Raw genomic sequence first — 56,214 nt, 5'->3', positions numbered from 1 at the left:
CGATGTATGTAACCAGCAAGTTTTCTTTTGCCAGATAATTTGGCTGAAGCAAACAGATCTAAAAAATTAGAGTCATTTTCTTTTTTTTCTAGTTCACGTAATAGATCCATGTTAGTAATCCAATTCGGACCAATTTCTTTGTCAAGAAGTTTTGAAAGTTCAGGATTTGCTAGAGCAACCCATCTACGAGGGGTTACGCCGTTTGTGACGTTAGTGAATTTTTCAGGCCATAGCTCTGCGAATTCAGGTAGTAATTGCCTCTTGATTAAATCTGAATGTAATGCGGCTACTCCATTTACATGATGTGCTCCAATTGTCGCTAAATGAGCCATTCGTATGGCTTTTCCACCTTCTTCATCAATAATTGAAAGTTTACGTAAAATCGAATCGTTTCCTGGATACTTAAGTCTTACTTGTTGCAGGAATCTCCTGTTTATCTCGTATATAAGTTCTAGGTGCCTGGGTAATAAATTTCGAAAAAGGCTGAGGTCCCATTTCTCAAGAGCTTCAGGTAGCAAAGTATGGTTTGTGTAAGCAACAGATCTATTAGTGATTTCCCAGGCTTTATCCCAATCCAATCGATGTTGATCGATTAAAAGTCTCATTAACTCAGCGACAGCAATTGCTGGATGGGTGTCATTAAGTTGAACAGTCCAATGATCTGGAAATTCATCGACAGGTATTGATCGCTTTTCTAAACTTCGCAGCATATCTTGCAGAGAGCAACTTACAAAAAAGTGCTGTTGCTTCAAGCGCAATCTTCTTCCTTCATCAGTTCCATCATTCGGATATAACACCTTTGAAAGAGTTTCTGAGGCTACTTTCTCTTCAACAGCACCGTAATAATCTCCAATGTTGAAAGCATAAAAATCAAAACTTTCGGTTGCATCAGCTCTCCATAACCTCAAGCGATCACAACTGTTAACTCGATAACCAAGTACAGGGACATCATGTGGAACACCTATTGCATGTTCGCTTGGAATCCATCTGGATCGATAATTTCCATTATCGTCTGTGTAACTTTCTGTCTGTCCACCAAAACCGACTAAACAAGCCTCGTCTGGTTGTGGCAATTCCCAAGGCCAACCTCCTTTAAGCCATTTATCAGTAACTTCCACTTGCCAACCATCTCTGATTAATTGGTTGAAAATGCCAAATTCGTACCTTATTCCATAACCAACTGCAGGGACCTGAAGACTTGCGAGTGACTCCATATAGCAAGCTGCCAGTCTACCTAAACCTCCATTTCCAAGCCCAGGCTCTTCCTCTACTTCCAAAATGTCATTTAGAGATTCAATTCCAAACCTTTTAAGAGCTTCTTCTGCTTCTTTTTTTATCCCTAGATTTAATAAATTATTATTAAGTTGAGGCCCTATTAGAAATTCAGCGGAAAGATATGCGACTGTTTTTTGAGGTCTAGCCCTTATTGTCTCCTGACTTGTGAGATATCTGCTCATCAATCTGTCTCTTACAGCAAAACTTAAAGCCATGTAGAGATCTCGAAGACTTGCTGATGTAGCGAGTTTTCCGAGTGTGAAAAAAAGATGTTCAGTCATTCCATCGAAGACTGCATCAGCATCCATGCCAGCCCTGACAGGATCTGCATAGCATCCTGGGGTCGGCAGACGCAGATCTATAGACTGGGAGCTGCTCATAAAGGCATTAAATGTCTTTGGACGCTAGCCAAAATCGACCCAGTAAGCTGTTAGTAACTTCAGATCCACACCTTATTGGTTAAGTCACCTTTGATACTTAAACCAAATAGGCCCCATGATTAGGTAATTTATGTCATAAAAGAAAAGGCTTTTGCTGGACACCTGATGGTATTAACTCCTTTAGTCTCTGTACTAAATACACATGATGTAGAGGTCGCGGAAACTCTAATTGGGGTCATTAACTTCTTAATGATTTTTGTGGCTGCAAGGACTTTGGCAGAAATCCTGGTGCGACTAAGTTTGCCTACAATTGTTGGAGAACTTCTTGCAGGGGTTTTAATTGGTGCTTCAGGATTACATCTTTTATTGCCGCCCAGTGCACATGCTGAATTAAATCAAGGCTTTATATCTCTGATAAGTTCTCTTGCATCAATACCAAAAGAAGCAGTTCCGGATATCTATTTTGAAACTTTTCCTTCATTGCAGGCAGTAGCAACATTAGGGCTTTATGCATTGCTTTTTCTTACTGGTTTGGAGAGTGAATTAGAAGAATTAGTGGCAGTGGGAGCACAAGCCTTCACAGTTGCAATGGCAGGAGTGATTTTGCCATTCGCTTTTGGAACCTTTGGATTAATGTTTATTTTCCAAGTAGATATTATTCCTGCGATATTTGCTGGTGCATCCATGACAGCTACGAGCATAGGGATAACAGCAAGTGTTTTTGGTGAGCTTGGATATCTAAAAACGCGTGAGGGACAGATTGTTATTGGTGCAGCCGTCCTGGATGACATTCTTGGAATTGTGATTCTTGCTGTTGTAGTTGCTCTTGCAACAGGAGGTTCGCTTCAAATAGCACCTATTGTCAAGTTGGTTTTGGCTGCAACTGTTTTTGTTATTGCTGCAATTGCCTTGAGTAGAACAGCCGCTCCAGCTTTTGATTGGTTACTAGAAAGGCTAAAAGCGCCAGGTGCGGTTGTAGTCGCATCTTTTGTGATATTGGTTTTAAGTTGTTTTATTGCCACTGCAATTGGTCTAGAGGCAGCATTGGGGGCTTTCGCAGCAGGGTTGATTCTCAGTAGTTCAAAGAATAATCACGCGATACAACAATCTGTTTTGCCCTTGGTTTCACTATTCGCAACAATTTTTTTCGTATTAGTTGGTGCTGGAATGGATCTTTCAGTAATCAACCCTTTAGATCCCGAGAGTCGATCTGCTTTGGTTGTGGCAGGTTTCCTTTTTCTTGTCGCAATTGTTGGAAAGATTGCAGCTGGATGGTCATTCATTATTGATAAACCAACAAATCGATTAGTTGTTGGTTTGGGAATGATGCCTAGAGGAGAAGTGGGATTGATTTTTCTTGGCTTGGGAACAAGTGCCGGTTTGCTTACACCCTCTCTGGAGGCTGCGATTTTGTTGATGGTCATTGGAACAACATTTTTGGCTCCTGTTCTACTCAGAGTTGTCTTGAAAGATAAGCCACCTTCAGGAGGTAATTCCATTCCTGATGAGGTTGCGGCAGATCCGGTGGGGTTAGTCTAAAAAATTTTTAAATTGCTAATTTTCTAGGTGAGGAAATTTCGAAAAAAAGAAATAAAATTACCAATCTATTCTTATCAATGATTTACTAATATCGGTTTCATCAGCTTATTCTTAAATGGTTTCCTCAGTAGTAGAAAAAAATCTTTCTGAATGGAAATTTTTAGGACATTCTGTTCACAGTTTGAGCATTATACCTGCTTCGCACAAAAGCAAGACTGACAAGGAAAAAGGGCCGGCGATTCTTTTAATCCATGGCTTTGGTGCATCAACAAAACATTGGAGACATAACTTGCCAGTACTCGGGAAGCAGTATGAAGTTCATGCCTTGGATCTTCTGGGCTTTGGTAAAAGTTCTAAACCCGTTGGTCTTTCTTATGGAGGTCCGCTTTGGAAAGATCAAATAGTCTCGTACGTAAAAGAAAATATTCGGAGACCCACAATACTAGTGGGCAACTCGCTTGGGGGATATGCAGCGCTTGCTAGCGGCGCTGCATTGGGTACTGATGCAGCAGGTGTTGTGTTGTTAAACGCAGCTGGTTATTTCAGTGAAGACAAAAAGCCGACTAAAGGATTTTGGGCTACTGCTAGAAAAACCGTTGCTGGGATCTTTCTCAAAAATATCTTATTGCAAAGGATAATTTTTGAGAACCTTAGACAGCCCTCGACGATTAGACGGACCTTGAAGCAAGTTTATATAGACACATCGAACGTTGATGATGAATTGGTAGAAGCTATCCGAAAACCATCTTTGGATGCTGGGGCTTTCAATGTCTTCAAAAGTGTTTTTGACCCTGCAGGACCTGAGGGAAGACCACTGGATGAATTGTTTGCTCAGTTGAAAGCACCGTTGTTACTGCTCTGGGGCAATCGAGACCCTTGGATGAATGCACCTGGTAAACGAGCGACTTATAAAAAACACACTCCAGTAAATACAAAAGAAGTTGTTTTAGATGCTGGTCATTGTCCTCATGATGAAGTTCCCGATCAGGTTAATTCCGCTCTCTTAGAATGGATTGATCAGTTTTAATCCATGCCCATAAGTTTCTCGAAGAGGACAAATCCTTATCCTCATTGGGAATATTCAAATACTGAATATGATTCATCTATAAGAATTGTTCCTGAAAGAGGAGGCTTGATTACTGAATGGCGAAGTGAAGGCAAAGACCTTTTGTATTTTGATTTAGATCGTTTTCTGAATGAAGACAAAAGTGTCAGAGGTGGAATACCTATCCTTTTCCCCATCTGTGGTGATTTATCTGAGAGTTATTTAATTGGTGGTAATAAACATTGTTTAAAACAGCACGGATTCGCAAGAGATTTGCCTTGGTCAATTGATTTATTAGAAGATACATTAGGAATCAGATTAAAGCTAGTTGATACAAAGGATTCGCTGTCTTGTTTTCCTTTCTTTTTTACCTTGTTGATGGACGTTTCCTTGAAAGAAAAAACTCTTCACATATCTGTTAAGATTTACAATCAGAGTAGAGAATGTATGCCCTTTAGTTTTGGCTTGCACCCATACTTTCAAGTTTCAAATTTACAAAAAATAAAGATTGATGGTTTGTCTGAAAAATGTATTGATCAAACAAATATGAAAGTTACGAATTCCTCTGACCAAACAAGAATTTTAGATAAAGGAGTTGATTTCGTTTCTTATCCTTCTAGTTCGGTTAAACTATATGACTGTCAATCTAGAAACGTAATTGAATTAATTCACCAATACCCAATGGATACAACTGTTATATGGACTGATCCACCAAGGAAAATGGTTTGTCTTGAGCCTTGGACTAGTCCAAGGAATTCATTGGTAACTGGAGATCGAAAACTTCAAATTCAACCAGAAGAATATACAGAATTATTTACTACTTTTAAGCATAATTCCTTTTAGTTATCTAACTATTGACGCGTATAATTTGTAACTAATTAAATTTTAATTTATAATTTTTGTATGACAAATATTTCAATATTTTTTTCGTTTTTGCATCTATGAACAATATATTATAGATTCATCATTCATGAATTTGTGATGAATAATGTTAGGAGCAGATGTTTCCTCTCCAGGCGTACTTAATATTGAGGACCTCAGGTCTAGAGCAAAGAATCGTCTACCGGCTATGGTTTTTAACTATATAGATAGTGGTGCAGATAGAGAACAAACACTTTCACAAAATTGCAACGCATATAATGAAATTCTATTTAGACCTAGATGTGCAGTTTCTGTTCCATCGTGTGATCTTGGAATATCTGTTTTAGATCAGAAATTTCAACTTCCTTTCTTGTTGGGACCAGTAGGTAGTAGCAGGATGTTCTACCCCCAAGGAGAAGTGGTTGCGGCTAGAGAGGCAGGAAAAGCCGGGACAGGTTATACATTGTCGACTCTCTCAGGTTGCTTATTGGAGGATGTTAAAGCGGCTACAAGCGGTCCAGCTTGGTATCAGCTTTATTTGCTAGGTGGTAAAGAAGTCGCGTTAAAAACAATTGCAAGAGCTAAAGAGTCAGGATTCTCAGCAATAGTTGTAACTATTGATACGCCCGTATCTGGTTTAAGGGAAAGAGATATGCGATCAGGAACACAACAGCTTTTATCAATGAATCCTTTTGAAATGCTTCCATATATTCCTCAAATCTTAGTTAAACCATGCTGGATGACTCAATGGTTAAGTGATGGCGGCTTGATGAGTTTTCCAAATGTTCAACTTGATGATGGCCCTATGAGATATACGGCAATTGGACCTGCTTTAGAGCAATCAGTTGTTACTTGGGAGGATCTTCAATGGATACGCGAAGCGTGGGGTGGAAAAATTATTGTTAAAGGAATACATATTGGTGATGACGCAAAAAAAGCTGTAGAGCTAGGTGCTGATGCGATTGTTATTTCTAATCATGGAGCCAGACAACTTGATAGCGTTGCTCCCACGATCCGTGTTTTGCCAGAAGTTTTAGCTGCAGTGGATGGAAAGATAGATGTGTTGCTAGATGGAGGTATTCGCAGAGGTAGTGATGTAGTGAAAGCATTATGTCTTGGCGCGAAAGGAGTGTTGATAGGTAGAGCCTATGCTTATGGACTTGCCGCTGCAGGAGGTAAAGGTGTTGCCAGAGCTATAGAAATTCTTCAAACGGATATTGTGAGAACAATGAAACTATTAGGGTGTGGGTCTGTTGCCGATTTAAATAAGTCTTATATTCAAGTTCCTGAAAGTTGGGAGAGATTCGAATAAATCGTTTATTAAATAATAGATTAATGCATTATGAAAATAATTATTTTTGATGATGATCCAACTGGATCTCAAACTGTTTATGGATGCCCATTATTATTAAATTGGGATGAAAAAACTCTTGAGGAAGCATTCTTAAAATCTTCGCCTTTGATATTTATACTCGCTAATACAAGATCTTTATCTTCTGTTTTGGCTATCCAGAAAACTAGAGAAATATGCTCATCTATTAAAAAGTTTTTTTTAAGAAAAGGGTTTTCCAAAGATGATTATTTTTATATAAGTAGAGGTGATTCAACATTACGTGGTCATGGTGTTTTAGAACCTGAAATTCTTGCAGAAGAATTAGGACCATTTCATGCAACATTTCACATCCCAGCTTTTTTGGAAGGTGGAAGAACAACTGAGAATCGAATTCATTATTTAAATGGAATACCAGTTCATAAAACGGATTTTGGCCGTGATAATATTTTTGGATTTTCTACTAGTGATTTAGCTAAATGGATTGAAGAAAAAAGTTTTGGAAAGATACAGGCGGAAAATATCTTGCATATTGAAATTAAAGAATTAGACATGGCCTTTAACAATGAGGATGGCTTTAAATCTCTTTTGATCTTTTTGTCTAAATTAGAAAATAACATTTCAGTAGTTGTTGATGCTAAATTACCTCATCATTTAGAAACCCTCGCTAGGGCGATTAAAGTAGTTTCTCGAGAAAAAAAATTTCTTTTCAGAACAGCTGCAAGCTTTATCAACTCTTTATCTGAATTACCACCTAACCCTCAAGATAATGCAGATTTAGTGTCTTTAAAATCAAAAAATAATCAGCTTGAATATAAGCCAGGTTTGATAATGGTTGGCTCTCATGTGCAATTAGCGACAGATCAATTAGAGGTTTTAATGAAAGATAAGCTCTGTGAAGGTTTAGAAATACCAGTCAGTACATTAGCTGATATTTTTGCTTTAGAAGATTCTCAAGAAGATATCTTAAAGCTGGAGAAAATATTGTTATCGAAAATAGATGATATATTGGATATAAAAAAAGTACCTGTTTTATATACTTCTAGAGAAGAAATTAAGTTTTCTTCTTACTCTAGAAGAATGAATTTTGGATTGGAACTTGCAGAGTTTATGGCTATTCTAGTTGGAAAAATAAGTAATAAGTTTGGTTATATTATTAGTAAAGGAGGTATTACAACACAACTTTTGCTTCAAAAGGGGTTGAATTTTAATCAGGTGGATTTAAAAGGTCAAATATTACCAGGATTGTCAATAGTAAAAAGTAACTCTAATCAATATGATTTACCAGTAGTTACTTTTCCAGGTAATCTAGGCAATGCGCAAACACTTCTCGAGTCGTTTAGATTGATGGAGTCAAAACCTTGATTTTGGGGATTTTAAAAAATATTTAATTAAAATCTTTCAATAATTGATTTAGCAAAATCACTACAACTAAGAGGAGCTACGCGGGGTTCCATTAATCGTGCCAGATCATAAGTAACTTGTTTGTCTGAAATAGATTTGCTCAACCCATTTGTAATTAATTTTGCTGCCTCATGCCAACCTAAATATTCCAGCATCATTACTCCACTAAGTATTACTGAACCTGGATTTATTCTGTCTAAACCTGCATGTTTTGGAGCTGTCCCATGGGTGGCTTCGAAAATAGCCGCTGTATCTCCAATGTTTGCTCCTGGTGCCATCCCCAGTCCACCAACAATTGCTGCGGCCGCATCTGAAATGTAATCACCATTTAAATTGAGAGTTGCAAGGATGGAATACTCTTGAGGGCGAGTTTGAATTTGTTGAAAAATACTATCTGCGATTCGGTCATCAACCATCACCATGTCCTTCCATTTCCCATTGCCATGACTAGCACCAATGCTTGTTAGTACCGAATAAACTTCATCACAAATAGCTTTCTTTTTCTCTGTTGTTAAAGATGAATAACCTGGATCAATTAACTCAGCATTCTCCTCATTGGTGATGCCAGGATTTTTTTCTAGATTTTCTAAAATCCAACTTTCTCTCTCGGTTACGCATACATTCCTGAATTCTGTGGTTGCTAATTCGTATCCCCAATCTCTGAAAGCTCCTTCAGTAAATTTCATGATATTTCCTTTATGAACTAAAGTCACATGTCTTTTGTCCCCCTCAAGAGTGAGTGCATGTTTAATCGCTCGCCTAATGTGTCTCTGACTACCACTTTTGCTAACGGGCTTAATTCCTATACCTGCTCCGTTAGGAATTTGCCTGTTTTTTAGTTTTTGGCTGGCTGGAATTATTTCATTATTGAGTTTATCAATTAATTTGATGCCTTCGGGATCATCAGATTCCCATTCAATGCCCATATAGATATCCTCAGTATTTTCTCGATATACAATTACATCTAAATTTTGCGGCTTTTTATGAGGGCTTGGAGTTCCTTCGTAATATTTGCAAGGTCTAACGCATGAATATAAATCAAAAATCTGTCTTAAAGATACGTTTAAAGATCGTATCCCTCCGCCTACTGGCGTTGTTAAAGGTCCTTTGATTGCTATGCCGTAAGTTCTTATCGCCTCAAGAGTGTCATTAGGTAAGTATTGATAGGTTCCATATAAGTCGCAAGCTTCATCACCCGCATAGATTTTGAACCACTCTATGGATCTGTTTTTTCCATATGCTTTTTTAATGGCTTGATCGATTACTAATTGTGTAGCAGGCCAAATATCTATTCCTGTTCCATCACCTCGGATAAATGGAATAATTGGATGATCTGGGACTACTGGGTTTCCATCAACAAAAGTAATTTTTTGGCCTTCTGATGGGGCAATGAGCTTTTCAAAATTTGCCATAATTTTTATTCACGGATTAATAGATCTAATGTTGAGCTTATGTCTAAGTGGTAAGTTTTGATTAAATGATTTTGAACTCATGGCAGTAGCCTTGGCTAGGCAACTTCGTGAAGGGACTAAAAAGTCTCATACGATGGCTGAGAATACAGGTTTTATAAGTTGTTTTCTCAAGGGAGTAGTTGATAAGTCCTCATACAGAAATTTATTAGCTGATTTATATTTTGTTTACTCTGCGATGGAGGAGGAGATAGAAAAACTTTGTGAAAATTCTCATCCCATAATTTCTCCAATTGGATTTAAAGAGCTTTTTCGCAAGGAAAAATTAGAACAAGATCTTTCGTTCTACTTTGGTAGTAAGTGGTCGGAATTGGTAAAACCCTCTAAGCCAGCTGTTGAATATGAAGCAAGAATTAGACAAATTGCTAAAGATAATCCAGAACTTTTAATTGGGCATCATTACAGCAGATATATAGGTGACTTATCTGGGGGACAGCTTTTGAAAACCATCACTAAAAAAGCCATGAATCTTCCTGGTGATGAGGGACTTAGCTTTTATATTTTTGAGGACATTACAAATGAAAAAGAATTTAAAATCAAGTATCGAAATACCTTGGATAATCTTCCGATTGATCAAAAGATAGCAGATTCAATTATTGAAGAAGCTAATAGATCTTTTAAATACAATATGGATATATTTAATGAATTAGAAGGAAATTTAATTGCTGCTATTGGAAAAGTTTTGTTTAGATTTTTTGCAAATAAAAAGCGAAAAGGTAGTACCGAGTAGTGAAATTAATTTTTTCTAAAGATTATTCCTTTCTTTAAATTCAGTATCTATTAAGATATCTATTAGAATACTAAAAATGTTTGAATTTATTCATTTTAACTGATTTAATCACTTGCATAGATAGAAAATTATTAAATCCTCTAAGGAGATTACCATAGATGTTTGATGATCTTTTAAGTGAATTAAATAAAAATATTCTTGATCATGGCGGTCAAAATTTGATCGTTCCGAATGAATTTTGTGAACGCGTTTCTACAAAAGGCAATCATAAACTCAATAGCTGGTTATGGGATGTTCCTGGATTTCGAAGATGGAGAGTGACCAGATTAGATGCCGGAGATCGTCTTCAAGTATTAAATTCAGTTGCTTATCCGAATGATCAAAATGATATGCCCATTATGGGCATTGATCTTTTATGGTTTGAGAAAAAAGAAAAGCTAGTTGCTATTCTTGACTTTCAGCCTCTTGTTCAAGATAAAGAATATTTTGATAGATACTTTGATGGCTTAAAAAGCATAAAAAAATCTTTTTATGAATTTAATTCTGATATGAAAAGTAATATATATGATCCAATGAAATACTTCTCTCCATGGGCTTTATTTTGCAAAGGTGGTTATTTTGAAGCAGACAAAATTTTACCAAAAGTTTTTAGCTCTTTTCTTAAATGTTATTGGGTTAATCTTGATTTATCTAAAGTTAATGAAAATTATATTAAATCGCAGGAGATAAACTTATTGCATATGGATTATAATAAATATAGTGCTGAAAAAGATCCAGCTCATGGTTTGTTTTCTGGCTTTTTTGGCAAAGAATGGTCAGAGAAATATATGAATGAATTTTTATTTCCTTTAACCCTATAAGCATTAATTCTACATTTTTATCTTTAAATGCAAAGTAACCGAAATAATAGTCTTGCCCCTATTTCAATAAGTAATTGGCGTTGGGCTTATTTCTTGGATGAAACTATTAAGAAGTTTTCTATTTTTGGACCTAACCCTTATCCGATCAATAATGCTTTTCTTTTCAAAGAATCCTTATTTGGTTCAAGTTCTAATCCTAAAAAAGTTATTTTGGAAACATGGGGTTTAAAGACAAAAAAAATACGACAGGCTAGATGTGCTTGCCTACAAGCTGGTGAAATCACTTCTGTCATGAATTTGGTAATCTCACCTTTCAATAATTATGATTTACCTTTTTTTGGAGCCGATTTTGTAACACTTCCAAATGGTCATCTTATTGCTTTAGATCTTCAACCTGCTTTAAAAGACGATATAAATCATACTCAACATGTTTGGGATAAGTTAAAACCTATACATGCTAACTGGCAATCAAAACTACCACCAGGAGGTGATATTCCTTCTGAGGCTATTCAATATTTCTCCCCTGCTTTTCTTTGGTCTAGAATTCCATTAGGAGAAGAAGGTGATAAATTAATTAGTCAGATAATTAAACCTGCTTTTGTTGAATACTTGAATTGTTTCTTTGATTTAGTGAGAGACGCAAAAATGATTTCTAAGGAAAGATCTTTTAAAATGTTAAATGGTCAAAAAGAATATATGCGATACAGGGCTGAAAAAGATCCTGCAAGAGGTATGTTAAAGGGCTTTTTTGGAGAAACATGGACTGAAAGCTATATAAATAATATTCTTTTTGATTTAAAATAAAATAAATAAATTCAAAAAATGGTAAAAAAAATTCTCTTTGTTTGCTTGGGAAATATATGTCGTTCTCCGGCAGCGGAAGGGATTTTTAATCAAAAAATTAAAGAGAGAGATTTAGAAAATCTTTTTGTGGTTGATTCCGCAGGAACTGGTAGTTGGCATGTAGGAAATCTTCCTGATCAAAGAATGCGTACAACAGCATTATCGAGGGGAATAGAACTAACCAGTCGAGCGAGACAAATAGAAGAAAATGATTTATATGAATTTGATCATATTCTTGTTATGGATAAAGATAATCTGAATGCTGTTAAATCATTAATTAAAGATGATATGCAAACTATTAATTCAAAAATAAATCTTATTTTAAGTTATTCTAAAAAATCACAATTAGATGAAGTTCCTGATCCTTATTATGGAGGTCAAAATGGATTCGAAAAGGTTCTAGATTTATTGGATGATGCTATTGAAGAATTAATCGATAGTCTTATAGAGTAGGTGTTGGCCAGATTTCTTCAGGAATTTTTGATCTAAAAATATAAGTCATTTCTTCTAATACGTCTTCAATATTCAGTCCATCGGTAACAAGTTCTATGGCATCTTGAGCTTTTCTTAAGGGGGCGATTGCTCTTTCTGTATCTTTTTTGTCTCTTTCTTTAATTTCTTTTTCAAGATCTTCAATGCTGGAGTATTCATAACCTCTTTTTTCTAAGTCAAGAGATCTTCGTTTGGCCCTTTCTTTTGGAGTAGCTGTCAAAAAGATTTTTACATCTGCCTCAGGGAATACAGCTGTTCCGATGTCTCTCCCTTCAGCAATCAAACCTCCATGATCTCCAATAACTTGTTGTCTTGTTGTGAGTAACTCTCTAACGAATTGTTGTTTAGCAATTTCAGAAACCATTGAAGTAACTTCTGGTGATCGTATTTTTTCTGTTACATCAGTGCTGTTAATTAATATTCTTTGCTCATCAAAACTTGAGTTTTTAAACTCTAATTTTACATCTTTTAAGATGTTTTTTATTGCAACTTGGTTATTTGGATCAATCGAATTTTTGAGTATTAACCAAGTGACTGCTCTATACATTGCACCAGTATCTAAATAAATAAAACCAAGTCTCTTTGCAAATTCTTTCGTTACTGTGCTTTTACCAGCACCTGCTGGACCATCAATTGCAATAATTGGTTTTCTATGCATAAGAAAAGTGTGATCGATGAGCCTCGTAGAACCACATCTTACTGCTGCGGCTAAAAGACATATACCATTTATATTCTTTTTTTCTTGCAATGAAAATGCATCTACGATTTTTATGTATTCGATTTCTAAATTGCTTGCTTTAAGTTTGGAGTCTATCTTTTTGAGACTAATGATCTTGTCTTTAACAAAATCATTTTTTGCTTCTTGAATTACATTGGGTAAAGCCTGAGCATTTGATCTTTCAGAATGACTTAGATAAGCATTTCTTGAACTATAAGCTAATCCACTTTGATCTCTTTGTGTAGAAAAGGATTCAATTTTTATAGGTATGGAGAGTTCTTGAAAAAGTTTTCTAATGATAAGTAATTGTTGCCAATCTTTTTCTCCAAGAATTAGTTTCTCTGGCTTGATAATTTTTATGAGACGAATAATTACGGTCGCAACTCCATCAAAATGTCCTTTTCTTTCAGCACCACATAATTGATTGTGCAAAGTTTTAGGAACTTGAATTTTGAAATATGAATCTTCGCCTCCTGGAAAAACGTCAATATAATCTGGAGCCCAAATTGCATCTGCTCCTGCACTAAAAGCTAATTCAGAATCTCTAGTTATATTTCTAGGATATTTTTTGAAGTCTTCGCCCTTGCTAAATTGCAATGGATTGACAAAAACACTTACAAGAATGATTTGACTTTTGTTGGTTTTCCTTTTTTTAGCTTTCTGAATTAAATATTGGTGCCCAGGGTGAAGCCCTCCCATAGTTGGGATGAAAATTATTGCTGAATGTTGTTCACTAAGCCAATCTTGTAATTCAGCATTATTTTGGAAGATTTTTTTTCCCACTATGTTGGTAAACAAATTAATTTCATAAACTTATGATTGAAATGAAATAGGTTGATTGCATACTGATTCCATATGGAGTTTCATATGAGGATTCAGATCTTTTGAACATGAAAGTTTTTTACTGATGGATTACAAAACTGCGGGAGTTGATGTTACTGCTGGAAGAGCATTTGTGGAGAGAATTAAATTATGCGTTGAAAAAACTCATAAAAGCGAGGTGATTGGAGGTTTAGGAGGTTTTGGAGGATGTATAAAAATTCCAAAAGGTTATGAAAGTCCTGTATTGGTATCAGGGACTGATGGTGTTGGGACAAAATTGGAATTAGCCCAGCAATATGACTGTCATTTTGGAGTTGGCATTGATCTAGTCGCAATGTGCGTGAATGATGTAATAACCAATGGCGCTAAGCCTTTATTTTTTTTGGATTACATCGCAAGTGGTGCCTTGACTCCAGATGCTTTGGCAGAAGTTATAGAGGGAATTGCTGAGGGCTGCAGTAAATCTGATTGTTCTCTATTGGGAGGCGAAACGGCTGAAATGCCAGGATTCTATCCCAAGGGAAGATATGACTTAGCAGGCTTTTGTGTCGGCATCGTTGAAAATAATCACTTAATTACAGGCTCGCACATTGATTCTGGAGATCAAATTATTGGGATTAAAAGTAATGGAGTCCATAGCAACGGATTTAGTCTTGTTCGTAAAGTGCTTTCTATGGCAAATGTTGATCAAAATACTTTATTTGGAAAAAATCAAAGTAACTTGATTCAATCTTTGCTTAAACCAACAGCAATTTATGCTGAACTTGTTGAGAAATTGTTGATTGAAAATTTACCAATTCATGGAATGACTCATATAACTGGTGGAGGATTGCCAGAAAACCTTCCTAGAGTTTTTCCTGCTGGATTAGTACCCCATATAGATATAACTAGTTGGGAAATTCCTGAAATATTTTCTTGGTTACAAAATGCTGGTGATATTCCCGAGATTGATCTTTGGAATACTTTTAATATGGGAATAGGTTTTTGTTTAATTGTTCCCAAAAATGTATTACATTCCGCTTTAGAAATATGTTCAAAAAATGATTTTGAAGCTTGGAATATTGGTCAAGTTGTAGAAAGTTTAAATAATCCAAGGCATTTAGAAATATTGGGAATTCCATGATTAAGGCACATAGCATTGGTTTATAAAATTCTGTATTCCAATTTTTAATACCTTAAATTAAGGTTAAAAAAGATTTTCGATATCGGTAAAAAAATAGTAAGATATTATAAAACGCAAGCCGGATATTAGTTCGGGTAATGCGAAGTCAGATCTTAATTAGTTCTAAGTTCTATGCCTTTTGAAAATCAACAGCGTCTTACGCGTAGGAGAAGTTCTGCAGGTCCAACACCACCTAGAAAACCTTTAGGTGGACAAGCTGAATCGGGCATGAGACAAAATGGAGGTCCAAGACCAACTTTCCTAACACTCCGAGATCATGGAAAAGTATATGTAGCTGATTTGCCAAACTTGTCTGATGGACAACTCGCTCATATTGGTAAAGAAGCTGATGAAGTCCTAACTAGCTTAGAGAGCAGAATTAATGATTTAGAACAAGAAGCAAATAATGGACAAAGAGATAATGATACATTAATCAAAGCTTCTACTAAGCATGAAGTAACTCTAAGATTTATTCGAGCAATTCAAGATGAGCAAGAACATCGAAAAAATAATCCTGCTTTAAAAGATGCAGCATCAGAGTCTTTACCACTCACATTCCTTGAAGTCGCCAGGCATAGATTGCCAGGTGCTACTTTTGACTCTTTGTTGAGAGAAGCCCTAGAAGCTTGTGCTAAAGATGAAAAAGAATCTGATAAAGAAATAGTTGAAAAAACCTCAAATTCACAGTCAATTCCACCAGCAAAAGTCATTACTCTTCCAACTTCTTCCGATTCAATGAAGGTGATCTTGAGCCCTGATAATTAATTTGAATTATGGACTAGTAAAAGGATTTTGAGGCATATGTGTAAGACATTTATTTCTATAAGAATTCAGTCTTTCTTTTTCTCTGTGGGTTAAAGACCAATTGAGAGCTGAAATAGCATCTTGAGCTTGTAAGGGATTGCGAATCCCAACTATTGGTTTGGCTCCATGAGACCTTATCCAATTCAATGCCACTTGTGCTTGGGAGGCTGAATATTTTTTAGCAATATTAGTTATTTGTGCTCTCATTTCTATAGTTTTAGGAAGAATATTTTCAAATAACTTTTGTCGTAAGAATGTTCTAGGTTTAGGAGACTGATTAGGTGGAATAGTTAGTATTCCCAATGCAAGTGGACTATACGCTAAATATTCTATATCATGCTCATTACATATATTTTTAATTCTTTCATTTGCTAAAGTTGGCTTGGTTAATAATGAAAATTGCATCTGTATACTATTGATTTTTATTCCTCGTTCTTTAAGTTTTTGATATAAAAATTCTAGTCTTTTTGGACCAGTATTCGATAACCCGATTTCTTTGATTAAACCTTTTTCGTATAAATCTCCTAGGCCATTTATTAATTGCTCTTCTTGCCAAGGCGCATAACGATAAGTACTCCAATGAAGTTGTACCCTTTTCATATGTCCTTTAAGCCGCTTATTACTCTCTTGAAAAGCATAATTTAGGCCATTGCGACCAATTCTCCAGGGAAAGGGGGCGAGTTTTGTTGCAATGGTGATTTTTTTTAGTTTCCTTTTTGGTAATTCTTCAAGGAAATTGCCAATCAGCTTTTCGCTTTGACCAAATAAGTTTCCTGTGCCATATGAATCTGCCGTATCAACAAGATCTAATCCACCATCTATCGCATCAAAAAAAGTTTTTTTTAGTAAAATATCATCTATATCAGGTTTGTAGCCCCATACCAATTTATTTCCCCACGCCCAAGTGCCAAAGCCAATCCCGATTTTTTTCTGACTCATTACTTCGCGGTTGTTCTTTAACTAAAAAGTCTATTTTTAAGTATCTTACATGAATAAATTAAACAGATTGAAAGATTTCTCTCTGGAGAATAGTAAAAGTAATCACGAAAGTCAAGAAGATAATGCAAGTGAAAATAAAATTGAAAAAGTACTATGTAATCATTGTGGAAGAACTACAAGTAATGGTATAAGGTGCCTTGGCATTTGCGTTGCAGACAATGAATATTAACTTTAAAATTTCTTTGTTTAAAGACTAAATTTGATAATTAATGATGAATCTAAAATCATTTTTTTAGATCTTACTTGTTAAGTTATTCAATAACATCAATTATCCCCTCAGTAATATATCTTGCCATTTTTGTTATGTGCTTTCTTATTTCACCTTCTCTAATATTCCATTTTTTAGATATTTCTTTCACTTTTTTCTTTTCTTTAATGTACTCAATCATTTTATTAGCAAGGAAGACGGGAAGTTCCTGTTGATTTTTTTCAGATAATTTTTCCCATCCTTCTTTATCTATCAGACCGATAGACTTTAAATCCTTTTGATCCGTAAAAATATATAATTCTGTGACACCTATCGCTAGATAAAGCGATCCCAACTCTTCTAAAAAACTTTTGGAATTGGTACCATTTTTAAATTCATTAATTTGTTCATCTAATAGAGATATTTTTTCTGATTCTCCTTCTTTTATTGAATTTAATAATTTAAAAAAAGAACTGAATTCAATTTGATCAGTCACTGTTATATTGGTTATTGTTTTTGATATTAGTTCATGACTAATATTACTTCCCAATTTTTAAACGAATGAAATAGTACATAAAGATATGAATATAAGATAAAACTATTTGGCATTTTGATTTGTTACCAGGTTTTCATTATGGTTCTTTTCATGACTAAATGTAAGAATGTGAAAATGATCAATATTTCGATCTAGAAACAAATCAACTTATCAATTTCTGACTCTTCTTGAAACTTGCTAATCGCTACACATGGAGCATTGTTCTGGGAGGCTTTCTCAGTAAAATTAAACGATTAATACTAAAGGCGGCACCCAGATTCGAACTGGGGATAAAGGATTTGCAATCCTCTGCCTTACCACTTGGCCATGCCGCCGAAAATGAAATATTCATTTCCAATCCAAATCGTATCAGCCAAGCCGAACAAAATCTTTTGTTTCTTTGTAATGGACATGGAGAAGATACGATTGCCTGCCAGATCATGGAAGCATTACATGAAATTAATCCAGATATTTCCCAAGAAGTACTCCCAATGGTTGGAGAGGGAAAAGTGTTTAACAAGCTCATAACAGATGGCTGGCTTACCAAGATTGGTCCCTTAAGTTTTTTACCAAGTGGTGGATTTAGTAATCAGAGTTTTAGTGGATTACTTTTAGATTTAAAAGCTGGATTGCTCTGGAGCCTTTTAAGGCAATGGACTGTTATTCATCGATCAGCGAGAGAGGGAAGAATTATTGTTGCGGTTGGAGATTTATTACCCCTTCTTTTTGCATGGGCTAGTGGTGCTGATTATTTGTTTGTTGGCACTCCCAAAAGTGATTACACATGGACAAGCGGACCTAGATTCTCTTTGAGCGATTTTTACCATCGATTAAAAGGAACCGAGTGGGATCCATGGGAATATTGGTTAATGCGATCTAGTCGCTGCAAGATGGTTGCAGTAAGAGACAAAATCACTGCTAGAGGTTTAAGGGGTCATGGAGTGGAAGCAATTGCCCCTGGGAATCCGATGATGGATGGTCTGGCTAAGAGAGAATGTCCAAGTGAATTCGAAACATATAGACGCTTGATTTTGTTATGTGGAAGTCGTTTACCTGAGGCGTATGAGAATTTTAAAAAACTTTTAATTGCAACTCAACTGATTCAAACCTCATCTCCTTTGGCAATATTTGTTCCTTTAAACTCTTCTTCAATGAGTAAAAAAATAAAATTGATAATGGTTGATTTAGGTTTCAACCCGACTGATGAATCAATGGATAAATTAGGGATATCAGAAATATGGGAAAAAAAATCTTTACTTATATTGATTGGTTTTCAACAATTCTCTTCATGGGCTAATTGGGGAGAAGTAGGAGTGGCAAATGCGGGAACAGCTACAGAACAATTAGTAGGTTTAGGTATCCCATGTGTCTCTTTCCCAGGGAAAGGGCCTCAATTTAATTTCAATTTTGCTAAGCGTCAAAGTCGATTGTTGGGAGGTTCAGTGGCTATCGCAAAAGGTTATCAAACTTTCGCAAAACGAGTGGAGTTTTTATTGGATTCTGATTTTGATAGACACATCATTGGTTTAAGAGGTTCTAAACGAATGGGCCCTGAAGGTGGAAGTCGCTCTTTAGCTATTAGTATTTCGACTCACTTGTCCCAGGGTTGATAGTGCGGTGTAATCTGATAAAAGATTTTTAATGAAGATTTTCTGTTTCAGCCACAGCATATGCCTCTAATTGAAGATCATCATTATCTTAAAATTTGTGCTCAATTAGCATCATCTTTAAGCATAAGTATTGCAGCCGCTCGAAGAAAAGTAGAGGTTGCAGCGGCTAAAGAAGGGAAAAAAGATTTGCAATCAAGAAAAGAAATTGCTCAAAAGATCCTTGAGCAATCTCTTAATGATAATCAAAAACAAACTTTATCTGCCTCTGCCTCATTTGATCACTTGTTGAAAGCTCTAAAAGAAGAGGAAAATTTTATGCTTGAAGATTAATTAATCTTTTGGTTAAAAAAATTAGTGGTCAAAAATATTAGTAAATCTTCTTCTATCAAGCTCGGAAAAAATTGGTACACACTGGAAACATTTTTGTGCTAAGTCAAATCTATCTTCACGTATCAACATCTCCTGAAGTTTCTGTTTAGCCCGTAGTAAATATCTAACATCATTTGCAGCATAGATCAGTTGTTTTTGAGTTAAATCTCCAACTTTTCCCCAGTCACTGCTTTGAGCTTGTTTATCTAATTCAACTCCAACAGTTTCCATAATCACTTCTTTTAATCCGTGTCTTGGACTGTAAGTTCTACCAATTTTACTTGCAATTTTTGTACAAAAAATTGGATTAACATCAATATTTAGATTACTTGCTAAAGCAGCCACATCAAATCTTGCAAAATGAAAGACTTTTTCAATTGTTTTTTTCTCAAGAATAGATTTTAAGTTGGGTGCTGAATGTTGGTTTTTTTCTATACGAATACAAATAACATTATCTAATTGATCACATATTTGTATTAAACATAGTCTGTCTCGGCCATGAATTAATCCCATAGCTTCAGTATCAACTGCTAATGCTAAAGATGAGCTTAGAGCAATTTTAGTTTCATTATCTATGTCTTGATCAAAGATCTTGAAGGTCGACGGTTCGTCAAGTTTTTTTGGCATAATAGATTTAGTGGAATTTAATTAACAAGTGATTTTTCCATGATTGAATTCTAATACCTTTCATGATGAAAAATATTTAGGAAGTTTATCGAGTTTATTTTTTCAAATATCTTTTAATTCTTTTAGCTCACTTTTGTAGCTATGTTTTTCATAACAATTAAAATTAAAGGGATTTTATTTTTGAGATGCAAAGCGCATTCTCCTCAACTTTATTTCTTACTATCCTCTTGGCTATAGGTTTGGGTTTTTTTCTGCGAGCTGCAAGTAAAGACCGCACGACAGTTGTAGATGTTCAGTCTCCTTTACCTCCCCTTGAAGTTATGGAAGGAATTAGTTTTTGGTTAGAAGAACGTGGTTGGAAAAAGAATGGAGGCAATGTGGAAGAGAAATTGTTGATCTTCAATGGCAATGTTGCTTCTAGTACTTTTTTGATTGTCTTTTTATCTTGCCTTGGAGGACTGGGATCAGCTTGCTTGGGTCTGGTTCTGATTCAGCTTTACCCCTCTTTGAGTTGGTGGCCTTTACTGCTAGCTGTAATTGGTGCACCTCTGGCAGGGATTATTTATCGTATTCGATCCCAACGAGAGGAATTATTAGAAGTTAAGTTGTTAAGTTCAGATTTATCAGATAGTAGTGTGTTAAGAATTAGAGCTCATCGTGATGAGTTGATAGCAATTCAGTCGGAATTATCTGAAAGTCTTAAGCTTAGTAGTGAAAATTCTCTACTTTCATCCCCTATTTAATTTTTAGTTGTGGAGAGAAATCAATTATTTAATCGTTTGAAATTTCTCGTATTTTTTATTATTTTTTATGCTTTTTCTCAACTTTATTACACTAGAAATTTTAATTTCACTCATGATTTCGAAGTAATTATTGGTGAAGGTTCAACTCTTCCTGCAAATTGGGTTGGGAGTAAAAATGTAGATAAAAATATCCCTATTTTAATATTAGCTGGACATGCAGACTCTCAGGGGTTAGCTGGCGCTGGTACTCCGGGAGAAGCTGTGGATAAGTTTGGAAAGAATCCAATGCATCCTGAAATTAGTGATGAACTTTTTTGGAATTTAAAGTTACAAAAATCAGTTGTGAATATTGGCAAAAAGAGAGGCTTAAATATCAGATCGTATGATCCTGGGATAAGAAATATTGATGATGCTAATGATCCAAGAACAAATTGGTCAGTAGGTAGGAAATTTGCCAAGCAAGGTGGATATGCGATTGAGATTCACTTTGATGCGTATGGTAAATATGGAGTCGGTTCAGGATTGATACCACCTTTTTCTGAAACGCCAAACAGAATAGACGAGTCAATCGCAAAAAAATTTGGAAGGTTTCCAGTTTTATTTAGAGGAGGTTTAGGTGCTCCAAGAAGGCAAATAAGGATTCTTGAAATTGGGAAATTAGAGGGTTTACTAGAACAAAATCTAAGAAATTTAAAAACTAGGCAAAGAACAATCAATCTTATAGCTAATGAAATAGTTCAGGCTTTTTTAAATGGGATAACTTAGAAGTGGTAAATTTAATCCAATGCTTGATGTGCTAGACACCTCTCTTCAAGCGTTTTATCTGTAAACCAGTCTTGAGGCTTAGTAAATAAATCTGTCAATAGTGCTTCACGTGAATTGTTTTCTGGCTTGTATCCATACTCCCATCTTGCTAAGGGTGGTAATGACATCAATATTGATTCGGTTCTTCCATTTGTTTGTAATCCAAAAATGGTCCCTCTATCCCAAACTAAATTGAATTCAGCATATCTACCTCTCCTATAAAGTTGAAAGTCTCTTTCTTTGTTTGAAAATTGTTGATTTTTTCGTTTTTTTATTATTGGCTCATACGAGGGAAGAAATGCCTGTCCGCATGCTTTGGCAAGTGAAAAAAGATTTTCCCAATTCAAAGAATAGTGACCTAATTCTTTTGAGATGTGAGATGCTTTCCCTTTGGCATTTTGTCCTTTATAAAGTAAACCTGAGCCGTCTTGATAGTCATAAAAAATACCTCCAACTCCTCTGGTTTCATTTCGATGTTTTAGAAAGAAATATTCGTCACACCACGGTTTGAAAACTTTATGAAGATCTTTGTTGATTGTGTCACATGCGGCTTTATGACATGAATGAAAGTGACGCGTATCAGATAGATATGGATAAAAAGGGGTCAAATCTGCCCCTCCCCCAAACCACCAAACAGGACCTGCTTCAAAATATCTGTAATTCAGATGAACAGTCGGTATGTAGGGGTTTTTGGGGTGAAGAACCATGGAGGTTCCTGTTGCAAACCAAGAGTGACCTTTCGCTTCTGGCCTTTGGCTAATTATTGAGGGTGGAAGTTCATTCCCATAGACTTCAGAAAAATTAACTCCTCCCTGTTCAAAGATTTTCCCATCTTTCAAGACTCGTGAACGACCCCCACCACCCTCTGGTCTTTGCCATGATTCTTCTAGGAATTTGCCTTCTCCATCAATAGTCTCTAAGCCAGTACAAATTTCATCTTGAAGACCTAAAACAAGCTTTTTGGCTCGTTCTCTTGAATTTTTTGCCGGTAAAATGGCTTGATTTGGTGAGGAGGACAAAATTGATTGTATTTTGCTTTCTTTAAAAAATACTTTCAAATGATGCAAATTTCACATCAATATTGGAAAAGTTTGTATTGCGAATATTTTTTACTTTTTACCAAAGCCAATATCATTGGATAATGAGTTGGAATATTTGTCGATTTTTTTACTATTATCGGGTGAATAGAAATTAAGAATGACAACTAACGAGAAGGTTTTAAAAGCGTTTAATTCAGTCAAAGATGTCGGAAGTGAACGATCTATTGTTGAACTTGGATGGTTGCATATCGTTTCAGTAAAGCCACCGAAGATTGTTGTAAGACTCACCCTTCCTAATTTTGCCTTAGCGCAAAGAAGTCAAATAGCCAATGATATTAGGAAATGCATTGATTTACTGGAAGACATAGAAGAAGTACAAATTGAGATAGGGGACTCATCTCCATCTGCGGAATCTCCTATTGGTCAGGCCGGGCATGGTGCTCAATCTCTGGGATTAACTCCAATACCAAAAGTGAAGAATGTTATCGCTATAAGTAGTGGTAAAGGAGGCGTTGGTAAAAGTACTGTTGCCGTAAATTTAGCTTGTGCGCTTAGTCAAAAAGGTTTTAAGGTTGGCTTGCTTGATGCAGATATCTATGGGCCAAATACCCCTTACATGCTTGGTGTTAGCGAAATAACTCCTGAAGTTAATGGTTCTGGCGCAGAGCAAATGATTATCCCCATTGAAACATGTGGAATTGGAATGGTTTCAATGGGATTATTGATTGATCAAAATCAACCAGTGATTTGGCGTGGCCCAATGCTTAATGGAATTATTCGACAATTCTTGTATCAAGCTTCTTGGGGAGAACGTGATTTTTTAATAGTGGATCTTCCTCCTGGGACAGGGGATGCTCAACTTTCTCTAGCTCAGGCAGTTCCCATGGCAGGTGTGCTTATAGTCACCACTCCACAAAATGTATCTCTTCAAGACTCAAGAAGGGGACTAGCAATGTTTAAACAATTGAATATTCCTGTACTAGGAGTGATAGAAAACATGACGTATTTTATTCCTTCAGATCAACCTCAAAAATCATATGAGATTTTTGGCTCGGGAGGTGGAGAGCAATTAGCTAAAGAGAATGATGTACCCTTGCTTTCTCAGATACCAATAGAGTCAGATACTTTTTCGGGTACCGGTAAGGATTTGCCTGTAGTTCATACATCTCGAGATTCAATAACAGCAAAAGTATTTTTAGAACTTGCAGAAACTCTATCTAATCAATTATCAGTTAAACATTGATTTAAAGTCATGATAAGTTTTGGTCGAAAGAAAATATCTAATTCAAAAATAGTTAGAAACAGAAAAATTTGGAAAGATACTGATTTTATAATTTGGATTGTACCTTTTATTTTAGTACATTTATCTTGTTTTTTAATTGCAAGTACTCAAAGAAATATTGGAATTGCAGATTGGTATCACCATGCAATCATTGCTTACATAGGTTCTTTAATTGTTTATTTTTTAGCTCAAGTTCCTTTGCAAGATCTAAGAAAATATATTGTACCAACATATGTCTTTACTATTTTAACCCTATTATATGTAAATTTTAGTGGTACTTCTGCTTTAGGAGCACAGAGATGGTTCAGCTTTGCTGGCGTGTATGTTCAGCCATCGGAGTTTGCTAAATTGACCTTAATACTTGTTTTGGCTTCTATTTTAGATCGAAGAAGATTTACTAATTTATCGCATGTAATTAAACCTTTATTAGTTTCTATTTTCCCTTGGATTTTGGTTTTCATACAACCTGATCTAGGTACATCTCTTGTTTTTGGCTCGATACTTCTCGGCATGTTGTATTGGTCAGGGATGCCATATGAGTGGACATTTATTGTTTTGGCTACTTCAGTTACAGGATTCTTGTCTTACTCATACCCATTGGGGCTTTTTTTATGGTTCCCAATAATTGTTTTTTTGTCTTATAAGTCTCTTCCAAATCAAAGAAAAATACTAATAATAATAGTTCTCACTCATTCATTAATAGCCAAAACTTCCTCTTGGTTTTGGGAAACTTTATTAAGAGATTATCAGAGAGACAGACTAATTCTTTTTCTTGATCCCAGCCAAGATCCTTTAGGTGGTGGCTATCATATGCTCCAAAGCAAGATAAGTATTGGATCTGGAGGATTGGCGGGAACTGGTTTGATGCAGGGTCAATTAACTAAATTAAAATTCATACCAGAGCAACATACTGATTTTATTTTTAGCGCTCTTGGAGAAGAGACAGGTTTTATAGGAACTTTATTGGTCTTATTTTTATTTTTTATTCTAATTTTTCGATTGATCAAGATAGCTATTGAGGCGCGCACTGATTTTGAATCTTTGATTGTGATTGGAATAGCTTCAATGTTTATGTTCCAAATTATGGTGAATATATTTATGACCATTGGTCTAGGACCTGTCACTGGAATCCCATTGCCTTTTATGAGCTATGGAAGAACGGCATTGTTTGTTAATTTTATAAGTTTGGGCCTTTGTTTATCTGTATCTAGAAGAGGACAGTCAATAAGAAAAAATCTCTAATTAAACAATTATGCTTATTTTATTTGTAAATGCATTAGTTGAGTCTCAGTAGAGTTTTAAGTATTGCTATGGTTAAGCACTCATTACCATCTTGAGGTTAAGTTTTTCATCTATGTAAAGGAAGGAATCCTCACTTTAAGATCAAACATTAGTTTCATTGGATTAGTTATTGTTGAATTTATGGGATATAAGGTGTAATCCTCACCTTGTAAACCCTGACTAATAACGAATTAGTTCTTATGTTTTTATTTTTTTAAAGACTTTAATTTGCCACTTAAATTGAATTACTTAGAAATTTTCAATCAATCCAATTGAAAATAACTATCTAAGGCACCTCACGAGTTGAAACTCTATTTTTCATGATTTTTCGCCCTTTAAAATCTAATCAATCTTATGGATTTAAGGGTTTGTATGAGGTTTGGAGATTTTCGTGAATACGCCTCTAGTAACAATCAAAGCATTACAAACAAGGATGGCTAAAGGTGTTCCTCAAGCCAAATGTAGTGAATCTGCAGTAAGGAGAATGTGGTGGGCGGCTCTAGATACACTTCAGTCAGACATTCTCCTGCCTATGAACCTTACAAGAGGTTTGTGGTTGTCTTCTCCTTTACCTGCATTATACGAGCCTAAATTACTCAAGAAATTTCAAGGATGGGTATGGGCTCCCAAGGATCTTGTAAATCTAACAAATCCTTCTATGGGGATGTTGCCGCCCAGTCAATCAGTTTCGATGGATTTTCATAATGATTCCTCAAGCTATGAGCGATTGACTCTTCTGGAGGAAGATGGGAATGATCCTTTGTTAATAGTAATTACTCCTGAAATTCAAATTGCTTTGGCCCTGGAAGGTAGTTGTGTTGAGAGAAAATTATTAATGCGCAGTGATCCCGAGACTTTGAGTGACCTTTTGACGTTACTTGACAACAGATTGAATACAGAAAATGTTGAACAAGCAAATAATCTTCGAAACGCACTTGGAGAATTGGGTCAGCTAAAAACGAATGATGATTTATCTAAAGTATTTTGGCCTTTACTATCTCAACGACTTGCAGATATTGCACCAAGTTTAAATATTCAAACTTTGCCTGATACTTTAATTAATGATCAGACATCAAGTTCAAGAAATAGTGAAATTTCCTTGCTAGAGGCTTTGACACATGAAATAAGGACTCCTCTGGCGACAATAAGAACTTTAATAAGATCTCTTCTACGAAAACAAGACTTACCTAGGGTAGTTGAAACACGTTTGAAGCAAATCGATATTGAATGTACAGAACAAATTGATCGTTTTGGTTTGATTTTTAATGCAGTTGAGTTAGAGAGGAGTAAGCCAGGAGAGACAAATTTAGCTTTAACTGATTTAGGTAAAATGCTCACAATGTTATTTCCTGTTTGGAGTAATCAGTTAGAACGAAAAGGATTGAAACTTATTCTTGATATCACACCAGATTTACCAAAAGTCTTGAGTGATTCTGAAGGGCTTGAATTAATGCTTACGGGTCTTATTGATCGTAATAGTCGTGGATTGCAAACCGGTGGAAAATTAACTTTGAAATTGAGGCCAGCGGGTCAAAGACTAAAACTTCAGATTTTAACTCAGCTTTCCACAACTACTCATTCTGAAATTTCAGAAAGTTGTTCCAATGAAGAAATTGGTCCAGTACTTAGCTGGAATCCTTCAACAGGAAATTTGCAGCTTAGTCAGGCTGCAACGCAAAGACTTTTGAAAAGTCTTGGGGGCCGACTTACCAATAGGAGAGATAAAGGAATTACTATATTTTTTCCTATTTCTGAATTAAAAGAATTTGATCTAATTGATTAATGTTGACGCGTGTGAAGTTGACGTCCAATGAGTCAAAAGGCACAAAATAAAGTGCTAATTTAAAAATATAAAGAAAAAGTTGATTTAATTGAAAGCATGACCGAAGTATTACCTGGAACACTTCCAAAACACATTGGTAGCACCGGTGGTTTATTAAATTCGGCTGAAACCGAAGAAAAATATGCAATTACCTGGACAAGTAAAACCTCTGAGGTATTTGAGCTTCCAACGGGAGGAGCTGCAGTAATGCATGCAGGTGATAATTTGATGTACTTTGCAAAAAAAGAGCAGTGTTTTGCTTTGAATACTCAATTAAGAGGGTTTAAGCCAAGAATTGAAACAAGCAAAATATATAGAATTTATCCTGGAGGGGATAGAGAATTACTTTTCCCTAAAGATGGCGTCTTCTCTGAGAAACCCAATGAAGGAAGGTTAAAAGAAGGTTTCAACAATAGACGAATCGGAGAAAATCCGAATCCAGCAAGCTTGAAATTTAGTGGAAAAAAAACTTACGATGCATGACTAATCTAATTTAAACTGTTGACCCCTTTAAATATATGTATTGGGCTGCCATTATGCAGTCATGCTTAGCTTAGATAAGGAACAATTTCTTTTATCAGCTTCCAGCGGGGCAAACTATATTCCCTTGGCAAAAAGTTGGCCGGCTGATTTGGAAACCCCCCTTACCACCTGGCTTAAAGTTGGTAACGACAACCCTCCAGGGGTACTGCTTGAATCAGTAGAAGGTGGAGAAACTATTGGCAGGTGGAGTGTGGTTGCATCAGATCCTCTCTGGCAGGTGAAAGTTAGTGGTGATGAATTGACTAGATGTTGGAGAACTGGAAAACAAGAAAAGTTTCATGGAAATCCAATTGAAATACTCAGGGAAATGCTTAAGCCTTATAAATCTGTGTCTTTATCAGGGTTACCGCAACTAGGACAACTTTTTGGAATGTGGGGTTATGAACTAATTCAATGGATTGAGCCCTCTGTACCCACCCATGAATTATCAGATCAAGACTTGCCTGATGGTATTTGGATGTTTATGGACAAAATTCTTATTTTTGATCAAGTCAAACGTCTAATAACAGCTGTGGTATATGGAGATTTAAGTAATGGGGTTTCCCCTGGTCAAGCTTATGAAATCGCTTGTGAACAAATCAATCAACTTCAAGACCTAATGGCAGCTCCTCTAAAGCCAGTCAAGTCTTTAAAATGGAATGAAAATGCGAATAGATCAGTTGATATGAAGCAAAAAACATCAAAGAGTGAATTTGAAAAAAGTGTTAAATCGGCAAAAGAATTTATCAAGAAAGGTGATGTTTTTCAGTTGGTTATTAGTCAAAAATTGGAGTCGACTGTAATACAAAAACCTTTTGAGTTATATCGAAGCCTGCGGATGGTAAATCCCTCTCCATTTATGGCATTTTTTGATTTTGGAGATTGGCAACTTATTGGTTCGAGCCCGGAGGTAATGGTTAATGCCAAACAAACTGACAAGGGTATTCAAGCAAGTTTGAGACCAATTGCTGGTACACGTCCAAGAGGTAAAAATGATTTGGATGATGCAATCCTTGAGAAAGATCTTTTAAAAGATCCAAAAGAAAGAGCTGAGCATGTGATGTTAGTAGATTTAGGTCGAAATGATTTGGGCCGAGTTTGCATCCCAGGTAGTGTTTTTGTAAAAGAATTAATGGTTATAGAAAAATATTCGCATGTAATGCACATAGTCAGTGAGGTTGAAGGTACTTTAAAAAAAACAAATGATATTTGGGATTTATTAATTGCTTCTTTCCCCGCTGGAACTGTTAGTGGAGCACCAAAAATAAGAGCTATGCAACTAATTAATCAATTAGAAAAACAACGTAGAGGTCCTTACTCCGGTGTTTATGGCTCAATAGATTTAAATGGAGCCTTAAACACAGCAATTACTATCAGAACAATGGTTGTTCGTAGGAACAATAAAAATGACTGTATAGTTCAAGTCCAAGCTGGAGCTGGAGTCGTCGCAGATTCCATTCCTTCTAATGAGTATCAAGAAACTTTAAATAAAGCGAAAGGAATGTTTACTGCTTTAGCTTGCTTAGAAGCTCCTGATTTATGACCAACTTTATGCTTTTAAAGGGGTTTGAAGTGGAGCTTTTTACAGGTACATTTGCAGGCGAAAATGTAGGAGTTGCATCTGCTATAACTAAAGATTTATCAGATTTTGTGAAAGAACCGGATCAAAGAAATCTTGAGTACATAACTGTTCCAGATCAAAGATATGAAGTTTTAAAGCATGCACTGTTACTACCAAGATTAAAACTTAGAAAATGGCTTGATTGTAAAGAACTCACCATTCTTCCTGGGAGCACTTTAAGTCTTGGAAATACAGAAAAATTTGAAAGGTCAGATGTGGAAAATTGTTATCACTCTTTTATAGAAAAAAATTATGGAACAAAAGTCGTAACAGCAAGTATTCATATTAATTTAGGTATTGAAAACCTATCTTTACTGTTTTCGGCTCTTCGTTTGGTTCGATGTGAGGCATCATTATTTTTGGCATTAAGCGCTAGCTCTCCTTTTTTAGGAGGAAATGCAACTGGAGCACATTCTCAAAGGTGGATTCAATTCCCTAAGACACCCTCTAATGTCCCCATGTTTGTAGATCATGATCACTATGTAACATGGGTTGAAGATCAGTTATCGCAGGGGAATATGCAAAATGAAAGACATTTGTGGACATCAGTTCGGCCGAATGGTCCAGAAAGACCTCATGTATTAAATCGATTAGAGCTAAGGATATGTGACTTGATCTGTAATGTTGATTTGCTCCTAGCAATAACAGCGTTACTTGAACTAAGAATTATCAATCTTAAAAACAATATAAAAAAATATGATCCCATGGAGGCCAGTTTTAAAACACTCAAAGAATTGGCTCTATTAGCAGATGAAAATGATTTGCTTGCCGCTAAATCAAGTCTCGACGCAAATTTATCTCATTGGAAAACTGGAAAACAAATAAAATGTCGTGATTGGATAAATGAACTTCTTTTAGAGGTGACTCCTTTGGCTAGGCAGCTTGATATGTTTGAGTTATTGCAACCTATTGAATCTATTTTAACAAACGGAAATCAATCAATGATATGGCTGAATTCTTATTCCAAGGGAGTTTCAATTCAGTCTTTGCTTCAGAAAGGTATTAGTGAAATGGAACGAGAAGAGACCAATTTCATTCAATTGAAACAACCCATTAGTGACTAAGTCGGGAGAACTGCCTCATAATAGGTTTATGTTGAAAAATTCTTCTAACGCAAATATCTCTCATCACTCGACAGAAAGTGTTGAGGATAAAGATCCTGGATATTTATTGCAGCAAAGACTTGAACTGGTTGAGGATCTGTGGAAAACAGTTCTCAAAAGTGAATGTCCTCCTAATCAAACAGATCGATTATTGCGTTTAAAGCAATTAAGTGACCCTAGCAAGTCAAATAAAGATAATTCTTCGCAAGCTATAGTTAATTTGATTACAGAAATGGATTTAGCAGAGGCGATATCTGCTGCTAGAGCTTTTTCGCTTTATTTTCAGTTAGTAAATATTTTAGAGCAACGTATAGAGGAGGATAGTTATTTAGAAAGCATGAAAAAAGGGAAGTTAGACAATAGTCATGACAACATAGATCCTTTTGCTCCTGCTTTGGCGAGTCAAACTGCACCAGCAACTTTTCGACAATTGTTTGAGCGATTACGTCGTTTGAATGTTCCTCCAGCCCAGCTTGATGCTTTAATGAGGGAAATGGATATTCGTCTTGTCTTTACAGCTCACCCAACTGAAATAGTTAGACATACCGTCAGACATAAGCAACGAAGAGTAGCCACTCTTTTGCAACAACTTCAATCTAATAGCTTAATCTCCGAGTCTGAGAAGGAAATCTTTAGGCTGCAATTAGAGGAGGAGATAAGACTTTGGTGGAGAACTGATGAACTTCATCAATTCAAGCCGACTGTTCTAGATGAAGTTGATTATGCGCTTCATTATTTTCAACAGGTTTTGTTTGATGCCATGCCACAATTGAGAAGGAGGCTATCTACGGCATTGGCTTCAAGTTATCCAGATGTAGAGATCCCTAATGAGGCCTTTTGTACATTTGGTTCCTGGGTGGGCTCAGATCGAGATGGCAATCCGTCCGTCACTCCTGAAATTACATGGAGAACAGCCTGTTATCAAAGACAATTAATGTTGGATAGATATATTGCTTCAGTTCAAGAGCTCAGAGATCAATTAAGTATATCTATGCAATGGAGTCAAGTAAGTTCTCCTTTGCTAGAGTCATTGGAAATGGACAGAGTTCGTTTCCCGGAGGTCTATGAGGAGCGAGCTGCCAGATATCGGCTAGAACCTTATCGATTGAAGCTTAGCTATACACTCGAGAGGTTGCGACTTACTCAAATACGTAATAAGCAGCTAGCAGATGCTGGGTGGGAATTCTCTCCTGAAGTTAAGCCTTTAGCATCTACAAATAATAGTTTTGATGATTTGCTTCACTATAGATCTGTAGACGAATTTAAAAATGAATTAGAACTTATTAGGAATAGTTTGGTTAGTACTGATCTTACATGTGAACCTCTGGATACCTTGTTAAACCAAGTTCATATCTTTGGGTTCTCTTTAGCAAGTTTAGACATTAGGCAAGAAAGTACTCGTCATAGTGATGCGTTGGATGAACTCACTCGCTATTTAGATCTTCCTGAGTCATATGGATTGATGAACGAGGAAAGTCGCGTCATTTGGTTAATGAAGGAATTGAATACTCGGAGACCACTTATCCCTCCTGCTTTTGATTGGTCTAAAAGCACTCAAGAGACTATCTCAGTTTTTCACATGCTTCATAGGCTTCAAAAAGAATTTGGTACTCGTATTTGTCGCTCATATGTAATTTCAATGAGTCATACAGCATCAGATTTATTAGAAGTTTTGCTTTTAGCCAAAGAGTCAGGATTGATTGATCCAACTTTAGGATCTGCTGATTTTCTTGTTGTTCCATTATTTGAAACGGTTGAGGACTTACAACATGCTCCTTCTGTCATGGAGTCTTTACTTAAGAAAGATGTTTATAGAAAATTACTTCCACGAGTAGGAGAGAAAAAACAACCTCTTCAGGAACTTATGCTTGGATATTCTGATAGTAATAAGGATTCTGGTTTCCTCTCAAGTAATTGGGAAATTCATAAGGCCCAAATAGCACTACAAGATCTCGCTAGCAGACAAGGTATAGCTTTACGTATTTTTCATGGTAGGGGAGGGTCAGTAGGCAGAGGAGGTGGACCAGCTTATCAAGCAATTTTGGCTCAACCAAGTGGTACGCTTCAAGGCCGTATAAAGATCACAGAGCAAGGCGAGGTTCTTGCCTCAAAATATAGCCTTCCAGAATTAGCTTTATATAATCTTGAAACTGTTACTACAGCGGTTCTCCAAAATAGCTTGGTTACTAACAAATTAGATGCCACGCCAAGTTGGAATGAATTGATGACCAGGCTGGCTGCTCGTTCAAGGGAGCATTATCGAGCTTTAGTTCATGATAATCCCGACTTGGTTCAATTCTTTCAAGTAGTTACTCCAATAGAAGAGATCAGTAAGCTGCAAATTTCTAGTCGTCCTGCACGAAGAAAAAGTGGTGCAAAAGACTTATCAAGTCTTCGTGCAATTCCATGGGTCTTTGGTTGGACTCAAAGTCGATTCCTCTTGCCTAGCTGGTTTGGGGTTGGTACGGCGTTAGCTACTGAACTAAAGACAGATCCCAATCAAATGGAGATGTTGAGAATGTTGAATCAGAGATGGCCATTCTTTAGAATGTTGATATCTAAAGTAGAGATGACACTTTCGAAAGTTGATTTAGATGTTGCCCACCACTATATGCTTAGTTTAGGTGGCAATGATAATCGTGAAGCATTCGCTGGAATTTTCGATATCATCTCAAGTGAATATAATTTAACAAAGAAATTAATTTTAGAAATTACTGATAAGTCAAAACTTTTAAGTGCAGACCCTGCTTTGCAATTGTCTGTAAATCTGAGGAACAGGACTATTATTCCCTTGGGATTTCTACAGGTCGCTCTTCTCAAGCGATTAAGAGATCAGAATCGTCAACCACCCATTAGTGAAGATTTGAGTGCTGACTCTGGTCAAAGTTTACGTACATATAGCCGTAGTGAATTATTGCGAGGAGCATTGTTAACTATCAACGGCATTGCTGCAGGAATGAGAAACACAGGATGACATGCTTGGATTAAATTCAGGAAATAAATGCCCCAAAATTCCTCAGGGCTTTGTTTTACTCAGGAGTGAACCTGTTTCTGTACGTAAAATAAATAGGCTTTTATTAAGATGTAAACAAGATACCCATCAACCAAGGAAGTTAGAATTAGCTTTGAAAAAGTCTGATTTTTATTTAACTCTTCTTCAAAAAACTTCTGATAATCTTGTTGGCTTTGTTCGTGTGACTAGCGATAAGGGTTTAAATGCAAATTTGTGGGATTTAGTCGCAGAGCCTGGGGATCAACAAGAAACGTTCATGTCTATTATGGTTTTCAAAGCAATCGAAATTATTAGACGAGAGTTGCCAGGCTGTAGTATTTCCGTTGCTGCTCCATTAATTTCACTTAATCCATTAAAAGCTAATGGATTTTTATTGGATCCAAATGGTATAAAAACAATGGGATTTAAACTTTGAGAAATTATTTTTACGAGCATGGAGGGACTCGAACCCCCGACTCTCAGAACCGGAATCTGATGCTCTATCCAACTGAGCTACATGCCCAACAAGGGGTTGATATTAAAAAAGGCCAAATACTGAGACCTTATTAAAATTAGCTTACATACAAATCCCATAAAGCAACATTCAACTTCATCAGTTAGAACTTAATAATTTTCGAAATTATCGATGTTTTCAGTTGGAGTTAACTGAAAATCGATTAATATTAATAGGTCAAAATGGAGTTGGGAAATCTAATCTTCTTGAATCTGTGGAGCTATTGTCTAGTTTACGCTCTCATCGATCTAATCGAAATCAAGATTTAATTTATTGGGACCAAGATCAGGCTTTCCTATCTGCGAAAATTGACGATGATCAAAAAGTTTCTTTAGAATTAAATAGAAAAGGTGGGAGAAAAGCCTATAAAAATGAAAAACTTTTAACTCGTCAAATTGATTTGATCGGACCGATGAGAAGTGTAGGTTTTAGTGCTCTTGACCTAGAATTAATTAGAGGAGAACCTGCTCTAAGAAGAAATTGGCTGGATAGGATTGTTCAACAACTTGAACCAATTTATTCTGACTTGGTCGGAAGGTTTTCTAGATTGCTTAGGCAAAGAAGTCAGTTATGGCGTAATTTCAGTGCTCAATCGAACGAGATTCAAAATATTCTATTGGATTCTTATGATAGGCAAATGGCTTTGGTAAGTACAAGAATCCATCGAAGGCGTAGGCGTATTTTAGATCGTCTACTTCCAATAGCTTCAAACTGGCAAGAACATTTAAGTAATAGTAAGGAGAAACTTACTATTACATATTTACCAGGTAGTAAACTTGAAGGTGAAGAGAGTGAAAGGCTTTGGAGGGAGAGTATTGAACGTCAACTTTTGGCAATGAGGCCTGATGAACAGATTACGGGTCATTGCCGAGTAGGTCCGCATCGTGATGATGTACATTTTTTAATAAATGGAGTAGATGCTAGACGCTTTGGTTCTGCTGGTCAGCAGAGGACTATTGTGTTGGCTTTGAAATTGGCCGAATTAGAATTAATTAAAACGGTGTTTGGCAGATCTCCCATTTTGCTTTTAGATGATGTTTTAGCTGAGCTGGATCCAAAACGACAATTATTGCTTTTAGATGCTGTTGGCCAAAAACATCAGTGTTTAATTAGTGCAACACATTTGGAATCTTTTGAAGGTGAATGGGTACGAAACTCACAATTAATGCAATTAGATTCTTTTAGTTGAAACTATTGGTCGGTTATTGTGGAAATGATTTTTGGATAGATTATGGAACCTTTTTTCCCCGAATTGCATCCAAACCCTGGATGGCCCGATTCTTACAAGTCACATGATGCAGAAATCACTCATGCTAATTCTAGTGAGAATATAGGAAGGCACTGCATACTTGAACTTTACCAATGTGATCATGCGAAGCTTAATGATGAAGCTTTTATAAGGACAACAATCACATCATCGGCCAAAATTGCTGGTGCAACGCTCATAAATTTGGTAACACACAGTTTTAAACCTCAGGGAGTTACTGGACTCGCGTTATTAGCTGAATCTCATATCTCAATACATACATGGCCAGAGATTGGTTATGCAGCCATTGATGTATTCACTTGTGGTGACCATACGATGCCTGAAAAAGCTTGTAAAGTACTTTTCAAAGATTTTTTGGCTAAGAACTTCTCTTTTAAAAATATTGCCAGAGAGATTCCTTCAGGAATTCAAGCTTTGCATCGTGAACCCTGAGCAAAATCAATACTTTAAGTAAATCAAAAATTATTTCGAGATGAGATTTGATCTTTCAGGTGGTTTTCTTTATGTCTCTAGTGAGTTTGCCACTAATAAAACCTTCTAGATCAAGGCTTATTGAATGAAAACCTAAAGATAAAAAATATTTAATTAATTGATTTCTTTGAATGATTTTCAGAAAGTTGTTTATTTCATGTGCGGGTAATTCGATTCTTGCTGATAGACCTTGACTTCTTACACGTACCTTGGAAAAACCTTGATTAATAATCCATTCTTCTGCTAAGGCAATTTGCTCCAGCCTTTTTGAACTTATTTCCTCTCCAAAAGGAATGCGAGAGGCTAAACATGGCTGAGCAGGTTTATCCCACCAAGGTAATCCTAATGATTTGGAAATCGAACGAATTGATTTTTTATCTATTTTCAGTTCGGCCAGAGGTGATATCACGCCTGCTTGATTAGCTGCCTTAATACCTGGTCGAAAGTCGCTAAGGTCGTCATGATTGACTCCATCGAGAACTTGAGCATTATTGTATTTTTTTGAAATTTTATGTAAATGCTTGTGCAATTCTTGTTTGCACGCAAAGCATCTATTTTCAGGATTCTTAAAGTAATTTGGCTCATTGATTTCATGGGTTTGACATTCTTCATGACGAATACCAATCCAAGCCGCTTGAAGACGTGCTTGCTTTAGTAAATATGGAGCTAAAGAAGGAGAGACGCCTGTAACTGCTAGGGCTTTTAAGCCTAACTGTTCTTGCGCTATGGTGGCTACTAAAGAACTATCAACGCCTCCAGAGAAGGCAACACATGCATTATTTATATCTTTAATAAATTCCCTTAACAATTTTAGTTGCTCAAGTTCTAATTCAGATAAAGATTCAAGTTGACTGAAAAACACTTTTTTAGAGGATCATTAATTTGTTTGAATTTAACGTTCTGAACTCTTTCATCTTTGTGTGTATTTTGCATATTCTATGACGTGTAATGAAGAAGAAGTTAAGTTGCATGCATAAAAAGCAGAATTATCGATCGTGGTATCAAACGGTATAGGAATTACGACAGCATCGGAAAGCCAAGAACGAAGTCATGGACAATTACATGTTTATGACGGAGAGGGTAAAGGCAAGAGTCAAGCAGCTTTGGGGGTGGTTCTGAGAACTATAGGTCTGGGTATATGTGAGAAAAAACAAACAAGAGTATTACTTCTTAGATTTTTGAAAGGGCCTGGTCGCTCTTATGACGAAGATTCAGCAATTGATGCTTTGCAGCAAGGTTTCCCCCACTTGATTGATCAAGTTAGGACTGGCAGAGGTGAATTTTTCAACGTCGATCAATCTACAAAATTTGATTATCAGGAAGCTCAAAGAGGATGGGACATCGCAAAGGGGGCGATTGCCAGTGCCTTATATTCAGTTGTTGTCCTAGATGAATTGAATCCTGTTTTGGATTTGGGTTTATTGCAAGTTGAAGAAGTTGTGAAAACACTTACTGCACGACCAAGTGGTATGGAAATCATTGTCACTGGTAGAGCAGCACCAAACCCTTTAATTAAAGTTGCTGAACTACATTCTGAGATGAGAGCTCACAGGCGCCCTGAGATCAATAAAGAGGAATGTCTTGTTGAAAATAATGTTGGCGGAATTGAAATATATACAGGGGAAGGGAAAGGCAAATCAACCAGTGCTTTGGGTAAAGCTTTACAAGCTATCGGTAGAGGAATTAGTCAGGATAAAAGTCATCGTGTTTTAATTTTGCAATGGCTTAAGGGTGGTAGCGGTTACACAGAGGATGCTGCTATTGCAGCTCTTCGAGAAAGTTATCCTCATTTAGTGGACCATCTTAGATCTGGTAGAGATGCGATTGTTTGGAGAGGCCAGCAAAAACCCATTGATTATGTAGAAGCTGAGAGAGCATGGGAAATTGCAAGAGCAGCGATTTCAAGTGGTCTTTATAAGACAGTTATTTTGGATGAGTTAAATCCGACTGTTGATTTGGAACTCATACCAGTTGAGCCTATCGTTCAAACATTACTTCGCAAACCATCAGAGACCGAAGTGATTATTACAGGAAGATGTAAAAATCAACCTCTGTATTTTGATTTGGCAAGTGTTCATTCTGAGATGGTGTGTCATAAGCACTATGCAGAAAAGGGAGTTGATTTAAAGAGAGGAGTTGATTATTAGTTTCAATTAATATTTTCTTTGTTCCAGGCATCAATACCTCCTTCAATATTTACACCTTTAATTCCAAGTTTGTCTAAATGCCTTAGTGCTCGCAATGACCTTTTTCCACTTTTACAAAATACATAAAGATTTTTTTGCGCGGCAAGAATTTTGATTTCATTGATGGACTCCCCACTTTCAATTGTACTTAGGGGTATGAGCCTTGAGCCTGAAATTGAAAATTCATTATGCTCGATTTGGTTGCGAACATCTATCAATAATGTCTCTTTAGATCCTTGACTAAGAAGTGTTTTTAATTCCTGCACTGAAATGCTTTTTATATCTAAATCGACCTCATTTTTAACTTTAGTCTCTGAACAGAAGCTTTTATAATCTATTAATTTATTGATATTGCTACTCTCTTGACTAGATTTCAATGTTAGCTCCTTAAAGCTCATCTCTAGTGCATTAAAAATGAGGACCCTTCCATCTAGTGGAGAACCAATATTTGTTATTATTTTTATTGCTTCAGCTGCTTGAATTGTACCTATAATTCCTGGAAGAATTCCAATAACACCAGCTTCAGAGCATGATGGGATTAATTCTTGTGGAGGTGGCGTTGGAATAAGATCTCTATAGCTAGGACTATCTTGATTCAAGTTAAATATACTTACCTGACCATCGAATCGTGCAATTGAACCATATACGTGAGGTTTCTTGAGAATTATAGAAGCATCATTAATTAGGTAGCGTGTTGGGAAATTGTCTGAGCAATCACATATCACGTCATAGGCTCTAAGTATTTCTAAAGCATTACTACTTGTTAGCTTTTGATTGAATAAATCCACTCGACAAGAAGGATTTATTTTGAGTATGCGTTGTTTGGCAGAATCTGTTTTTAATAGGCCTATTGAATCAGTTGTATGAATGATTTGCCTTTGTAAATTTGAGTATTCAACCACATCAAAATCAACTATTCCGATACGTCCTATTCCAGCGGCAGCAAGATAAATTAAAAGTGGAGATCCGAGTCCCCCAGTCCCAATGCAAGCAACTGAGCTTGTCTTCAATTTTTTTTGACCTGTAATACCTATTTCAGGAAGGCTTATATGTCTTGCATACCTGGTAAGTTCATCGAGATTTAAATTTGCGTCATTCTGGCTTTGCCCCATGAGTCAACCCTTTCATGATTTACTTACGTTAAAGAAATAAATTTAATTTTCACGCTATGAAAATCAAATTTATTTTTGATCCACCATGCCTTTAAATCTCCATCCTTATTTGAAATAACCATAAGACCAGGAGATTGGTGGAAGAATAAATCCATTTCCGAAGGTTTGTTTTCACTTGAAGGATGAGAGTGAGCACAGCATAAAACTTCTAAATCATTTTCTCTTGACCATTTTTGAGAGGCAATTTGATCTTTTGCGTCTATTTCGAAGCGAGTATTTTTTGATGGTTGGATTTTTTGATTAGCAAAAACTCTTATATTTTGATTAATTAAGAATGTTTCTGGTTCTCCCCACACATTACGACAATTCCAGATGTGCATTACTTTCCAAAAATTTTTTTTTGCATCTGTTATGGAAGTTTTTTTTTGGCCTATTAATATAGCGCAGCCTTCAGCCGGTTCAGCTGCCTTTAAAGAACTAGAGAGAACATAATTTGTCTCGTTATGGAACTCAATATATTTTGGAATTTTCATCAGAAAAAGTGAGTTAATTCGGCATCCTCTCTATTTTGGTTCGGACTTATCCCTATATAGCCTATGGCATTTCTTAAATTAATTCGATACGCTCGGTCCATAACTGCTTAGTCGCTTGTGTTCATGTCTGATGTAAATCCTGATTCTAAAGATGAATCCAAGGGAGGGAAAACTGAAGGTGTTAATTTTTCAGAACGTTACAGTGATGTAATGGGGAAAGTTAATGAATCATTAAGCAAAATTGATTGGACCCAAATGGGTAAGTATGGAAAGGCCGCAGGAATCATTGCTGTGGTTGTTCTTGCTCAAGTATTAATCAAGGTTGTTATTGATACAGTTAATTTTTTCCCCATTCTTCCTGGTTTACTTGAACTTCTTGGAATAGTTGTTTTAGGCCAGTGGAGTTGGCAAAATTTAACTACAAGTGAAAAAAGAACAGCTGTTTTTGATAAAGTTCAAACTCTTAAAAAAGAGTACCTAGGATAAATTAATAATAAAACAATCAAAGATCTGAGGTCTCGTTACATACGTGATCTCAGATCTTTTAGTTTTTTTAATGAATTTTCTTTGTATGATCCACCAAACATATTTGCGTGGTTAAGCAAATGGTAAAGATTATAAATATTAGTTCTATCTTTTGAAAGCCTATCTAATGGCCAGATCTGTTCGTATCCTTTATAAAATTCTCTATTAAAACCGCCAAATAATTTAGTCATTGAGATGTCAACTTCTCTGTCAGCCCAATATGAAGCAGGGTCATAAAGACTTCCTAAACCATCTTGAGTACTTCCACAATTACCTGACCAAAGATCACCATGAACTAATGAGATCTTTGGGTTATGGTCGTTTAGGTATGAGCTTAAATATATTAAAACATCTTCATAATCATCAACTATGAGACCCCATGCTTTTGCCTTTATAAGTTGTGGTCTAAGACGATAATTGACAAAGAATTCGCCCCAGTTACTACCCCACCCTCTTGCTTGGGTGCTAGAACCTATAAAACCTTCTTTATCCCATCCGAATTTTTTTTGGCTCGACTCACTCGATGATTTATGCAGTAGTGCTAAACCTTGTCCAAGGAGATTTTGTTGGGATTGTTCGAGATCTATCCATTCTAAACAAAGTACAGATATGTCTTGATAAGCTATTAGATCAAGTGTTTTAGGAACGCAGATATACGATTTGTCAGCAAATCTTTTGAGAGCAGAAAGACACTCACGTTCGAACTTAAACATATTAATATTGTCTATATGATTTGATTTAGCAAACACTCTTTTGCCATTTTGGAAATAAATGCACCAAGCTTTGTGGATACAACCTCCGCCTACCGGGATTATTTTTTCTACTAATGAGTTTTTGTTTACTTTATTTGAACAGGAAAGAGCATTTTTGATTAATTCCTCCATTCACCTTATTCTCGCTTGATAATTTTTTATGTCTGAAGAATCTATCATTGTTGTTGGGGGTGGGATAGCTGGTTTAACAGGTGCTGCTCTTCTTGCTAGAGAGGGTTATCAGGTAACTTTGGTCGAAGCACATACTCAATTAGGTGGCTGTGCAGGAACTTTTAAAAGAGGTTCTTATACTTTTGATGTAGGCGCTACTCAAGTTGCAGGTCTTGAGAGCGGAGGAATTCATCATCGTTTATTTAACTATTTAGATATTCCTTTACCTGATGCGAAAATTTTAGATCCTGGATGTTCAGTTGTTCTTGGTGATGGGAGTAGGCCAATCAATCTTTGGCATGATCCATTAAGATGGAATCAAGAAAGAAAAGAACAATTTCCAGGGAGTGAAATCTTTTGGTCATTATGTTCTAAAATTCACGAAAGTAACTGGGATTTTGTAGAGAGAGATCCCGTACTTCCTGTAAGAAATTTGTGGGATTTAAGACAATTAATTAGAGCTATACGTCCTTCAAATCTTTTAACAGGTTTTATGAGCAAGTTGACTATTGCAGATTTGCTTAAAATAACTGGTTGTCATCAAGATAGACGTCTACGAAGTTTCCTAGATCTTCAATTAAAACTGTACTCTCAAGAGCCAGCGAGTAGAACGGCAGCTTTATACGGTGCAACTGTTCTTCAAATGGCCCAATCTCCCAGAGGGTTATGGCATCTTCATGGATCAATGCAAGTTCTTAGCGATTTGCTGGAAGATAGTTTTTTGAGAGATGGTGGGAACCTTTTAATAGGTCATAGAGTGACTAAAATAATCAGTCAAACAAAATCAAACATTTTTCATGTCAATGTGATTGATAGGAGAAAAAATTTGATAGAGTTGAAAGCATCGGATATTGTTTTTAGCTTGCCTCCTCAATCTCTTTTGGATTTAATTCCTATTGATGGAGGTTTATCTACAACATATCGTGAAAGTATAAAAAAATTACCCAAACCTAGTGGTGCAGCTGTATTTTATGGAGCTCTTCGTCGTGCCGACTTGCCAGTTGATTGCCCAGGACATATTCAAGTATTCGATGAGAATTTTGGCTCTTTATTTATTTCTATAAGCATGGAAGATGATCAGCGTGCACCAGTGGGAATGGCTACTTTAATTGCAAGTGTATTTGTTGATATTGATCAATGGTCTAATCTAGATAATCAATCCTATGCCAGAAAAAAAAATATTTTATCAAAACAGATACGAACTATTTTGAATAAAAAGTTTGATTTGATGGAGTCGAGTTGGGATTATCAAGAATTTGCAACTCCGAGAAGCTTTGAAAAGTGGACAGGTCGTCCTCGTGGAATAGTCGGAGGGCTTGGTCAGCATCCAGATCGATTTGGGCCTTTTGGCTTGTCAAGTAGAACCCCTCTAAGAGGTTTATGGCTTTGTGGAGATTCAATTTATCCCGGCGAAGGTACAGCTGGTGTAAGCCAATCAGCCATGATGGTTGTCAGACAACTAATGGAATTAAGAGGTAGGCATTTGAATATCCCTGTCTTTAATTCTTAGGTTTTGAAATGAAATTTTGTCTTTCTTCCTGAGTATTGACTAACATTTTCTCTAACTCACTCCAGTTCTCCTCCAGTAAATATTTTTCAAAAAGATTTAGAGAATGTCTATAAGAGGCCAAATGTCTCTCAATATTTTTCTTATTAAATTTTGCCATAGAGACTCCCAGTTTTGGATTGCCACCTCCAACTCTAGAGGTATCAGAAAATCCACTGGATGCAATACTTTTTGCAAGTGAATATAAGGAAGGCTTTACATCAGTAGTTAATGTGTTGAGCAACGCCGCGCTAATTAGAACTGGTAAATGTGAAATCAATCCAACAGCTTCATCATGTATTTGAGCTTCAGAGCTTATCCATTGACTCCCAAGTGATAAAGCAATTTGTTGCACTATTTCGAGAGCTTTTTGATCAGTTTCTTTACTTGGGGTAACAACCCATGGCTTGTTTTTAAATAAATTATGTTGACCTGCGTGAACACCAGATTCTTCGGTCCCAGTCATTGGGTGACTGGCTACAAAACGCGGATGTAGCTTGTTCCAAGTATTTAAAATAGGGACTTTCACAGATCCAACATCAGTAACAACAGCATTTCTAGGGATGGCATTGATCAGTGCTGTTGAAGGATTTAGGATCTGTTCCAGTGGTAAAGCAATATAAATAAGAGAACAATTGTTTAATAAGCTTGTATCAGTGCTGACAATTTGGGCTAGTTTTCTTTCTCTTGCTTTTTGTGCACTTTTTTCTCGATGAGTAATTCCATAAACTGTATATCCAAGCTTTTGGAGATCTAAGCCTAAGGAACCTCCAATTAGACCTAATCCAACAATTCCAATATTTTTAGAGGTTTTTGTTTTAAGCTCCATAGATATTATTGTTCTATATCTTTATTGATAGGGCAACATGATTAAAAGAATTTATTGATAAAGGTACTACTAATGCTTGCGGTGAATTCACATGAACATCTGAAAAAATACTATCAAAATAATCTTGCTCTATGGCCTCATAATTTGACCCTGACAAGATTAATAGCTAGAAGCTTAAGTCGTAAAGATAATACTTTTATTCAACTATCAAGTGATAGTAAAAATTTCTGGTGGCCTGGTCTTTTGATTCCACTTTGTTTGCATAACAAGAATGTTGTTCTGATTCTATCAGAGAGACAATGTCGACTCTTGTTTGAAGTGGAATTACCAAAGTTAAGATCTAGTCGATTAGATTTCGATTATGTAGAGGGAATTGAATTAACTCCTTCAGATAAAAAAGTTTGGGTTTTAAGATATCAAGATCTTGTTTTTGCTTATGAAAAAGATTTATTAAAAAATCGCCAATTAATTTTTCCTGAATCTGAGTTTATTTCTAGTGAGATTAGAGAATCTATGTCTATAAAAATTACTCAAAAAGATTGGGAGGATTTAATTGCTTCGCGCTCACGTTTTGAAGTTACACTTGTCGAACTTCATGAGCGCTTAACTCGAGATCTATTTAGTCATTCAGTGCGCTCTGATGCTGTCATAAGAATTCATCATAGGGAACTTCTAACATTAAAACAAATTCTCAAAGATGACTTGCCTTCTGCTATGCCGTGGAAACGAGCTCTTAATGCGGTCAATAATGAGTGGGTAACCTGGGCGAAATTAGATAAGCGAAAACTTAGTTGGGACTGGTATATTCAACCTTTATTTCCTTTACAAACTCTTTCCAGTTTGTTTTCAAAAAATACTCTTTTAATGCTGACGAATTCAGGCCAAAGCGATTTCTTCTTTTTAGATCCAAATAGCAAAAAATTTACTTTTCCTGTGAAGGTGAATTTAGGAAATAAATTTGACCAAGAACCCATCCCATTGTTTATCCCTAAAAGACAACCTTTGCCAAATACGTCTTATTTTTATTGTCATATAGTAAGACAATGTCAAAGATTGATACTTGGTCGTCCTCGTCCAACTATTATTTTGGTAGATGATTTACAACTACGACTTCAAATAGCTAGCGAACTGGCTGGAGATTTTGGATTGAGAGTAGTTCATGAAACTACTGATGTTGAGACTAATGGGATTCTTTGTTGTAGTTGTCATTGGTGGATTATTAATCAGTATAATTTGCCAACACCAGATCAATTGATTTTTCCAGTGATTCCATTTCCTACTCTAGAGTCGCCCTGGGTGGCTGCTCGAGTTGAAATGCTTAAGCATCAAGGTTGTGATTGGTTTCGAGAATTCCTGTTTCCCGAAACTCTGACTATACTTCTGAAATCGCTTGCAATCATTAGGGGTGGAGATGTTCGAGTCGCTATACTGGATGGCCGCATGCACTATAGAAGTTGGGGAAAACTAATATTTGAAGCTCTTGAGCCGTGGATTGCGTTGGAGCGTTTATTGCCTTATTAAAATCAATATCTTAGATTAAAAAATATTGTTTTTTGGTAATGGGAGAAGCTCGGCGAAGATCTGAACAAGGATTGAAACCCAGAAAGAAAAACTCTAAGAATGAATCACCTCGTATTGTCTCTTGGTTTCCTGTGACGCAAGCGCAAAGAGATCAATTTATTAAATTAAGTATTCGTGCAGGATGGGTAGGTATTGCTGCTTTAGTTATTCTTTGGATTATTGTTCGCTTTATTGGACCTGCTGCAGGTTGGTGGATTCCTGCAGACATCAGATAAACCCAACTATATTTTTAGTTTCAACCGTTCGCTGAAACTTGGTTTAAGTTGGATCGTAATGAAGCATGTCGAGCTGCTGCTGCTAGTGGCCTCATTGAATTAGCACTTACTTCTGAGCCCTCAGTTAATTTATCTTTAACTAATTTTTCAATTATGTCTTTTGATTCAGGATTTTGCTCAAGCCAAGTAATGGTATTGTCTCTTCCTTGCCCAATATTGTCACCCTCATAGCTATACCAAGCTCCTTTACGAGTGACGACATTAGTCTCATCTGCTAAATCAAGAAGACAACCAAGAGTACTAATTCCTTTCCCAAAAAGTATATCAAATTCGGCTATTCGAAATGGAGGTGCAACTTTGTTTTTTGCGACTTTCACTTTTGCACGAATTCCATATTCTTCAGTTCCTCTCTTTAGCGTTTGAATACGACGAATATCTAATCTTACAGAGGCATAAAATTTAAGAGCGTTTCCACCAGTTGTTGTTTCTGGATTCCCATATGTAATACCAATTTTTAGACGTAATTGATTTAAGAAAATGACTGTGCAACCAGACTTGCCAATGTTTCCAGTAATTTTTCTCATTGCTTGACTCATTAGACGAGCTTGAGCACCTACTGAATGATCACCCATTTCTCCTTCTATCTCTGAACGGGGCGTAAGTGCAGCGACTGAATCAACAACCACTAGATCGACTGCAGCAGATCTAATAAGTTGGTCAACGATTTCCAATGCCATCTCTCCTGTATCCGGTTGAGATACGAGAAGATTCTCTACATCAACACCAAGAGAGGCTGCATAGACTGGATCAAGAGCATGTTCTGCATCTACAAATGCAGCAACTCCACCGTTACGTTGAATCTCGGCTATTGCATGTAATGTCAGCGTTGTTTTCCCAGAACTTTCTGGACCATAAACTTCAATCACACGTCCTTTGGGATAGCCACCGCCAAGAGCTAAATCAAGAGTTAAAGCACCCGTAGATATTGTTTCTACCCGCATCTTTGATGCGTCACCAAGACGCATGATTGAACCTTTACCGAAATTGCGTTCTATTTGCCCAACCACTAAGCTCAATGCTTTTTCTTTCTCTCCAGATTTTCCGTCTATTTTCTTAGATTCATTTGATTGAAGTGACTTACCTTCGTTTGACATGACAAATAACGTTAATGCAGAGGGATAACAACAGACGTTGGGATTGATGATGAAATACTCAGCTCCTCAACGAATAGCAATTAAACCGATAGTACAGACGTACGCTATTAAGTCAAGACCACTTCGAGATAGGTTCTCGTAAAATATCTAAATTTAGTAATGTAATACCAGAGGGAAGATTATTTCGATCCTGAGGTTTTAAGTATCCCCAGCTTGCTAAGTAACAGGGGATAGTTTGCAGCCTGGGATCTTCCAAGACTTTTTCTAAGGTAGTTCTTCGATCTTCAATAAACCCTCGAATTATTCTTTTCTGTAAGAGTTGATTCAAGACATCGACTTTATTTCCTGATTCGTGACCAAAAACAAGGCTTGGCTGAAGATCGAAACAATCCAGGAGCTTTTTTGTGAACTCAATACTTTTTGTAGTTAAAACAGCAAATTCAATGCCTTCATTCTCAAGGGTCTTGAGGCGTTCAGTGACTAAAGAAAAAGGCCGATGCAAATTTAACCACTGAGTGAAATTATTTGATATTGCTTCTTTTCTAGTTTGATTTAAAGCTTCTTGTAATTGGGAAGGTGTCCAACCCCACTTTGTAAGAGCTAAAGAGCATTCTATTTCATAATTTTTTGAGAAATTTTGTAAATCTAGTAATTTGAATTGACCAGTGTTATTTGCACATTCAGCAGCCAAAATAACCATTTCCCAACCATAATTGACCCATGGCCTCATTGCCTTAAAAGCTTTGGGAATCTCACTAGGAAAAGAAATAATATTTTTTTCTTTGGCATAAAGTAGATTTATACAAGTTTGACGAGAACTTGACCAATATTCCTTAATGCCATCAACTATGACACCATCAAAATCAAGAACAATTAGAGGTTTCTCTAACACTTACTGTTAAAAACTGGGCCGCTAGGATTCGAACCTAGGAATGTCGAGACCAAAACCCGATGCCTTACCACTTGGCGACGGCCCATTGTTCCAGATCTATGTTTGCAATTGAGAGACATAGATTAGGATTCTTTCTCTTAGATAATTGCATATTTGATTCAATCCTGTCATGTCTTTATCCAGTTTTTTTTATTTAATCGGAAGATTTCTTCATTAATGCAACTCAACATGGGCTTTCGAATGATTGATTTAACTAGAGAAATCCAATTATAAAGATTTCCTTACAAGCCAAGGATTTATAAGTCGTTTTGCCTCTGAAAGAGCCGCCTCCCAGCCTTCAGGCCACTCTCTAAGGCTGATTTTTTTTCGTTGAGCCTCCTCTAACCATGGTTGAATTATCTTTCTTGCTTTCCCTCCAAAAGCAACTCCCTCAGGCCCTTTAATCTCTGGCAGGTACTTAATGGTCGATTCATTAGTTCCTCCAGCAAGTTGTAAGGGGCCTGGTGGAGCTATTGGACGTATTCTTTCCCAGAGTTTTACTGCAATTTTGGCCGCACCTGCTCCAAGGTCTCCACTCATTCGACGCCCATCAAGTTGCCAAAGAGGTTTTTGATTATGAATTCTTAGGAATTTATGTCTCAGCCAAAGTTCTTCAGCTAATTTTTCATGGTTTATTTTATGTCCTTGTAAACCGCAGCTGACTGATAAACGTTGTAGTTGCAAATCGACTTTAAAAATTTCCTTGATTGTTTTTTCAAATTCTTGGCCTCTTCCTGGAGCAGTATGAATTTCTACTGCATCTGGTCTGATAGTTGTTAACAACGGAGCAAAATCTTTCAGAGTTAATCTTCGATCCTTTTCTTTAATGATTCCTAATGGGCATGTATCAATACATCGGCCACATCCATAGCATTTACTAGCCTTTACACCACCTTCGTTTTCAATCGCGTGTGCTGGACAAATGCTTTGACAGGGTCTTAAGCAATTCGAAGGACATAGGTGTGGATTAAACCAAGCTTTGCGAAAATGCGCATCTTTTCCATCACTTAAGCTGATCATCAGCCAAGGTTTTTTTCCGTAAGTTTCGAAAACCCAATCAATAGCATTGCGAGCTGCATGGACAACAGCTTCGTCGGCAGCAAGGTCAATGCAATGCACTCCTGCAGCTCCATAAATTGAGCAAAGATCAGTTATTGAAGGTAAGTCTTGATTACTTGCACCACAAATTAATTTTACCCAGTTACCTTTTTTGAGAGCTTCAGAATTGCAAATCGAATTTTGAGTAATCACCTTTAATAATTTCTAATCGCTATTGATGAATGCATCTAATGGTTGCCATTGAATACTTCGAGCTCCTCCCATCTCAATAACAATTTTGATTCTAGGTTCCTTTTTGCAAAGATTATTTATTGCTAATAGTTCTGACTTGGATAAGACTTGACCCTCTAATAACCATAGGACAAAGGGTTTATCTTCAACTAATAATTCATTTAATTGAGGAATAACTTGTTGAACTTCACCTAAGGCTCCATTCCTCCCAACATTTTGATGTCCCAAATGCGGTGGTCTAATTCCATGTAATTGGGTAAGAAAGACAACTGGATCTCCTAATCCTCGAGCTGAAGTGATCTGTGTTTGATATCCGCTGGCTCGCAGTCTTCTAAGTAAACGAGTTTCTGCTCCACCTTCTAAGGGACTAAGGATGGCAAGGCAGCCAAATGATTCAAGATCACTGCGAAATTTATGACCAGAGAGTAATAAAGGCATCCTTAAATCAAATTCTTTTTCTTATTTAAGTGAAGCATCACACAAAATGGGTGTTAATAGTGTAATCTTTTAAGTTGCTAAAGCTTTTCTATGCCCGTCCGCTAGCCGGGCCTCTGGATGCTTAAGCAGGCTAAGCGATTGCGTTTAGTCTTTTTGGCCAGAGCAGAAGAATTTATTTTTTTTGTCGAGATACTGTTTGAACTTGTTGAAAAGTTTGAAAAAGTCTCAGCCAGCTGATTGTCGCTAGCATTTTTCCAAACAAATTGAACTTCAATTATTCAATTAACTTCAACTTTTTTGGCTAGATAAGCGATTTAATTCAGATTCCGAGTCTTTCTTTACAGATTGACCTTTCAGCTAGCGTTTATTTAACTCATGTCTTTAGGAATCTTAGGTAAGAAGTTGGGTATGTCCCAACTCTTCGACGATCAAGGCAGAGCCGTTCCAGTCACTTTGATAGAAGCGGGTCCCTGTCGAATCACTCAATTGAAGTCTGCCGATACAGATGGCTATGCCGCTGTACAAATAGGGTTTCAATTAATTCGCGAAAAACTTCTCAACAAGCCTTCAAAAGGTCATCTTGCAAAATCAGGGGATGATCTTTTGCGTCATCTTCGAGAGTACCGAGTTGAAAATTCCGGTGAATTTGAACTTGGAGCTGCAATAACAGTTGATGATTTTAAAACAGGTCAAAAGGTTGATGTAAGTGGCGACACCATGGGAAGGGGATTCGCAGGTTATCAAAAGCGACATGGTTTCAGCCGAGGTCCTATGAGCCATGGTTCGAAAAATCATCGATTACCTGGTTCAACAGGAGCTGGAACCACTCCTGGCCGTGTTTATCCCGGTAAGAGGATGGCTGGTCGTATGGGAGGTAAAAAAGTTACTACTAGAGGCCTTGAAATTCTCAAGATAGATTCTGATCACAATTTATTAGTAGTCAAAGGATCTGTTCCAGGTAAACCTGGATCACTTTTAAACATAAGACCTGCCAAAAGAGTTGGCGTCTCTACCCACCAAGGAGGTAAATGATGGCTAACTGTACTGTTCTTGATTGGCAAGGCAAAGAGACTGGCGAATCAACAATTGATTTAAAAACTGCTAAGGAATCATCTGCAGCAGACTTACTGCACCGTGCTGTTTTGCGCCAGCAGGCTCATAGCCGCCAAGGAACTGCAAGTTCTTTGACTAGGTCTGAGGTGCGAGGCGGCGGCCGAAAACCTTACAAGCAAAAGGGTACTGGTAGAGCAAGGCAAGGTTCAATTCGAACGCCTCTTCGTCCTGGAGGGGGAGTCATATTTGGCCCTAAGCCTCGGAAGTATAACTTGGAAATGAATAGGAAGGAAAGAAGGCTAGCTCTTCGTACTGCTCTAATGAGTAGAATTTCTGATGTGAAAATAATTAAAGACTTCGGCTCAAAACTTAAAGTTCCCAAGACAAGTGAAATTGTTTCTTTACTTAAGAGAGTAGGAATTGATTCAGATGGGAAAGTTCTTATTATCCTCAACAATCCTTCTGAAATCATTAAGCGCTCAATTAGAAACTTAGAAAAAATCAAGCTTATTTCTGCTGATCAACTAAATGTGTTTGACCTTCTGAATGCCAATTCATTGGTAATAGGTGAAGACGCATTATCAACAATTAAGGAGGTCTATGGTGATGACTAAATTTTTTGATAAACGACTTACAGATGTGATTAAGCGACCCTTGATAACTGAGAAGGCTACAAAAGCTTTGGATTTAAATCAGTACACTTTTGAGGTCGATCCCAGAGCAGCTAAACCTGACATAAAAGCTGCAGTAGAGAAAATGTTTGATGTCAAGGTTCTTGGTGTCAGCACCATGAATCCGCCAAGAAAAAGTAGAAGAGTTGGTAGGTTTTCTGGTAAGAGGCCACAAGTGAAGAAAGCTGTGGTTCGCTTAGCAGAAGGCAACTCCATACAATTGTTCCCAGAATCAGAGGAGGCTTAAAAAAAATGGCTATAAGAACTTTCAAACCTTATACACCAGGTACTCGTACAAGAGTAGTAACTGACTTCAGTGAAGTTACATCCAAAAAGCCTGAGCGCTCACTTGTCGTATCTAAGCATCGAAAGAAAGGACGTAACAACCGAGGAGTAATTACTTGTCGTCACCGAGGTGGCGGGCACAAAAAGTTATATAGGATTGTTGATTTTCGTAGAAATAAGCATGGTGTTTTGGCCAAAGTTGCGGCAATACATTATGACCCTCATCGCAATGCAAGGCTTGCTTTACTCTTTTACTCTGACGGCGAAAAGAGATATATTCTTGCGCCTGCAGGCATAACGATTGGTCAAGAAGTTATTTCAGGTCCAGACGCACCAATTGAAACTGGTAATGCCTTACCACTTTCCTCTATGCCTTTGGGATCCAGCGTTCATTGTGTTGAACTTTATCCAGGTCGAGGAGGACAGATGGTTCGTACAGCTGGAGCAAGTGCTCAGGTTATGGCGAAAGAGGGAGATTATGTTGCATTGAAATTACCCTCTACCGAGGTTCGTTTGGTCAGAAAAGAATGCTACGCAACACTGGGAGAGGTGGGAAATTCTGAGATTAGAAATACAAGTCTTGGAAAAGCTGGTAGAAGAAGATGGCTCGGTAGACGACCTCAAGTTAGAGGTAGTGTAATGAATCCATGTGATCACCCACATGGAGGAGGAGAAGGCAAGGCACCAGTTGGTCGGGCTGGTCCAGTTACTCCATGGGGTAAAGCTGCTCTTGGCTTAAAAACCAGGAAGAAGAATAAGCCTAGTAATAAGTATGTTCTTCGAAAACGACGCAAGGTATCTAAACGTAGTAGAGGAGGTCGAGATTCATGATTTCTTTCTTTCTTTACAAATTCTATTAAACCGTTATGGGACGTTCACTTAAAAAAGGGCCATTTATTTCAGACAGTTTGCTTCGTAAAATTGAGAAGCAAAACTCTAATGATGATAAAACTGTCATCAAAACATGGTCGAGAGCCTCAACAATTTTGCCAATGATGATTGGCCATACAATTGCTGTTCACAATGGGAAAAGCCACATACCTGTTTTCATAACTGAGCAAATGGTTGGACACAAGTTAGGCGAGTTTGCTCCAACTCGAACCTACAGAGGTCACATCAGAGATAAAAAGGGAGCTCGTTAATTATGACTAATTCAACAACTAAAACTGCAGCCCTAGCTCATGGGCGTTACATTCGCGGATCTGCTTCAAAAGTAAGACGTGTTCTTGATCAAATAAGAGGACGAACTTACAGGGATGCATTAATTATGCTTGAATTTATGCCTTATCGATCAACTGAGCCAATAACTAAGGTATTACGATCAGCGGTTGCTAATGCAGAAAACAACCTTGGTCTTGACCCTTCTTCTTTGGTGATTACCACTGCTACCGCTGATATGGGGCCACCAATGAAACGCTATAGACCTAGGGCTCAAGGCAGAGCATTTGCTATCAAAAAGCAGACATGCCACATCAGCATTGCTGTTTCGGCTAATCAATCAACCAATTCTGAGGACACTGACTGATGGGACATAAAATTCATCCAACTGGAATTAGGCTTGGGATCACTCAAGAGCATCGTTCTAAATGGTACGCACCTACTAAAACCTATCCGTTGCTTCTTCAAGAAGATGATCGCATCCGTACTTTTATAAAGAAGAAGTATGGAGCAGCAGGTATTAGTGATGTATTGATTGCTCGAAAAGCAGATCAACTTGAGCTCGAATTAAAAACTGCTCGGCCAGGCGTAATCGTTGGCAGGCAAGGCAGTGGTATTGAAGAATTAAGATCTGGTATTCAAAAAACGATCGGTGATAGGAGTAGACAAGTGCGTATAAACGTAGTTGAAGTGGAAAAAGTAGATGCAGATGCATATCTTCTAGCGGAATATATTGCGCAGCAACTAGAAAAGCGTGTTGCATTTAGACGAACAATTCGAATGGCTGTACAAAGAGCACAAAGAGCTGGTGTTTTAGGTTTAAAAATACAAGTAGGTGGAAGGCTAAATGGAGCTGAAATCGCACGTTCTGAATGGACACGAGAAGGAAGAGTGCCACTCCACACCTTGAGAGCAGAAATCGATTATGCAACTAAAGTCGCCAGTACAACCTATGGCGTTTTGGGAATCAAAGTATGGGTTTTTAAAGGTGAAGTTCTTCCGAAAGAAGAACAGCCTTTACCTGTTGGTTCTTCTCCTAGACGCAATAGGGGGAATCGTAGACCTCAACAATTTGAGGACCGTTCCAATGAAGGTAAATAAGGAGTTTTAATCATGCTAAGTCCTAAAAGAACCAAATTTCGTAAACAACAAAGAGGCCGTATGCGCGGTGTTGCTACTAGAGGCAACAAAATCTCTTTTGGCCAGTTTGCATTGCAAGCTCAAGACTGTGGGTGGGTTACCTCAAGGCAAATCGAGGCAAGTCGGAGAGCCATGACTCGTTATGTAAAAAGGGGAGGACAAATTTGGATTCGTATTTTTCCTGACAAGCCAGTAACGATGAGGCCTGCCGAGACAAGAATGGGCTCTGGTAAAGGTAATCCAGAATTTTGGGTTGCAGTTGTCAAGCCTGGTCGAATTTTGTTTGAAATGGGTGGCGAAGAAATTACAGAGAAAATTGCAAAAGAGGCAATGCGTCTTGCTCAATACAAGCTGCCAGTAAAAACAAAATTTATTTCCCTAGAAGAAGATCTCAATAAGGGAAATTATAAACCTGCTAAAACACCAGTTCCAGCAGATGATTCGGAGTCAGCATCATGAGCAAAACAACTATAAAAGATTTCAGGAATCTCTCAGATTCCGAGATATCAGAAAAGATTGAAAATCTTCGTAAAGAACTTTTTGATCTTCGTTTTAAGCAAGCCACAAGACAGCTAGCGAAAACTCACCGCTTCAAAGAGGCACGAACCGAGTTAGCTCAACTTTTAACGGTTTCTAACGAGCGAAGCCGCTCCAACACATCATCTTGATTTATTAGTTATGGCACTTAAGGAAATGGTCGGCACTGTTGTCAGTGACAAAATGCAAAAAACAGTAGTTGTGGCTGTGGAAAATAGATTTCCACATCCTATCTACCAAAAAATCATTAGTCGTACGACTAGATATAAAGCCCATGATGCAGAAAACCATTGCAAAGTAGGAGACAGAGTTCGGATTAAAGAATCTCCTCCTATGAGCGCTCACAAACGATGGACGGTTACAGATGTTCTCGTTCAGGGTATGAAATCTAAGGAGGCTGCAAAATGATCCAGCAAGAAACATTCTTAACCGTTGCAGATAACAGTGGTGCCAAACGTTTGCAATGTATTAGAGTCTTGGGTTCTAATCGTCGGTATGCCCACGTAGGCGATGTGATTGTCGCTTCTGTTAAAGATGCGATGCCCAATATGGGAGTCAAAAAATCTGATGTCGTTAAAGCGGTTGTTGTTCGTACTAGAGCAACAATGCGCAGAGAAACTGGAAATTCAATTCGTTTTGATGATAACGCAGCTGTTCTTATCAATGATGATCAAAACCCAAGAGGCACTAGGGTGTTTGGTCCCGTCGCACGAGAATTAAGAGAGCGCAATTTCACAAAAATTGTCTCTTTAGCTCCGGAGGTTATTTAATCATGCCAGCAATTAACAAATCCAAAGCTCCTGCTGATCGGATCAAAATGAAGATTCGTAAAGGAGATACAGTTCAGATTATTTCTGGAAAGGATAAGGGTAAAACCGGTGAAGTCCTTAAAACACTTCCCTATGAAAATAGAGTTTTAGTCCAAGGAATTAACCAAAGAACAAAGCATGTAAAACCCTCACAGGAAGGAGAAACTGGTCGAATAGAGACCAAAGAATTTACCTTGCATGCCTCAAATGTAATGATCTATTCAACTAAAGAGAAAGTTGCGAGTAAAGTTGAAATTTTTGTAGATAAAGATGGATCCAAGAAACGACGATTAAAGAAGACAGGAGAATTAATTGATTAATTAATTCACTTTTCCTTTGTCTGAACTAACTAAAAGCAGACTTTCTTTCCTAATTGAATTCTGACCAAGACCAGAATCAACTTTTTCCTCAGCTATGTCACTAAAAAAACGCTATCGAGAGACAATTAGACCAAAGCTTTTAAAAGATCTTGGTCTGAAAAATGTTCATCAAGTTCCAAAGGTGCAGAAAGTCACTTTAAACAGAGGCCTTGGTGAAGCCGCATCGAATTCCAAAGCTTTAGAGGCTTCTCTAGCTGAAATGGCAACAATTTCTGGGCAAAAAGCTCTTGTGACAAGAGCTAAGAAAGCAATTGCAACCTTTAAGATTAGACAAGGAATGCCCATAGGTTGCTCGGTCACACTTAGAGGTGATCGCATGTACGCATTCTTGGAGAGGTTCATTAATTTGGCACTTCCAAGAATCAGAGACTTTCGTGGTGTGAGTCCAAAAAGCTTTGATGGCCGAGGAAATTACACTATCGGAGTAAAAGAGCAACTTATTTTCCCTGAGATCACTTTTGACAAAGTCGATGCCATCAGAGGTATGGATATCACAATTGTCACCAGTGCTTCTTCTGATGAACAAGGCAAGGCTCTTCTTAGTGAAATGGGAATGCCCTTCCGTAAAAAATGAGTTTGATTAGCTAAATACTATGGCCAACCACGATCCAATTTCAGACATGCTCACTCGCATAAGAAATGCGAGTGAGAAGCGTCATGAAAAAACCAAAGTCCCTGCTTCAAGAATGTCTCTTAGTATCGCTAAGGTTCTTCAGCGTGAGGGTTTTATCGCAGAAATCAATGAAGAAGGAGAAGGCTTTAAAAAGCAGCTCATTCTTGGATTGAAATATACCGGTAAGCATCGCTCACCGATTATTCGTTCTATGCAGCGAGTAAGTAAACCAGGGTTAAGAATTTATAAAAACACTCGAGGATTACCAAAAGTTTTAGGAGGTCTTGGAGTTGCAATAATTTCTACTTCCAAGGGAGTCATGAGTGATCGTGATGCTCGTAAACAAGGGGTTGGAGGAGAAGTCCTCTGCTACGTCTGTTGATTGATTAGGTATTTATTATGTCTCGCACAGGAAAAAAACCCATCTCCCTTCCTGAAAAGGTAGATGTAAAACTCGATGGTCTTTCCATTACTGTTAAAGGTCCCAAAGGTCAACTGGAGCGAACTCTTCCTGATGGAGTGAGTCTTACCAAAAATGAGAATACTATTCTTGTTAAACCAGTAAATGAAAAGAGGCAGTCCAGGGAAATGCATGGTCTTTGTAGATCTCTTGTCGCAAATATGGTTGAGGGAGTGAGTATAGGTTTTACAAAAAAACTTGAGATAGTTGGTGTTGGCTCAAGAGCTCAAGTAAAAGGAAAAACACTTGTTGTTAGTGCCGGTTACAGCCATCCTGTTGAAGTCGTTCCTCCAGAAGGCATAACTTTTAAAGTTGAAAATAA

Annotated in this window: 62 protein-coding genes and 3 tRNA genes (2 of these 65 cut by a window edge); 46 read left to right on the top strand and 19 right to left on the bottom strand. The window is 37.0% G+C overall.

The features are described from left to right. On the bottom strand, positions 1–1,655 hold the 5' portion of the coding sequence (locus AC6EI2_RS06915) for a glycogen/starch/alpha-glucan phosphorylase (protein WP_498461621.1). The gene continues 865 nt to the left of window position 1, outside the view; only the first 1,655 of its 2,520 coding nucleotides appear in the window; its start codon is at positions 1,653–1,655; the stop codon falls past the left edge of the window. Between the two features lie 165 nt (positions 1,656–1,820). On the opposite strand from AC6EI2_RS06915, the gene AC6EI2_RS06910 reads away from it, so the two are divergent. The 5 genes from AC6EI2_RS06910 (at position 1,821) to AC6EI2_RS06890 (ending at position 7,795) form a co-directional block, all read left to right on the top strand. Continuing rightward, positions 1,821–3,194 (top strand): cation:proton antiporter, encoded by a 1,374-nt coding sequence (locus AC6EI2_RS06910; protein ID WP_498461620.1) that lies wholly within the window; start codon positions 1,821–1,823, stop codon positions 3,192–3,194. A 115-nt stretch (positions 3,195–3,309) separates the two neighbouring features. Further along, positions 3,310–4,221: an alpha/beta fold hydrolase gene (locus tag AC6EI2_RS06905; protein WP_498461619.1), complete on the top strand. Its 912-nt coding sequence runs from the start codon at positions 3,310–3,312 to the stop codon at positions 4,219–4,221. A gap of 3 nt (positions 4,222–4,224) precedes the next feature. Beyond that, a complete protein-coding gene (locus AC6EI2_RS06900) occupies positions 4,225–5,082 on the top strand; it encodes an aldose epimerase family protein (protein WP_498461618.1) in 858 nt (285 codons plus the stop codon). 145 nt (positions 5,083–5,227) lie between these two features. Beyond that, on the top strand, positions 5,228–6,412 hold the full coding sequence (locus AC6EI2_RS06895) for an alpha-hydroxy acid oxidase (RefSeq protein WP_498461617.1): 1,185 nt from the start codon (positions 5,228–5,230) through the stop codon (positions 6,410–6,412). 30 nt (positions 6,413–6,442) lie between these two features. Next, positions 6,443–7,795 carry a four-carbon acid sugar kinase family protein gene (locus AC6EI2_RS06890; RefSeq protein WP_498461616.1) on the top strand — a complete coding sequence of 451 codons (1,353 nt, stop codon included), beginning with the start codon at positions 6,443–6,445 and terminating at the stop codon, positions 7,793–7,795. Positions 7,796–7,821: 26 nt separating this feature from the next. Here the strand turns inward: AC6EI2_RS06890 and AC6EI2_RS06885 are convergent, their stop codons facing one another. Next, a complete protein-coding gene (locus AC6EI2_RS06885; protein WP_498461615.1) occupies positions 7,822–9,246 on the bottom strand; it encodes an NADP-dependent isocitrate dehydrogenase in 1,425 nt (474 codons plus the stop codon). Between the two features lie 79 nt (positions 9,247–9,325). Between AC6EI2_RS06885 and AC6EI2_RS06880 the strand changes: the two genes are divergently transcribed. The 4 genes from AC6EI2_RS06880 to AC6EI2_RS06865 all read left to right on the top strand — a co-directional run bounded on the left by AC6EI2_RS06880 (position 9,326) and on the right by AC6EI2_RS06865 (position 12,189). Then, positions 9,326–10,033 carry a biliverdin-producing heme oxygenase gene (locus AC6EI2_RS06880; protein ID WP_498461614.1) on the top strand — a complete coding sequence of 236 codons (708 nt, stop codon included), beginning with the start codon at positions 9,326–9,328 and terminating at the stop codon, positions 10,031–10,033. A 158-nt stretch (positions 10,034–10,191) separates the two neighbouring features. After that, the gene (locus AC6EI2_RS06875; protein WP_498461613.1) at positions 10,192–10,893 is read left to right on the top strand and encodes a 15,16-dihydrobiliverdin:ferredoxin oxidoreductase; all 702 of its coding nucleotides are present in this window, start codon (positions 10,192–10,194) and stop codon (positions 10,891–10,893) included. 27 nt (positions 10,894–10,920) lie between these two features. Continuing rightward, the gene (locus AC6EI2_RS06870; RefSeq protein WP_498461612.1) at positions 10,921–11,697 is read left to right on the top strand and encodes a phycoerythrobilin:ferredoxin oxidoreductase; all 777 of its coding nucleotides are present in this window, start codon (positions 10,921–10,923) and stop codon (positions 11,695–11,697) included. A gap of 18 nt (positions 11,698–11,715) precedes the next feature. Continuing rightward, complete coding sequence (locus tag AC6EI2_RS06865; protein ID WP_498461611.1) at positions 11,716–12,189, top strand: low molecular weight protein-tyrosine-phosphatase; 474 nt, start codon at positions 11,716–11,718, stop codon at positions 12,187–12,189. On the opposite strand, the gene AC6EI2_RS06860 is transcribed toward AC6EI2_RS06865, so the two are convergent. Further along, complete coding sequence (locus tag AC6EI2_RS06860) at positions 12,179–13,729, bottom strand: bifunctional pantoate--beta-alanine ligase/(d)CMP kinase (RefSeq protein ID WP_498461610.1); 1,551 nt, start codon at positions 13,727–13,729, stop codon at positions 12,179–12,181. The genes AC6EI2_RS06865 and AC6EI2_RS06860 overlap by 11 nt on opposite strands. 124 nt (positions 13,730–13,853) lie before the next feature. Here AC6EI2_RS06860 and purM point away from each other — a divergent pair, with 124 nt between their 5' ends. Together purM and AC6EI2_RS06850 are read left to right on the top strand one after the other, a co-directional pair. After that, positions 13,854–14,891 (top strand): phosphoribosylformylglycinamidine cyclo-ligase, encoded by a 1,038-nt coding sequence (gene purM / locus AC6EI2_RS06855; RefSeq protein ID WP_498461609.1) that lies wholly within the window; start codon positions 13,854–13,856, stop codon positions 14,889–14,891. Between the two features lie 171 nt (positions 14,892–15,062). Further along, entirely contained in the window at positions 15,063–15,695 is a 633-nt protein-coding gene (locus AC6EI2_RS06850) for a DUF8655 family protein (RefSeq protein WP_498461608.1), read from the top strand. A gap of 6 nt (positions 15,696–15,701) precedes the next feature. Here AC6EI2_RS06850 and AC6EI2_RS06845 read toward each other — a convergent pair whose 3' ends face one another. Next, positions 15,702–16,673: an aldo/keto reductase gene (locus AC6EI2_RS06845; protein ID WP_498461607.1), complete on the bottom strand. Its 972-nt coding sequence runs from the start codon at positions 16,671–16,673 to the stop codon at positions 15,702–15,704. A 49-nt stretch (positions 16,674–16,722) separates the two neighbouring features. Here AC6EI2_RS06845 and AC6EI2_RS06840 point away from each other — a divergent pair, with 49 nt between their 5' ends. Beyond that, the gene (locus AC6EI2_RS06840; RefSeq protein WP_498461606.1) at positions 16,723–16,902 is read left to right on the top strand and encodes a DUF8639 family protein; all 180 of its coding nucleotides are present in this window, start codon (positions 16,723–16,725) and stop codon (positions 16,900–16,902) included. A gap of 82 nt (positions 16,903–16,984) precedes the next feature. Here AC6EI2_RS06840 and AC6EI2_RS06835 read toward each other — a convergent pair whose 3' ends face one another. Beyond that, positions 16,985–17,416 carry a hypothetical protein gene (locus tag AC6EI2_RS06835; RefSeq protein WP_498461605.1) on the bottom strand — a complete coding sequence of 144 codons (432 nt, stop codon included), beginning with the start codon at positions 17,414–17,416 and terminating at the stop codon, positions 16,985–16,987. Between the two features lie 303 nt (positions 17,417–17,719). Then, a tRNA-Cys gene (locus tag AC6EI2_RS06830) sits at positions 17,720–17,790 on the bottom strand. A gap of 57 nt (positions 17,791–17,847) precedes the next feature. On the opposite strand from AC6EI2_RS06830, the gene AC6EI2_RS06825 reads away from it, so the two are divergent. Continuing rightward, complete coding sequence (locus AC6EI2_RS06825) at positions 17,848–19,065, top strand: lipid-A-disaccharide synthase-related protein (RefSeq protein ID WP_498461604.1); 1,218 nt, start codon at positions 17,848–17,850, stop codon at positions 19,063–19,065. Positions 19,066–19,125: 60 nt separating this feature from the next. Continuing rightward, positions 19,126–19,395, top strand: a complete 270-nt coding sequence (locus AC6EI2_RS06820; RefSeq protein WP_498461603.1) for a DUF8658 family protein — start codon at positions 19,126–19,128, stop codon at positions 19,393–19,395. A gap of 21 nt (positions 19,396–19,416) precedes the next feature. Here the strand turns inward: AC6EI2_RS06820 and AC6EI2_RS06815 are convergent, their stop codons facing one another. Next, positions 19,417–20,061, bottom strand: coding sequence for a ribonuclease D (locus tag AC6EI2_RS06815; protein ID WP_498461602.1), 645 nt, complete (start codon positions 20,059–20,061; stop codon positions 19,417–19,419). Positions 20,062–20,246: 185 nt separating this feature from the next. Between AC6EI2_RS06815 and AC6EI2_RS06810 the strand changes: the two genes are divergently transcribed. Both AC6EI2_RS06810 and AC6EI2_RS06805 read left to right on the top strand, forming a co-directional pair. Continuing rightward, positions 20,247–20,804: a cofactor assembly of complex C subunit B gene (locus AC6EI2_RS06810; RefSeq protein ID WP_498461601.1), complete on the top strand. Its 558-nt coding sequence runs from the start codon at positions 20,247–20,249 to the stop codon at positions 20,802–20,804. A gap of 9 nt (positions 20,805–20,813) precedes the next feature. Beyond that, on the top strand, positions 20,814–21,569 hold the full coding sequence (locus tag AC6EI2_RS06805) for an N-acetylmuramoyl-L-alanine amidase (protein ID WP_498461600.1): 756 nt from the start codon (positions 20,814–20,816) through the stop codon (positions 21,567–21,569). Positions 21,570–21,580: 11 nt separating this feature from the next. Here AC6EI2_RS06805 and hemF read toward each other — a convergent pair whose 3' ends face one another. Then, positions 21,581–22,627, bottom strand: a complete 1,047-nt coding sequence (gene hemF / locus AC6EI2_RS06800) for an oxygen-dependent coproporphyrinogen oxidase (protein ID WP_498461599.1) — start codon at positions 22,625–22,627, stop codon at positions 21,581–21,583. A gap of 178 nt (positions 22,628–22,805) precedes the next feature. On the opposite strand from hemF, the gene AC6EI2_RS06795 reads away from it, so the two are divergent. From AC6EI2_RS06795 to AC6EI2_RS06760, 8 genes are all read left to right on the top strand, one after another. After that, positions 22,806–23,891, top strand: coding sequence for an Mrp/NBP35 family ATP-binding protein (locus tag AC6EI2_RS06795; RefSeq protein ID WP_498461598.1), 1,086 nt, complete (start codon positions 22,806–22,808; stop codon positions 23,889–23,891). 9 nt (positions 23,892–23,900) lie between these two features. Then, the gene (gene rodA / locus AC6EI2_RS06790) at positions 23,901–25,172 is read left to right on the top strand and encodes a rod shape-determining protein RodA (RefSeq protein WP_498461597.1); all 1,272 of its coding nucleotides are present in this window, start codon (positions 23,901–23,903) and stop codon (positions 25,170–25,172) included. A gap of 430 nt (positions 25,173–25,602) precedes the next feature. Continuing rightward, on the top strand, positions 25,603–26,994 hold the full coding sequence (locus tag AC6EI2_RS06785) for a sensor histidine kinase (protein WP_498461596.1): 1,392 nt from the start codon (positions 25,603–25,605) through the stop codon (positions 26,992–26,994). A gap of 96 nt (positions 26,995–27,090) precedes the next feature. Beyond that, complete coding sequence (gene psaD / locus AC6EI2_RS06780) at positions 27,091–27,516, top strand: photosystem I reaction center subunit II (RefSeq protein WP_498461595.1); 426 nt, start codon at positions 27,091–27,093, stop codon at positions 27,514–27,516. 61 nt (positions 27,517–27,577) lie between these two features. Continuing rightward, entirely contained in the window at positions 27,578–29,098 is a 1,521-nt protein-coding gene (locus AC6EI2_RS06775; protein ID WP_498461594.1) for an anthranilate synthase component I family protein, read from the top strand. Continuing rightward, positions 29,095–30,240: a glutamate--cysteine ligase gene (gene gshA, locus AC6EI2_RS06770; RefSeq protein WP_498461593.1), complete on the top strand. Its 1,146-nt coding sequence runs from the start codon at positions 29,095–29,097 to the stop codon at positions 30,238–30,240. The genes AC6EI2_RS06775 and gshA overlap by 4 nt, the downstream gene beginning before the upstream one ends. A gap of 28 nt (positions 30,241–30,268) precedes the next feature. After that, complete coding sequence (gene ppc / locus AC6EI2_RS06765) at positions 30,269–33,253, top strand: phosphoenolpyruvate carboxylase (protein ID WP_498461592.1); 2,985 nt, start codon at positions 30,269–30,271, stop codon at positions 33,251–33,253. Position 33,254: 1 nt separating this feature from the next. Then, a complete protein-coding gene (locus AC6EI2_RS06760) occupies positions 33,255–33,707 on the top strand; it encodes an N-acetyltransferase (protein WP_498461591.1) in 453 nt (150 codons plus the stop codon). Between the two features lie 13 nt (positions 33,708–33,720). On the opposite strand, the gene AC6EI2_RS06755 is transcribed toward AC6EI2_RS06760, so the two are convergent. Beyond that, positions 33,721–33,794 (bottom strand) — tRNA-Arg (locus AC6EI2_RS06755). 133 nt (positions 33,795–33,927) lie between these two features. On the opposite strand from AC6EI2_RS06755, the gene recF reads away from it, so the two are divergent. Both recF and speD read left to right on the top strand, forming a co-directional pair. Further along, a complete protein-coding gene (gene recF / locus AC6EI2_RS06750) occupies positions 33,928–34,974 on the top strand; it encodes a DNA replication/repair protein RecF (protein WP_498461590.1) in 1,047 nt (348 codons plus the stop codon). A gap of 42 nt (positions 34,975–35,016) precedes the next feature. Further along, positions 35,017–35,484, top strand: a complete 468-nt coding sequence (speD, locus tag AC6EI2_RS06745; protein WP_498461589.1) for an adenosylmethionine decarboxylase — start codon at positions 35,017–35,019, stop codon at positions 35,482–35,484. A 55-nt stretch (positions 35,485–35,539) separates the two neighbouring features. On the opposite strand, the gene larE is transcribed toward speD, so the two are convergent. After that, positions 35,540–36,385, bottom strand: coding sequence for an ATP-dependent sacrificial sulfur transferase LarE (larE, locus tag AC6EI2_RS06740; protein ID WP_498461588.1), 846 nt, complete (start codon positions 36,383–36,385; stop codon positions 35,540–35,542). Between the two features lie 133 nt (positions 36,386–36,518). Between larE and AC6EI2_RS06735 the strand changes: the two genes are divergently transcribed. Further along, a complete protein-coding gene (locus AC6EI2_RS06735; RefSeq protein ID WP_498461587.1) occupies positions 36,519–37,670 on the top strand; it encodes a cob(I)yrinic acid a,c-diamide adenosyltransferase in 1,152 nt (383 codons plus the stop codon). Positions 37,671–37,672: 2 nt separating this feature from the next. Here the strand turns inward: AC6EI2_RS06735 and moeB are convergent, their stop codons facing one another. Next, complete coding sequence (gene moeB / locus AC6EI2_RS06730) at positions 37,673–38,821, bottom strand: molybdopterin-synthase adenylyltransferase MoeB (protein WP_498461586.1); 1,149 nt, start codon at positions 38,819–38,821, stop codon at positions 37,673–37,675. Positions 38,822–38,844: 23 nt separating this feature from the next. Next, positions 38,845–39,354 (bottom strand): M67 family metallopeptidase, encoded by a 510-nt coding sequence (locus AC6EI2_RS06725; protein ID WP_498461585.1) that lies wholly within the window; start codon positions 39,352–39,354, stop codon positions 38,845–38,847. A 123-nt stretch (positions 39,355–39,477) separates the two neighbouring features. On the opposite strand from AC6EI2_RS06725, the gene AC6EI2_RS06720 reads away from it, so the two are divergent. Then, positions 39,478–39,840, top strand: a complete 363-nt coding sequence (locus AC6EI2_RS06720; protein ID WP_498461584.1) for a CAAD domain-containing protein — start codon at positions 39,478–39,480, stop codon at positions 39,838–39,840. A 35-nt stretch (positions 39,841–39,875) separates the two neighbouring features. On the opposite strand, the gene AC6EI2_RS06715 is transcribed toward AC6EI2_RS06720, so the two are convergent. Next, positions 39,876–40,763: a fructosamine kinase family protein gene (locus tag AC6EI2_RS06715; protein WP_498461583.1), complete on the bottom strand. Its 888-nt coding sequence runs from the start codon at positions 40,761–40,763 to the stop codon at positions 39,876–39,878. Between the two features lie 28 nt (positions 40,764–40,791). Here AC6EI2_RS06715 and crtD point away from each other — a divergent pair, with 28 nt between their 5' ends. Then, on the top strand, positions 40,792–42,312 hold the full coding sequence (gene crtD / locus AC6EI2_RS06710; protein ID WP_498461582.1) for a C-3',4' desaturase CrtD: 1,521 nt from the start codon (positions 40,792–40,794) through the stop codon (positions 42,310–42,312). Here the strand turns inward: crtD and AC6EI2_RS06705 are convergent. Beyond that, positions 42,302–43,177 carry a prephenate/arogenate dehydrogenase gene (locus tag AC6EI2_RS06705; RefSeq protein ID WP_498461581.1) on the bottom strand — a complete coding sequence of 292 codons (876 nt, stop codon included), beginning with the start codon at positions 43,175–43,177 and terminating at the stop codon, positions 42,302–42,304. The two genes, crtD and AC6EI2_RS06705, sit on opposite strands and share 11 nt — an antisense overlap. 72 nt (positions 43,178–43,249) lie before the next feature. On the opposite strand from AC6EI2_RS06705, the gene AC6EI2_RS06700 reads away from it, so the two are divergent. Beyond that, on the top strand, positions 43,250–44,698 hold the full coding sequence (locus AC6EI2_RS06700) for a helicase (protein ID WP_498461580.1): 1,449 nt from the start codon (positions 43,250–43,252) through the stop codon (positions 44,696–44,698). A gap of 38 nt (positions 44,699–44,736) precedes the next feature. Next, complete coding sequence (locus AC6EI2_RS06695) at positions 44,737–44,973, top strand: DUF2839 domain-containing protein (protein WP_498461579.1); 237 nt, start codon at positions 44,737–44,739, stop codon at positions 44,971–44,973. Positions 44,974–44,993: 20 nt separating this feature from the next. Here AC6EI2_RS06695 and recA read toward each other — a convergent pair whose 3' ends face one another. The 5 genes from recA to AC6EI2_RS06670 all read right to left on the bottom strand — a co-directional run bounded on the left by recA (position 44,994) and on the right by AC6EI2_RS06670 (position 48,786). Further along, on the bottom strand, positions 44,994–46,127 hold the full coding sequence (recA, locus tag AC6EI2_RS06690; RefSeq protein WP_498461578.1) for a recombinase RecA: 1,134 nt from the start codon (positions 46,125–46,127) through the stop codon (positions 44,994–44,996). 112 nt (positions 46,128–46,239) lie between these two features. Then, positions 46,240–47,019 carry an HAD family hydrolase gene (locus AC6EI2_RS06685; RefSeq protein WP_498461577.1) on the bottom strand — a complete coding sequence of 260 codons (780 nt, stop codon included), beginning with the start codon at positions 47,017–47,019 and terminating at the stop codon, positions 46,240–46,242. A gap of 13 nt (positions 47,020–47,032) precedes the next feature. Next, positions 47,033–47,104, bottom strand: a tRNA-Gln gene (locus AC6EI2_RS06680). A gap of 182 nt (positions 47,105–47,286) precedes the next feature. Beyond that, positions 47,287–48,309 carry a Light dependent period protein LdpA domain-containing protein gene (locus tag AC6EI2_RS06675; RefSeq protein ID WP_498461576.1) on the bottom strand — a complete coding sequence of 341 codons (1,023 nt, stop codon included), beginning with the start codon at positions 48,307–48,309 and terminating at the stop codon, positions 47,287–47,289. A 12-nt stretch (positions 48,310–48,321) separates the two neighbouring features. After that, positions 48,322–48,786: an NAD(P)H-quinone oxidoreductase subunit N gene (locus AC6EI2_RS06670; protein WP_498461575.1), complete on the bottom strand. Its 465-nt coding sequence runs from the start codon at positions 48,784–48,786 to the stop codon at positions 48,322–48,324. Between the two features lie 375 nt (positions 48,787–49,161). Here AC6EI2_RS06670 and rplC point away from each other — a divergent pair, with 375 nt between their 5' ends. From rplC to rplF, 15 genes are all read left to right on the top strand, one after another. After that, positions 49,162–49,818, top strand: a complete 657-nt coding sequence (gene rplC, locus AC6EI2_RS06665) for a 50S ribosomal protein L3 (RefSeq protein ID WP_498461574.1) — start codon at positions 49,162–49,164, stop codon at positions 49,816–49,818. Further along, positions 49,818–50,453, top strand: a complete 636-nt coding sequence (rplD, locus tag AC6EI2_RS06660; protein WP_498463468.1) for a 50S ribosomal protein L4 — start codon at positions 49,818–49,820, stop codon at positions 50,451–50,453. Before rplC ends, rplD begins: the two co-directional genes overlap by 1 nt. Next, entirely contained in the window at positions 50,446–50,757 is a 312-nt protein-coding gene (locus AC6EI2_RS06655; RefSeq protein WP_498461573.1) for a 50S ribosomal protein L23, read from the top strand. Before rplD ends, AC6EI2_RS06655 begins: the two co-directional genes overlap by 8 nt. A gap of 5 nt (positions 50,758–50,762) precedes the next feature. Further along, entirely contained in the window at positions 50,763–51,626 is an 864-nt protein-coding gene (gene rplB / locus AC6EI2_RS06650) for a 50S ribosomal protein L2 (protein WP_498461572.1), read from the top strand. Between the two features lie 35 nt (positions 51,627–51,661). Next, the gene (gene rpsS, locus AC6EI2_RS06645) at positions 51,662–51,937 is read left to right on the top strand and encodes a 30S ribosomal protein S19 (RefSeq protein ID WP_498461571.1); all 276 of its coding nucleotides are present in this window, start codon (positions 51,662–51,664) and stop codon (positions 51,935–51,937) included. 2 nt (positions 51,938–51,939) lie between these two features. Next, the gene (gene rplV, locus AC6EI2_RS06640) at positions 51,940–52,320 is read left to right on the top strand and encodes a 50S ribosomal protein L22 (RefSeq protein ID WP_498461570.1); all 381 of its coding nucleotides are present in this window, start codon (positions 51,940–51,942) and stop codon (positions 52,318–52,320) included. After that, a complete protein-coding gene (rpsC, locus tag AC6EI2_RS06635; protein WP_498461569.1) occupies positions 52,320–53,054 on the top strand; it encodes a 30S ribosomal protein S3 in 735 nt (244 codons plus the stop codon). The genes rplV and rpsC overlap by 1 nt, the downstream gene beginning before the upstream one ends. Before the next feature lie 12 nt (positions 53,055–53,066). Then, positions 53,067–53,552 carry a 50S ribosomal protein L16 gene (rplP, locus tag AC6EI2_RS06630; protein WP_498461568.1) on the top strand — a complete coding sequence of 162 codons (486 nt, stop codon included), beginning with the start codon at positions 53,067–53,069 and terminating at the stop codon, positions 53,550–53,552. Next, the gene (rpmC, locus tag AC6EI2_RS06625; protein ID WP_498461567.1) at positions 53,549–53,761 is read left to right on the top strand and encodes a 50S ribosomal protein L29; all 213 of its coding nucleotides are present in this window, start codon (positions 53,549–53,551) and stop codon (positions 53,759–53,761) included. Before rplP ends, rpmC begins: the two co-directional genes overlap by 4 nt. Positions 53,762–53,771: 10 nt before the next feature. After that, positions 53,772–54,038: a 30S ribosomal protein S17 gene (rpsQ, locus tag AC6EI2_RS06620; protein ID WP_269611570.1), complete on the top strand. Its 267-nt coding sequence runs from the start codon at positions 53,772–53,774 to the stop codon at positions 54,036–54,038. After that, positions 54,035–54,400, top strand: coding sequence for a 50S ribosomal protein L14 (gene rplN / locus AC6EI2_RS06615; protein WP_011295463.1), 366 nt, complete (start codon positions 54,035–54,037; stop codon positions 54,398–54,400). Before rpsQ ends, rplN begins: the two co-directional genes overlap by 4 nt. Positions 54,401–54,447: 47 nt before the next feature. Then, entirely contained in the window at positions 54,448–54,759 is a 312-nt protein-coding gene (gene rplX, locus AC6EI2_RS06610) for a 50S ribosomal protein L24 (RefSeq protein WP_498463467.1), read from the top strand. 94 nt (positions 54,760–54,853) lie between these two features. Next, positions 54,854–55,393 carry a 50S ribosomal protein L5 gene (rplE, locus tag AC6EI2_RS06605; protein WP_498461566.1) on the top strand — a complete coding sequence of 180 codons (540 nt, stop codon included), beginning with the start codon at positions 54,854–54,856 and terminating at the stop codon, positions 55,391–55,393. A 19-nt stretch (positions 55,394–55,412) separates the two neighbouring features. Continuing rightward, the gene (gene rpsH, locus AC6EI2_RS06600; RefSeq protein ID WP_498461565.1) at positions 55,413–55,814 is read left to right on the top strand and encodes a 30S ribosomal protein S8; all 402 of its coding nucleotides are present in this window, start codon (positions 55,413–55,415) and stop codon (positions 55,812–55,814) included. Between the two features lie 17 nt (positions 55,815–55,831). After that, positions 55,832–56,214, top strand: partial view of a 50S ribosomal protein L6 gene (rplF, locus tag AC6EI2_RS06595; RefSeq protein ID WP_498461564.1) — the 5' portion only. Its footprint extends 157 nt past the window's final position; 383 of the gene's 540 nt are visible here — the first part of the coding sequence; the start codon lies at positions 55,832–55,834; its stop codon lies beyond the right edge, outside the window.

The sequence above is a fragment of the Prochlorococcus sp. MIT2302 genome, assembly GCF_059772385.1.
The sequence above is the reverse complement of the archived record's forward strand: the minus strand, read 5'-3'. Positions and strand labels throughout refer to the sequence as shown.

Bases quoted from the DNA above. Each gene is read 5' to 3' on its own strand.
- AC6EI2_RS06720 (WP_498461584.1), top strand. From the start codon at position 39,478: ATGTCTGATGTAAATCCTGATTCTAAAGATGAATCCAAGGGAGGGAAA.
- AC6EI2_RS06795 (WP_498461598.1), top strand. From the start codon at position 22,806: ATGACAACTAACGAGAAGGTTTTAAAAGCGTTTAATTCAGTCAAAGAT.
- AC6EI2_RS06890 (WP_498461616.1), top strand. From the start codon at position 6,443: ATGAAAATAATTATTTTTGATGATGATCCAACTGGATCTCAAACTGTT.
- AC6EI2_RS06705 (WP_498461581.1), bottom strand. From the start codon at position 43,177: ATGGAGCTTAAAACAAAAACCTCTAAAAATATTGGAATTGTTGGATTA.
- AC6EI2_RS06670 (WP_498461575.1), bottom strand. From the start codon at position 48,786: ATGCCTTTATTACTCTCTGGTCATAAATTTCGCAGTGATCTTGAATCA.
- rpsH (WP_498461565.1), top strand. From the start codon at position 55,413: ATGGCCAACCACGATCCAATTTCAGACATGCTCACTCGCATAAGAAAT.
- rpsQ (WP_269611570.1), top strand. From the start codon at position 53,772: ATGGCACTTAAGGAAATGGTCGGCACTGTTGTCAGTGACAAAATGCAA.
- rplB (WP_498461572.1), top strand. From the start codon at position 50,763: ATGGCTATAAGAACTTTCAAACCTTATACACCAGGTACTCGTACAAGA.
- AC6EI2_RS06725 (WP_498461585.1), bottom strand. From the start codon at position 39,354: ATGAAAATTCCAAAATATATTGAGTTCCATAACGAGACAAATTATGTT.
- rplP (WP_498461568.1), top strand. From the start codon at position 53,067: ATGCTAAGTCCTAAAAGAACCAAATTTCGTAAACAACAAAGAGGCCGT.
- rpsC (WP_498461569.1), top strand. From the start codon at position 52,320: ATGGGACATAAAATTCATCCAACTGGAATTAGGCTTGGGATCACTCAA.
- AC6EI2_RS06820 (WP_498461603.1), top strand. From the start codon at position 19,126: ATGCCTCTAATTGAAGATCATCATTATCTTAAAATTTGTGCTCAATTA.
- AC6EI2_RS06870 (WP_498461612.1), top strand. From the start codon at position 10,921: ATGCAAAGTAACCGAAATAATAGTCTTGCCCCTATTTCAATAAGTAAT.
- psaD (WP_498461595.1), top strand. From the start codon at position 27,091: ATGACCGAAGTATTACCTGGAACACTTCCAAAACACATTGGTAGCACC.
- rpmC (WP_498461567.1), top strand. From the start codon at position 53,549: ATGAGCAAAACAACTATAAAAGATTTCAGGAATCTCTCAGATTCCGAG.
- ppc (WP_498461592.1), top strand. From the start codon at position 30,269: ATGTTGAAAAATTCTTCTAACGCAAATATCTCTCATCACTCGACAGAA.
- AC6EI2_RS06845 (WP_498461607.1), bottom strand. From the start codon at position 16,673: ATGAGTCAGAAAAAAATCGGGATTGGCTTTGGCACTTGGGCGTGGGGA.
- AC6EI2_RS06910 (WP_498461620.1), top strand. From the start codon at position 1,821: ATGGTATTAACTCCTTTAGTCTCTGTACTAAATACACATGATGTAGAG.
- crtD (WP_498461582.1), top strand. From the start codon at position 40,792: ATGTCTGAAGAATCTATCATTGTTGTTGGGGGTGGGATAGCTGGTTTA.
- purM (WP_498461609.1), top strand. From the start codon at position 13,854: ATGGATTACAAAACTGCGGGAGTTGATGTTACTGCTGGAAGAGCATTT.
- gshA (WP_498461593.1), top strand. From the start codon at position 29,095: ATGACCAACTTTATGCTTTTAAAGGGGTTTGAAGTGGAGCTTTTTACA.
- rplX (WP_498463467.1), top strand. From the start codon at position 54,448: ATGAAGATTCGTAAAGGAGATACAGTTCAGATTATTTCTGGAAAGGAT.
- recA (WP_498461578.1), bottom strand. From the start codon at position 46,127: ATGTCAAACGAAGGTAAGTCACTTCAATCAAATGAATCTAAGAAAATA.
- AC6EI2_RS06900 (WP_498461618.1), top strand. From the start codon at position 4,225: ATGCCCATAAGTTTCTCGAAGAGGACAAATCCTTATCCTCATTGGGAA.
- AC6EI2_RS06715 (WP_498461583.1), bottom strand. From the start codon at position 40,763: ATGGAGGAATTAATCAAAAATGCTCTTTCCTGTTCAAATAAAGTAAAC.
- rodA (WP_498461597.1), top strand. From the start codon at position 23,901: ATGATAAGTTTTGGTCGAAAGAAAATATCTAATTCAAAAATAGTTAGA.
- AC6EI2_RS06895 (WP_498461617.1), top strand. From the start codon at position 5,228: ATGTTAGGAGCAGATGTTTCCTCTCCAGGCGTACTTAATATTGAGGAC.
- AC6EI2_RS06885 (WP_498461615.1), bottom strand. From the start codon at position 9,246: ATGGCAAATTTTGAAAAGCTCATTGCCCCATCAGAAGGCCAAAAAATT.
- AC6EI2_RS06810 (WP_498461601.1), top strand. From the start codon at position 20,247: ATGCAAAGCGCATTCTCCTCAACTTTATTTCTTACTATCCTCTTGGCT.
- rplC (WP_498461574.1), top strand. From the start codon at position 49,162: ATGTCTTTAGGAATCTTAGGTAAGAAGTTGGGTATGTCCCAACTCTTC.
- rplV (WP_498461570.1), top strand. From the start codon at position 51,940: ATGACTAATTCAACAACTAAAACTGCAGCCCTAGCTCATGGGCGTTAC.
- AC6EI2_RS06760 (WP_498461591.1), top strand. From the start codon at position 33,255: ATGCTTGGATTAAATTCAGGAAATAAATGCCCCAAAATTCCTCAGGGC.
- AC6EI2_RS06905 (WP_498461619.1), top strand. From the start codon at position 3,310: ATGGTTTCCTCAGTAGTAGAAAAAAATCTTTCTGAATGGAAATTTTTA.
- rpsS (WP_498461571.1), top strand. From the start codon at position 51,662: ATGGGACGTTCACTTAAAAAAGGGCCATTTATTTCAGACAGTTTGCTT.
- AC6EI2_RS06695 (WP_498461579.1), top strand. From the start codon at position 44,737: ATGGGAGAAGCTCGGCGAAGATCTGAACAAGGATTGAAACCCAGAAAG.
- rplN (WP_011295463.1), top strand. From the start codon at position 54,035: ATGATCCAGCAAGAAACATTCTTAACCGTTGCAGATAACAGTGGTGCC.
- AC6EI2_RS06775 (WP_498461594.1), top strand. From the start codon at position 27,578: ATGCTTAGCTTAGATAAGGAACAATTTCTTTTATCAGCTTCCAGCGGG.
- speD (WP_498461589.1), top strand. From the start codon at position 35,017: ATGGAACCTTTTTTCCCCGAATTGCATCCAAACCCTGGATGGCCCGAT.
- rplD (WP_498463468.1), top strand. From the start codon at position 49,818: ATGGCTAACTGTACTGTTCTTGATTGGCAAGGCAAAGAGACTGGCGAA.
- moeB (WP_498461586.1), bottom strand. From the start codon at position 38,821: ATGGGGCAAAGCCAGAATGACGCAAATTTAAATCTCGATGAACTTACC.
- rplE (WP_498461566.1), top strand. From the start codon at position 54,854: ATGTCACTAAAAAAACGCTATCGAGAGACAATTAGACCAAAGCTTTTA.
- AC6EI2_RS06700 (WP_498461580.1), top strand. From the start codon at position 43,250: ATGCTTGCGGTGAATTCACATGAACATCTGAAAAAATACTATCAAAAT.
- AC6EI2_RS06865 (WP_498461611.1), top strand. From the start codon at position 11,716: ATGGTAAAAAAAATTCTCTTTGTTTGCTTGGGAAATATATGTCGTTCT.
- AC6EI2_RS06655 (WP_498461573.1), top strand. From the start codon at position 50,446: ATGACTAAATTTTTTGATAAACGACTTACAGATGTGATTAAGCGACCC.
- AC6EI2_RS06875 (WP_498461613.1), top strand. From the start codon at position 10,192: ATGTTTGATGATCTTTTAAGTGAATTAAATAAAAATATTCTTGATCAT.
- AC6EI2_RS06840 (WP_498461606.1), top strand. From the start codon at position 16,723: ATGAATAAATTAAACAGATTGAAAGATTTCTCTCTGGAGAATAGTAAA.
- AC6EI2_RS06815 (WP_498461602.1), bottom strand. From the start codon at position 20,061: ATGCCAAAAAAACTTGACGAACCGTCGACCTTCAAGATCTTTGATCAA.
- AC6EI2_RS06880 (WP_498461614.1), top strand. From the start codon at position 9,326: ATGGCAGTAGCCTTGGCTAGGCAACTTCGTGAAGGGACTAAAAAGTCT.
- AC6EI2_RS06850 (WP_498461608.1), top strand. From the start codon at position 15,063: ATGCCTTTTGAAAATCAACAGCGTCTTACGCGTAGGAGAAGTTCTGCA.